50 protein-coding genes, 1 pseudogene and 1 riboswitch (1 of these 52 only partly in view) are annotated in these 55,398 nt (G+C 73.9%); of the genes and pseudogenes, 22 read left to right on the top strand and 29 right to left on the bottom strand.

Annotation, left to right across the window (positions count from 1 at the left end; translation table 11 throughout):
• Nucleotides 1-2,139 carry the 3' portion of a methylmalonyl-CoA mutase gene (gene scpA / locus ACZ7LY_RS21420; protein WP_471626240.1) on the top strand. The gene continues 54 nt to the left of window position 1, outside the view, so 2,139 of the gene's 2,193 nt are visible here — the last part of the coding sequence; its start codon lies beyond the left edge, outside the window; it ends in the stop codon at nt 2,137-2,139.
• 15 nt (nt 2,140-2,154) lie between these two features.
• Complete coding sequence (gene meaB, locus ACZ7LY_RS21415; protein WP_471626239.1) at nt 2,155-3,135, top strand: methylmalonyl Co-A mutase-associated GTPase MeaB; 981 nt, start codon at nt 2,155-2,157, stop codon at nt 3,133-3,135.
• A gap of 98 nt (nt 3,136-3,233) precedes the next feature.
• Here meaB and ACZ7LY_RS21410 read toward each other — a convergent pair whose 3' ends face one another.
• Entirely contained in the window at nt 3,234-4,094 is an 861-nt protein-coding gene (locus ACZ7LY_RS21410; protein WP_471626238.1) for a S1 family peptidase, read from the bottom strand.
• A gap of 185 nt (nt 4,095-4,279) precedes the next feature.
• Here ACZ7LY_RS21410 and ACZ7LY_RS21405 point away from each other — a divergent pair.
• Nucleotides 4,280-5,505, top strand: a pseudogene (locus ACZ7LY_RS21405) (metallophosphoesterase).
• 230 nt (nt 5,506-5,735) lie between these two features.
• The gene (locus ACZ7LY_RS21400) at nt 5,736-7,157 is read left to right on the top strand and encodes an FG-GAP-like repeat-containing protein (protein ID WP_471626237.1); all 1,422 of its coding nucleotides are present in this window, start codon (nt 5,736-5,738) and stop codon (nt 7,155-7,157) included.
• 61 nt (nt 7,158-7,218) lie between these two features.
• Here the strand turns inward: ACZ7LY_RS21400 and ACZ7LY_RS21395 are convergent, their stop codons facing one another.
• From ACZ7LY_RS21395 to ACZ7LY_RS21375, 5 genes are all read right to left on the bottom strand, one after another.
• On the bottom strand, nt 7,219-8,061 hold the full coding sequence (locus tag ACZ7LY_RS21395) for a DUF1206 domain-containing protein (protein WP_471626236.1): 843 nt from the start codon (nt 8,059-8,061) through the stop codon (nt 7,219-7,221).
• Between the two features lie 107 nt (nt 8,062-8,168).
• Nucleotides 8,169-9,095 (bottom strand): sucrase ferredoxin, encoded by a 927-nt coding sequence (locus ACZ7LY_RS21390; RefSeq protein ID WP_471626235.1) that lies wholly within the window; start codon nt 9,093-9,095, stop codon nt 8,169-8,171.
• Nucleotides 9,096-9,105: 10 nt separating this feature from the next.
• The gene (locus tag ACZ7LY_RS21385) at nt 9,106-10,233 is read right to left on the bottom strand and encodes a cupin domain-containing protein (RefSeq protein ID WP_471626340.1); all 1,128 of its coding nucleotides are present in this window, start codon (nt 10,231-10,233) and stop codon (nt 9,106-9,108) included.
• Nucleotides 10,234-10,307: 74 nt separating this feature from the next.
• Complete coding sequence (locus ACZ7LY_RS21380) at nt 10,308-10,640, bottom strand: BatC protein (protein ID WP_471626234.1); 333 nt, start codon at nt 10,638-10,640, stop codon at nt 10,308-10,310.
• Nucleotides 10,641-10,761: 121 nt separating this feature from the next.
• Nucleotides 10,762-11,037 (bottom strand): hypothetical protein, encoded by a 276-nt coding sequence (locus tag ACZ7LY_RS21375; protein ID WP_471626233.1) that lies wholly within the window; start codon nt 11,035-11,037, stop codon nt 10,762-10,764.
• 202 nt (nt 11,038-11,239) lie between these two features.
• On the opposite strand from ACZ7LY_RS21375, the gene ACZ7LY_RS21370 reads away from it, so the two are divergent.
• On the top strand, nt 11,240-11,914 hold the full coding sequence (locus ACZ7LY_RS21370; RefSeq protein WP_471626232.1) for a hypothetical protein: 675 nt from the start codon (nt 11,240-11,242) through the stop codon (nt 11,912-11,914).
• 33 nt (nt 11,915-11,947) lie between these two features.
• Here ACZ7LY_RS21370 and ACZ7LY_RS21365 read toward each other — a convergent pair whose 3' ends face one another.
• Nucleotides 11,948-13,741 carry a SpoIIE family protein phosphatase gene (locus ACZ7LY_RS21365; RefSeq protein ID WP_471626231.1) on the bottom strand — a complete coding sequence of 598 codons (1,794 nt, stop codon included), beginning with the start codon at nt 13,739-13,741 and terminating at the stop codon, nt 11,948-11,950.
• A 258-nt stretch (nt 13,742-13,999) separates the two neighbouring features.
• On the opposite strand from ACZ7LY_RS21365, the gene ACZ7LY_RS21360 reads away from it, so the two are divergent.
• Nucleotides 14,000-14,869 carry a GNAT family N-acetyltransferase gene (locus ACZ7LY_RS21360; protein ID WP_471626230.1) on the top strand — a complete coding sequence of 290 codons (870 nt, stop codon included), beginning with the start codon at nt 14,000-14,002 and terminating at the stop codon, nt 14,867-14,869.
• Nucleotides 14,870-14,892: 23 nt separating this feature from the next.
• Here ACZ7LY_RS21360 and ACZ7LY_RS21355 read toward each other — a convergent pair whose 3' ends face one another.
• Both ACZ7LY_RS21355 and ACZ7LY_RS21350 read right to left on the bottom strand, forming a co-directional pair.
• Entirely contained in the window at nt 14,893-16,572 is a 1,680-nt protein-coding gene (locus tag ACZ7LY_RS21355; protein ID WP_471626229.1) for a glycoside hydrolase family 13 protein, read from the bottom strand.
• 84 nt (nt 16,573-16,656) lie between these two features.
• Nucleotides 16,657-17,751, bottom strand: a complete 1,095-nt coding sequence (locus tag ACZ7LY_RS21350; RefSeq protein ID WP_471626228.1) for a baeRF3 domain-containing protein — start codon at nt 17,749-17,751, stop codon at nt 16,657-16,659.
• 155 nt (nt 17,752-17,906) lie between these two features.
• Nucleotides 17,907-18,104: riboswitch (cobalamin riboswitch) on the top strand.
• 63 nt (nt 18,105-18,167) lie between these two features.
• Here ACZ7LY_RS21350 and ACZ7LY_RS21345 point away from each other — a divergent pair.
• From ACZ7LY_RS21345 to ACZ7LY_RS21335, 3 genes are read left to right on the top strand one after another with little or no spacing between them, the layout of a single operon-like run.
• Entirely contained in the window at nt 18,168-19,202 is a 1,035-nt protein-coding gene (locus ACZ7LY_RS21345; protein WP_471626227.1) for an ABC transporter substrate-binding protein, read from the top strand.
• Nucleotides 19,199-20,218: a FecCD family ABC transporter permease gene (locus tag ACZ7LY_RS21340; protein WP_471626226.1), complete on the top strand. Its 1,020-nt coding sequence runs from the start codon at nt 19,199-19,201 to the stop codon at nt 20,216-20,218. Before ACZ7LY_RS21345 ends, ACZ7LY_RS21340 begins: the two co-directional genes overlap by 4 nt.
• Complete coding sequence (locus ACZ7LY_RS21335) at nt 20,215-21,003, top strand: ABC transporter ATP-binding protein (protein WP_471626225.1); 789 nt, start codon at nt 20,215-20,217, stop codon at nt 21,001-21,003. The genes ACZ7LY_RS21340 and ACZ7LY_RS21335 overlap by 4 nt, the downstream gene beginning before the upstream one ends.
• 23 nt (nt 21,004-21,026) lie before the next feature.
• Here the strand turns inward: ACZ7LY_RS21335 and ACZ7LY_RS21330 are convergent, their stop codons facing one another.
• A complete protein-coding gene (locus tag ACZ7LY_RS21330) occupies nt 21,027-21,647 on the bottom strand; it encodes an L-threonylcarbamoyladenylate synthase (protein WP_471626224.1) in 621 nt (206 codons plus the stop codon).
• A gap of 161 nt (nt 21,648-21,808) precedes the next feature.
• Here ACZ7LY_RS21330 and ACZ7LY_RS21325 point away from each other — a divergent pair, with 161 nt between their 5' ends.
• Entirely contained in the window at nt 21,809-22,966 is a 1,158-nt protein-coding gene (locus ACZ7LY_RS21325; protein WP_471626223.1) for a hypothetical protein, read from the top strand.
• Between the two features lie 48 nt (nt 22,967-23,014).
• Here ACZ7LY_RS21325 and ACZ7LY_RS21320 read toward each other — a convergent pair whose 3' ends face one another.
• Nucleotides 23,015-23,371: a hypothetical protein gene (locus ACZ7LY_RS21320; RefSeq protein ID WP_471626222.1), complete on the bottom strand. Its 357-nt coding sequence runs from the start codon at nt 23,369-23,371 to the stop codon at nt 23,015-23,017.
• 74 nt (nt 23,372-23,445) lie between these two features.
• On the opposite strand from ACZ7LY_RS21320, the gene ACZ7LY_RS21315 reads away from it, so the two are divergent.
• On the top strand, nt 23,446-23,805 hold the full coding sequence (locus ACZ7LY_RS21315) for a DUF779 domain-containing protein (protein WP_471626221.1): 360 nt from the start codon (nt 23,446-23,448) through the stop codon (nt 23,803-23,805).
• Between the two features lie 30 nt (nt 23,806-23,835).
• On the opposite strand, the gene ACZ7LY_RS21310 is transcribed toward ACZ7LY_RS21315, so the two are convergent.
• The 11 genes from ACZ7LY_RS21310 to ACZ7LY_RS21260 all read right to left on the bottom strand — a co-directional run bounded on the left by ACZ7LY_RS21310 (nt 23,836) and on the right by ACZ7LY_RS21260 (nt 35,306).
• Nucleotides 23,836-25,416: a hypothetical protein gene (locus tag ACZ7LY_RS21310; RefSeq protein WP_471626220.1), complete on the bottom strand. Its 1,581-nt coding sequence runs from the start codon at nt 25,414-25,416 to the stop codon at nt 23,836-23,838.
• A 93-nt stretch (nt 25,417-25,509) separates the two neighbouring features.
• Nucleotides 25,510-25,704, bottom strand: coding sequence for a hypothetical protein (locus ACZ7LY_RS21305; protein ID WP_471626219.1), 195 nt, complete (start codon nt 25,702-25,704; stop codon nt 25,510-25,512).
• Between the two features lie 368 nt (nt 25,705-26,072).
• Nucleotides 26,073-26,762: an ABC transporter ATP-binding protein gene (locus tag ACZ7LY_RS21300; RefSeq protein WP_471626218.1), complete on the bottom strand. Its 690-nt coding sequence runs from the start codon at nt 26,760-26,762 to the stop codon at nt 26,073-26,075.
• A complete protein-coding gene (locus tag ACZ7LY_RS21295) occupies nt 26,746-27,765 on the bottom strand; it encodes an ABC transporter ATP-binding protein (RefSeq protein ID WP_471626217.1) in 1,020 nt (339 codons plus the stop codon). Before ACZ7LY_RS21295 ends, ACZ7LY_RS21300 begins: the two co-directional genes overlap by 17 nt.
• Nucleotides 27,717-28,592, bottom strand: coding sequence for an ABC transporter permease (locus ACZ7LY_RS21290; RefSeq protein ID WP_471626216.1), 876 nt, complete (start codon nt 28,590-28,592; stop codon nt 27,717-27,719). The genes ACZ7LY_RS21295 and ACZ7LY_RS21290 overlap by 49 nt, the downstream gene beginning before the upstream one ends.
• Nucleotides 28,585-29,577 carry an ABC transporter permease gene (locus ACZ7LY_RS21285; RefSeq protein ID WP_471626215.1) on the bottom strand — a complete coding sequence of 331 codons (993 nt, stop codon included), beginning with the start codon at nt 29,575-29,577 and terminating at the stop codon, nt 28,585-28,587. The genes ACZ7LY_RS21290 and ACZ7LY_RS21285 overlap by 8 nt, the downstream gene beginning before the upstream one ends.
• Complete coding sequence (locus ACZ7LY_RS21280) at nt 29,574-31,160, bottom strand: ABC transporter substrate-binding protein (RefSeq protein WP_471626214.1); 1,587 nt, start codon at nt 31,158-31,160, stop codon at nt 29,574-29,576. The genes ACZ7LY_RS21285 and ACZ7LY_RS21280 overlap by 4 nt, the downstream gene beginning before the upstream one ends.
• 136 nt (nt 31,161-31,296) lie before the next feature.
• Nucleotides 31,297-32,454, bottom strand: coding sequence for an acyl-CoA dehydrogenase family protein (locus tag ACZ7LY_RS21275; protein ID WP_471626213.1), 1,158 nt, complete (start codon nt 32,452-32,454; stop codon nt 31,297-31,299).
• The gene (locus ACZ7LY_RS21270; RefSeq protein WP_471626212.1) at nt 32,451-33,635 is read right to left on the bottom strand and encodes an acyl-CoA dehydrogenase family protein; all 1,185 of its coding nucleotides are present in this window, start codon (nt 33,633-33,635) and stop codon (nt 32,451-32,453) included. The genes ACZ7LY_RS21275 and ACZ7LY_RS21270 overlap by 4 nt, the downstream gene beginning before the upstream one ends.
• Nucleotides 33,632-34,618 (bottom strand): NADPH:quinone oxidoreductase family protein, encoded by a 987-nt coding sequence (locus tag ACZ7LY_RS21265; protein WP_471626211.1) that lies wholly within the window; start codon nt 34,616-34,618, stop codon nt 33,632-33,634. Before ACZ7LY_RS21265 ends, ACZ7LY_RS21270 begins: the two co-directional genes overlap by 4 nt.
• A gap of 112 nt (nt 34,619-34,730) precedes the next feature.
• On the bottom strand, nt 34,731-35,306 hold the full coding sequence (locus ACZ7LY_RS21260; RefSeq protein ID WP_471626339.1) for a helix-turn-helix domain-containing protein: 576 nt from the start codon (nt 35,304-35,306) through the stop codon (nt 34,731-34,733).
• A 178-nt stretch (nt 35,307-35,484) separates the two neighbouring features.
• Here ACZ7LY_RS21260 and ACZ7LY_RS21255 point away from each other — a divergent pair, with 178 nt between their 5' ends.
• Nucleotides 35,485-36,465 (top strand): NAD(P)/FAD-dependent oxidoreductase, encoded by a 981-nt coding sequence (locus ACZ7LY_RS21255; protein WP_471626210.1) that lies wholly within the window; start codon nt 35,485-35,487, stop codon nt 36,463-36,465.
• Nucleotides 36,466-36,670: 205 nt separating this feature from the next.
• Nucleotides 36,671-36,970, top strand: a complete 300-nt coding sequence (locus tag ACZ7LY_RS21250) for a hypothetical protein (protein WP_471626209.1) — start codon at nt 36,671-36,673, stop codon at nt 36,968-36,970.
• 4 nt (nt 36,971-36,974) lie between these two features.
• On the opposite strand, the gene ACZ7LY_RS21245 is transcribed toward ACZ7LY_RS21250, so the two are convergent.
• Both ACZ7LY_RS21245 and ACZ7LY_RS21240 read right to left on the bottom strand, forming a co-directional pair.
• The gene (locus tag ACZ7LY_RS21245) at nt 36,975-37,712 is read right to left on the bottom strand and encodes a PIG-L deacetylase family protein (RefSeq protein ID WP_471626208.1); all 738 of its coding nucleotides are present in this window, start codon (nt 37,710-37,712) and stop codon (nt 36,975-36,977) included.
• A 63-nt stretch (nt 37,713-37,775) separates the two neighbouring features.
• On the bottom strand, nt 37,776-39,080 hold the full coding sequence (locus ACZ7LY_RS21240; protein ID WP_471626207.1) for an alpha/beta fold hydrolase: 1,305 nt from the start codon (nt 39,078-39,080) through the stop codon (nt 37,776-37,778).
• A 267-nt stretch (nt 39,081-39,347) separates the two neighbouring features.
• Between ACZ7LY_RS21240 and ACZ7LY_RS21235 the strand changes: the two genes are divergently transcribed.
• Nucleotides 39,348-42,842, top strand: coding sequence for a WD40 repeat domain-containing serine/threonine protein kinase (locus ACZ7LY_RS21235; RefSeq protein WP_471626206.1), 3,495 nt, complete (start codon nt 39,348-39,350; stop codon nt 42,840-42,842).
• 161 nt (nt 42,843-43,003) lie between these two features.
• Here the strand turns inward: ACZ7LY_RS21235 and ACZ7LY_RS21230 are convergent, their stop codons facing one another.
• On the bottom strand, nt 43,004-44,521 hold the full coding sequence (locus ACZ7LY_RS21230; protein ID WP_471626205.1) for a hypothetical protein: 1,518 nt from the start codon (nt 44,519-44,521) through the stop codon (nt 43,004-43,006).
• Nucleotides 44,518-45,720, bottom strand: coding sequence for a DUF6236 family protein (locus ACZ7LY_RS21225; protein ID WP_471626204.1), 1,203 nt, complete (start codon nt 45,718-45,720; stop codon nt 44,518-44,520). The genes ACZ7LY_RS21230 and ACZ7LY_RS21225 overlap by 4 nt, the downstream gene beginning before the upstream one ends.
• 242 nt (nt 45,721-45,962) lie before the next feature.
• On the opposite strand from ACZ7LY_RS21225, the gene ACZ7LY_RS21220 reads away from it, so the two are divergent.
• Genes ACZ7LY_RS21220 through ACZ7LY_RS21205 form a run of 4 tightly spaced genes read left to right on the top strand, consistent with a single transcriptional unit; the run spans nt 45,963 to nt 50,065 of the window.
• Nucleotides 45,963-46,736, top strand: a complete 774-nt coding sequence (locus ACZ7LY_RS21220; RefSeq protein WP_471626203.1) for a (Fe-S)-binding protein — start codon at nt 45,963-45,965, stop codon at nt 46,734-46,736.
• Complete coding sequence (locus ACZ7LY_RS21215) at nt 46,733-48,235, top strand: LutB/LldF family L-lactate oxidation iron-sulfur protein (protein ID WP_471626202.1); 1,503 nt, start codon at nt 46,733-46,735, stop codon at nt 48,233-48,235. The genes ACZ7LY_RS21220 and ACZ7LY_RS21215 overlap by 4 nt, the downstream gene beginning before the upstream one ends.
• Nucleotides 48,232-48,882: a LutC/YkgG family protein gene (locus ACZ7LY_RS21210; RefSeq protein WP_471626201.1), complete on the top strand. Its 651-nt coding sequence runs from the start codon at nt 48,232-48,234 to the stop codon at nt 48,880-48,882. The genes ACZ7LY_RS21215 and ACZ7LY_RS21210 overlap by 4 nt, the downstream gene beginning before the upstream one ends.
• Before the next feature lie 19 nt (nt 48,883-48,901).
• Complete coding sequence (locus ACZ7LY_RS21205) at nt 48,902-50,065, top strand: betaine/proline/choline family ABC transporter ATP-binding protein (protein ID WP_471626200.1); 1,164 nt, start codon at nt 48,902-48,904, stop codon at nt 50,063-50,065.
• A gap of 128 nt (nt 50,066-50,193) precedes the next feature.
• Here the strand turns inward: ACZ7LY_RS21205 and ACZ7LY_RS21200 are convergent, their stop codons facing one another.
• Genes ACZ7LY_RS21200 through ACZ7LY_RS21190 form a run of 3 tightly spaced genes read right to left on the bottom strand, consistent with a single transcriptional unit; the run spans nt 50,194 to nt 52,507 of the window.
• The gene (locus ACZ7LY_RS21200; RefSeq protein ID WP_471626199.1) at nt 50,194-51,144 is read right to left on the bottom strand and encodes an ABC transporter substrate-binding protein; all 951 of its coding nucleotides are present in this window, start codon (nt 51,142-51,144) and stop codon (nt 50,194-50,196) included.
• Nucleotides 51,141-51,815 carry an ABC transporter permease gene (locus tag ACZ7LY_RS21195; RefSeq protein ID WP_471626198.1) on the bottom strand — a complete coding sequence of 225 codons (675 nt, stop codon included), beginning with the start codon at nt 51,813-51,815 and terminating at the stop codon, nt 51,141-51,143. Before ACZ7LY_RS21195 ends, ACZ7LY_RS21200 begins: the two co-directional genes overlap by 4 nt.
• Complete coding sequence (locus ACZ7LY_RS21190) at nt 51,812-52,507, bottom strand: ABC transporter permease (protein ID WP_471626338.1); 696 nt, start codon at nt 52,505-52,507, stop codon at nt 51,812-51,814. Before ACZ7LY_RS21190 ends, ACZ7LY_RS21195 begins: the two co-directional genes overlap by 4 nt.
• A gap of 184 nt (nt 52,508-52,691) precedes the next feature.
• Here ACZ7LY_RS21190 and ACZ7LY_RS21185 point away from each other — a divergent pair, with 184 nt between their 5' ends.
• From ACZ7LY_RS21185 to ACZ7LY_RS21170, 4 genes are all read left to right on the top strand, one after another.
• Nucleotides 52,692-53,657, top strand: a complete 966-nt coding sequence (locus tag ACZ7LY_RS21185) for a pirin family protein (protein ID WP_471626197.1) — start codon at nt 52,692-52,694, stop codon at nt 53,655-53,657.
• A 160-nt stretch (nt 53,658-53,817) separates the two neighbouring features.
• Nucleotides 53,818-54,306, top strand: coding sequence for a hypothetical protein (locus tag ACZ7LY_RS21180; protein ID WP_471626196.1), 489 nt, complete (start codon nt 53,818-53,820; stop codon nt 54,304-54,306).
• Between the two features lie 54 nt (nt 54,307-54,360).
• Nucleotides 54,361-54,795: an SMI1/KNR4 family protein gene (locus ACZ7LY_RS21175; RefSeq protein WP_471626195.1), complete on the top strand. Its 435-nt coding sequence runs from the start codon at nt 54,361-54,363 to the stop codon at nt 54,793-54,795.
• A gap of 245 nt (nt 54,796-55,040) precedes the next feature.
• A complete protein-coding gene (locus ACZ7LY_RS21170; protein ID WP_471626194.1) occupies nt 55,041-55,202 on the top strand; it encodes a hypothetical protein in 162 nt (53 codons plus the stop codon).
• Nucleotides 55,203-55,398: the final 196 nt, after the last annotated feature.

Here is a 55,398-nt window from a genome sequence, read left to right as displayed (position 1 = left end):
CCCGCCGCCGGGCCAGCCGACGACGCGTGGCGTGCGGCGCTCAAGCAGGCCACCGGCGGTGACGACCTGCTGTGGGAGACGCCCGAAGGCATCAGCGTCAAGCCGCTGTACACCGGGCGGGACCTGGAGGGCCTCGACTTCCTGGACACGTACCCGGGCATGGCGCCGTATCTGCGCGGCCCGTATCCGACGATGTACGTGAACCAGCCGTGGACGATCCGCCAGTACGCGGGGTTCTCCACGGCGGAGGAGTCCAACGCGTTCTACCGGCGCAATCTGGCGGCCGGGCAGAAGGGCCTGTCCGTCGCATTCGACCTGCCGACGCATCGCGGGTACGACAGCGACCATCCGCGTGTCACGGGAGATGTGGGCATGGCGGGCGTCGCCATCGACTCGATCTACGACATGCGGCAGTTGTTCGACGGCATCCCGCTGGACCGGATGACGGTGTCGATGACGATGAACGGCGCGGTGCTCCCGGTGCTCGCGCTGTACATCGTCGCGGCGGAGGAGCAGGGCGTCGCGCCCGAGAAGCTGGCCGGGACCATCCAGAACGACATCCTCAAGGAGTTCATGGTCCGCAACACCTACATCTATCCGCCGAAGCCGTCGATGCGGATCATCTCCGACATCTTCGCGTACACCTCGCGGCGGATGCCCCGCTACAACTCGATCTCCATCTCCGGGTACCACATCCAGGAGGCGGGCGCGACGGCCGATCTGGAGCTGGCGTACACGCTCGCGGACGGGGTGGAGTACATCCGGGCGGGCCGGGCGGCGGGCCTGGACGTGGACGCGTTCGCGCCCCGGCTCAGCTTCTTCTGGGCCATCGGCATGAACTTCTTCATGGAGGTCGCCAAGCTGCGCGCGGCCCGCCTGCTGTGGGCGAAGCTCGTCGGGCGGTTCGAGCCGAAGAACGCCAAGTCCCTCTCGCTGCGCACCCATTCGCAGACGTCGGGCTGGTCGCTGACCGCGCAGGACGTCTTCAACAACGTGACGCGTACGTGCGTGGAGGCGATGGCGGCGACGCAGGGCCACACCCAGTCCCTGCACACGAACGCGCTCGACGAGGCGCTGGCCCTGCCGACCGACTTCTCGGCGCGCATCGCCCGCAACACGCAGTTGCTGCTCCAGCAGGAGTCGGGCACGACACGGGTGATCGACCCGTGGGGCGGCAGCGCGTACGTGGAGAAGCTGACGTACGACCTGGCGCGCCGGGCCTGGCAGCACATCGAGGAGGTCGAGAAGGCGGGCGGCATGGCGCGCGCCATCGACGCGGGCATCCCCAAGCTGCGGGTGGAGGAGGCGGCGGCGCGCACGCAGGCCCGGATCGACTCGGGGCGCCAGCCGGTGATCGGCGTGAACAAGTACCGGGTGGACAGCGACGAGCAGATCGAGGTCCTCAAGGTCGACAACTCCTCGGTGCGCGCGCAGCAGATCGAGAAGCTGCGCCGGTTGCGCGCCGAGCGGGACGAGCGGGCCTGCCAGGACGCGCTGGACGCCCTGACGCGGGCCGCCGCCGGCGAGGGGAACCTGCTGGAGCTGGCGGTGGTGGCCGCGCGCGCCAAGGCCACCGTCGGGGAGATCTCCGACGCCCTGGAGAAGGTGTACGGGCGGCACGCGGGGCAGATCCGTACGATCTCGGGCGTGTACCGCAACGAGGCAGGGCCGTCGCCGTCGGTGGACCGGACGCGGCAGCGGGTGGAGGAGTTCGCCGAGGCCGAGAGCCGCAGGCCGCGCATCCTGGTCGCCAAGATCGGCCAGGACGGGCACGACCGGGGCCAGAAGGTCATCGCCACGGCCTTCGCCGACCTGGGCTTCGACGTGGACGTCGGCCCGCTGTTCCAGACGCCGGGCGAGGTGGCGCGGCAGGCCGTCGAGGCGGACGTGCACATCGTCGGGGTGTCGTCGCTGGCCGCCGGGCACCTCACGCTCGTACCGGCGCTGCGTGAGGCGCTGGCCGAGGAGGGCCGGGAGGACATCGTGATCGTGGTCGGCGGGGTGATCCCGCCCGCCGACGTGCCGACGCTCCTCGAGATGGGCGCTGCGGCCGTGTTCCCGCCCGGCACGGTCATCCCGGACGCGGCGCACGACCTCGTGGCGCGGCTCGCGGCCGCCCTCGGGCACGACGACCTGTGAGCCGGTGACGTGCCCGTGGCCATCGATGTGGAGACGTACGTCAAGGGCGTCCTCGACGGGAAGCGGGCGCTGGTCGCCCGCGCGATCACACTCGTGGAGTCCACGCGCCCCCACCACCGGGTGCTCGCGCAGGAGTTGCTGACCCGGCTGCTGCCGCACAGCGGCCGGTCGCGGCGCATCGGGATCAGCGGGGTGCCGGGGGTCGGCAAGTCGACGTTCATCGACGCGTTCGGCACGATGCTGACCGGGCTCGGGCACCGGGTGGCGGTCCTCGCGGTGGACCCGTCGTCGAGCCGCAGCGGTGGTTCGATCCTCGGCGACAAGACGCGCATGGAGCGGCTCGCGGTCGATCCGGCGGCGTTCGTGCGCCCCTCCCCCACGGCGGGCACGCTCGGCGGGGTGGCGAAGGCGACGCGCGAGTCGATCGTGGTGATGGAGGCCGCCGGGTACGACGTGGTCCTCGTGGAGACGGTCGGGGTCGGGCAGTCGGAGACAGCGGTCGCCGACATGGTCGACTCGTTCCTGCTGCTGACGCTGGCGCGGACCGGGGACCAGTTGCAGGGCATCAAGAAGGGCGTCCTGGAACTCGCCGACGTGATCGCCGTCAACAAGGCGGACGGCCCGCACGAGCGCGACGCGAAGGGCGCCGCGCGTGAACTGTCGGGCGCGCTGCGGCTGATGCACGGCAAGGACGCCTTCTGGACGCCGCCCGTGCTCAGTTGCAGCGCCCGTGAGTCGACGGGTCTCGACGCGGTGTGGGAGCGGCTGGAACAGCATCGCGCGCTGCTCGACTCCACGTCCGCGCTGACCGCGCGGCGCCGGGACCAGCAGGTCGCCTGGGCCTGGGCGATGGTCCGCGACGAACTCCTCGGGCGGCTCCACGCCGACCCGGCCGTGCGGGCGCTCGCGCCCGACCTGGAGCGTCAGGTGCGCGAAGGGGCGGTCACGGCGACGATGGCGGCCGAGCGCATCCTCGGGGCGTTCGGGACGCGGTGACCTCCCTCCGGCGCCGGCACGGGGGCGGGCGCCGGAGGGAGTTCGGGCGAGGGTGCTCGGCGGTCACCCGAGGCAGTGCACGCCAGGGCGCTCGGCGGTCAGCGGTCGCCCTTCATCGTGCGGTGGATCCAGCCGTTGTACGCCGGGACGCTGGTGTACAGGCCCGGGCCCTCGCCGCAGCGCACGCCGAGGGCGCCGGGGCCCGAGGTGACGCCGATGAGTTCCCACTCGCCCTTGCGGCCGCGCTGGAGCTGGGGGCCGCCCGAGTCGCCGTTGCAGGCCATGGCGCCGGGAACCTGGCTGACCGTGCACAGGCGGGTCCTGTCCGCGAAGCCGGGCGCGCACTCGGCGGCGGCTCCCCTGCGCGTGTCGAGTTGCTGGAGGCGGTCCGGGAAGACCCACCGGTCGGGGTCGGACGCGTCGACGACGGTCCCGAAGCCGAGGAGCCGGGTCGGGGTGCCGGGCCGGCCCGGCGTGGCCGCGATGCGCAGCGGCTTCTCGGCAGCGGGGCGGCCGAGGCGGACCAGGGCGATGTCGGCGCGGTTGGGGCCGAGGTTGTCGCCGTTGCGGTAGTCGGGATGGGTCACCGTGCCCGCGACGGACCTGACCGAGCCGCCGGAGTCCTTCCACTCGCTGCCGACGCGGACCGTGCCGTCGAGGGTGACCAGCGTCGGGTCCACACAATGGGCGGCGGTCAGCACCCACGTATGGCTGATGAGGGCGCCGCCGCACAGGCCCTTGAGGCCGGGGTCGTCCTTGCCGGAGACGGGGATCGACACCATGCCCGGGTAACGCTGCGTGGAGTCCTCGCCGTTGACGATCGCCCCGGCGCTGCCGGCCGTCGCGGCGGCGCAGGCCGTGACGGCGAGGGCGAGCGCGGCGGCGCGGGCCGCCACCCGGCGTGCGGGGCGGCGCGGCGGCGGCGTGGGGGCGGTCGGGGTGGGCTTCGAGCTGGACACGGTCTCTCCGTTCGGACGGTCGGTACGACGTGTTCAGCCTCCGCGATCAAGAGGAACGGAACCATCCGGTCAGTCGGTCTCTCCGGCCCCCTGCCAGCGGGTCCGCCCGGGGTGGGGGCAGCCCCCGTGTCCCGGATACAGTGCGCGGGAAACCGGCCCGGTCAGGCCCGGTGAGGGAGGAACACGTGACCGCTACCAGCAACGCCCGGCCCGCCGACGACGCGGAGCGAGGCCCCCGCCCCGGCCTGCTGCGCCGCCTCATGCGGTACATCCCGCTCGTCGCTCCCCTGCTGCTGTGGGGCGTGCCCTGCTGGGTGCTCCTGTACGCGGGCCAGGGCTGGCCGGCGCCGGTCACGCTCGCCGGGACGGCCCTGTGCGTGCTCGGGCTCGTCGTCATGCCGCTGGCCATGGCGCGCGGTCACGGCCGCCGCCAGCAGGACCGGGCGGCCGTCGTCGGGGACGCGCTGCTGGGCGTCGGCTGGGTGGTGTTCACCTGGTCGGTCCTGCTCGGCGTCGTGCTGCGGCTCGTGCTCGTCCTCGCGCGCGTGGGCACGGGCCAGGACCGGGCGCGCCTGGTGACGTGGGCCGTCCTCGGGGTGAGCGCCGTCCTGCTGCTGTGGGGTACGGGGAGGCCCGCCGCGTCCCCCGGGTGCGGCGCGTCGAGGTCGAACTGCCGCGGCTCGGCGCGGGGTTGGACGGGCTGCGGGTCGCGCTCCTCACCGACACGCACTACGGGCCGCTCGACCGCGCGCGCTGGTCGCACCGCGTGTGCGACAAGGTGAACGGTCTGGACGCCGACCTCGTGTGCCACACCGGCGACATCGCGGACGGCACGGCCGCGCGCCGCCGCGCGCAGGCGCTTCCGCTCGGCACGGTACGGGCCGCCCACGCGCGCGTGTACGTCACCGGCAACCACGAGTACTACAGCGAGGCGCAGGGCTGGGTCGACCTCATGGGCGAACTGGGCTGGGAGCCGCTGCGCAACCGGCATGTGCTGCTGGAGCGCGGCGGCGACACGCTGGTCGTCGCCGGGGTGGACGACGTGACCGCCGAGTCCTCGGGGCTCGCCGGTCACCGCGCCCATCTCGCGGGGGCGCTGGAGGGCGCGGACCCGGAGCTGCCGGTGCTGCTGCTCGCGCACCAGCCGAAGTTCGTCGGCGACGCCGTGCGAGGCGGCGTCGATCTCCAGCTCTCCGGTCACACGCACGGCGGTCAGATCTGGCCGTTCCACCATCTGGTGCGGCTCGACCAGCCGGCCGTCGCGGGGCTGAGCCGGCACGGCGTGCGTACGCTGCTGTACACCAGTCGCGGGACGGGGTTCTGGGGCCCGCCGTTCCGTGTCTTCGCCCCGAGCGAAATCACGTTGCTGGTGCTGCGCGCGCCCCGGGCGTCCGGTCCGGCGTCCGTCTGACGCCGGCTCCGCCCCCACCAGTGACGGAGCACAAGTCCCGCCGGTGCGCGCCGGTTCCGCTCACGCCGCGGCCGACTCCCGCGCCTCGCCGTTCACTTCATTTCCACATCCGCGTGGGCAACCTGTCACCCTCCCCGGTGGTCTGGTGGGGTGCCGGTAAGGACAAGGCGTCCCAAGGGCGTACGGACGTACCGGTGACACAGCGTCAAAGCGACAGGAGTGTGGACCACATGGGACGGCGACGGACTCTCGCGGCGTGCGCGACGGTGCTGGCGGTGACGGGCGGGGTCCTCGCGGCACTGCCCGCGCAGGCCGCGACCGGCGGCTCCCGGACGGCCGCGGCGCGGGCGGGCGACCTCGACGGCGACGGCTACGGCGACCTCGCGGTCGGCGCGCCGGAAGGCACGATCGGGGGGTACGCCAAGGCGGGCTATGTCTCCGTGGTGTACGGCACCAAGCAGGGCGTCCGCACCCAGCGCCACAAGGGCATCACGCAGCGCACGGCGGGCATTCCCGGCACCCCGGAGAAGGGCGACCGGTTCGGCTCCGCGGTGGCCGTCGGCGACGTGGACGGCGACGGGTACGCGGACCTCGTGATCGGCGCGGGCGGCGAGTCCATCGGCGCGGTCAAGCGCGCCGGTTCGGTGACCGTGGTCTTCGGCGCGCGCGGCGGCCTGAGCAACAAGGCGATCGCGTTCCACGCGCCGACCCCGACGGCCCGTCAGGGCTTCGGCGACCGGCTGGCCGTGGGCGACTTCAACCACGACGGCCGGGACGAGATCGCGGTCGCCGCCGGCAACAAGGTGCAGGTGGTCAAGGGCGCCAAGAACCTGCGCAGCACGCCGAAGCCCGCGATGAAGGCGTACACCCCGCCCGGTGGCGGCGAGGGCGTCGGCCAGATCGCGGCGGCGGACGTCAACGGCGACGGGTTCACCGACCTCGCGGCCGTGGCCAACTTCGACGACCCGGCGGACGAGGGCACCCTCGGTGTCCTCGCGGGCTCGGCGCAGGGCCTGACCACGCGGGCGCTCGGCCGCAGCGGGCTGCCGTTCGCCGGGTACAGCATCGTGGCCGGGGACGTCACGGGCGACGGCAAGGACGACATCGTCATCGACACGGGGTTCTCGGACGGCCCGGACGACTACCTGCTGCGGATGTACCCGGGTACGGCGAGCGGGCTCGGCGCGGGCGTCCCGTACGGCGGTCCCGCGCAGCCCGGTGAGGCGGCGGCGCTGGCCGACTTCGACGGGGACGGGCACGCCGATCTCGTCACGGCGGACACCACGGCGACGGACCCGGACGGCTACAACAACGCGGGCGCGATCACGGTGGTGCCGGGCACGAAGACGGGCCTGGACTCGGCGCACACCCGCACGATCACCCTGGACTCGCCGGGGGTCGCGGGCGCCGCCGAGGGCAACGACCTGTTCGGCTCGGCGGTGAGCGCCGGGGACTACAACGCGGACGGCGCCGCCGACCTGACCGTCGGCGCGCCCGGCAAGTACCTGGGCGCGGGCGCGTTCAGCGTGCTGCCCGGCTCGGCGCAGGGTCCGACCGGGGAAGGCTCGCTGCTGATCAACCCCGATCACCTGGGGCACCCCTCGGTGAAGGCCCGCTTCGGTTCGGCGCTCGGCGCGACGACCCGGCCCTGACCGGAGCGCCGCCTGTCCGTACGGCGCCGGGTCGGCCCGGCGCCGTACGCCACGCCGCGGGTCAGACCTTGCGCCAGCGGGCGTTGGCCCAGGAGAAGACGCCGAACGCGGCGAGGCCCACGGCGATCAGCGCGAGCAGCCAGGGTCCTGCCGGGGTGTCGGTGAAGGAGCGCAGGGTGTCGTCCATGCCCTTGGCCTTGCCCGGCTGATGCCGTACGGCCGCGGTGACGGCGAAGCCTCCGGCGGCGGCGAAGACGATGCCGCGGGCGGCGCCGCCGCACACGCCGAGGACATCGACGCACCGGCGGGCCCGGGGCGACATCTCCCCCCTCTTCAGATGCTTGTGGAACTTCCGCCGGATCGCGCGGACGGCGATCCACACGCCGGCGACGACGACGCCCGCGCCCGCGACGCCGACGAGCCACTGCCCGAACGGCCAGTCGAGGACGGTGGCGGTGACGTCCTTGGAGCTCTTGTCCGAGCTGCCGCCGCTGGAGCGGTCCCCGGCGGCGAAGGACAGCACGGAGAACGCGACGAACCCGTAGAAGACGCAGCGGCCGGCCGCCATCGCGCGTTTGCGGGCCTTGCCGCCGTCGGGTCCCGCCTGTCCGATGACCGCTTCGGACAGGCGCCACAGGGCCATCCCGGCGAGCGCGACGCCCAGCAGCCACAGCAGGACGGACCCGAACGGCTTCTCGGCTATCTCCGCGACGGCCCCGCCCCGGTCGGCCTGGCGCCGGCCGCCGCCGTCGAAGAAGGCGATGCGCAGGGCGAGCACGCCGATGAGTACGTAGATGACTCCGCGGGCGACGAAGCCCGCGCGGGCCGCCGCGGCGACCGCCGGGTGGCGTGCGGCGCGCCGCGCGGTCCCGAGTCCGTGGGGGGTCATCGATCTGGTAACCATGACAGCCGCTTGCCCCGCCAGGGGCTCTCAACTCCCGGAAGCCATACCTCCGCGCACGGGTGGGGCCGTGAGATACGCGACTGCCGTGCGGGGCGTCGGCGGGGCGGTCAGCGGGGCGCCTCGGTGATGGTGAGGGCTTCGTGGACGACGGTCGAGCTGACCGCGACACCCCGGCAGGTGAGTTGGCGGGCCGGCGTGCGGTGGGAGCGGACGCCGACGTCGTAGGCCGGGGAGCCGGGGGCGCGGCCCGCGACCCGAACGCGCCACTGGTCGCCGTCGCGGACGGTCGCCTCGACGGCGTAGTGGTGGCGGCCCGCCGGTCCGTAGCGGGCGAGGACGGCGGCGACGGCGGCCTGCTGGGCGGGGATGAGGTCGGTGTAGCCGCGCAGATGCTCGGCGTGGACGCGGTCGGCCAGGTGTTCGCGTACGGCGTGGACGGCGGAGTCGGCGTCGAGGTTGCCGTAGTAGACGCCGTCCGGGGCGACGACGACGTTGGCGGCGAACCGGTCGCCGCCGACGTGCGTGCACTCCCATACGAGGTCGGGCCAGCGCTCGCTCAGCGCCCGTCCCACGGGCCTGCCGCGTACGGCACAGCAGGCGTCGTGCAGGCCGTGCGCGCAGACGAGGACGACGGGCGGGGCGCCGACTTCCCCGAACACGATCTCGCCGGGCGCGTCGAGGGCTTCGAGGGCGTCGGCGATGGCGGCCAGGTCCTCGTCGCGCTCCCACGCCCCCCACCGCTGGCGGTGGGCGCCGTCCGCGTCGTAGCGCAGGACCGCCCAGCGCGGCGCTTCCTCGGTCCGGCGGCGGCCGTGGCGCCGGACGAGCAGGATGCGGGCGCGGAGGGCCTGGGCGGCGGCGTAGACGCGGCGGTGGGTGCCGGGGTCGAGGGCGAGGCCGTCGAAGCCGTTGGCGGGCCAGCCGCCCCGGTACTCGATGAGCACCCAGGTCGACCCGTAGGGGGCCGTGCCCGCCAGCGGGTCGGCGCGCCCGCGGGCCGCGTCGGCACAGAAGAAACGTCCCCGCCCGCTCATCCGCGCCGCCTCAGGGCCGGGCGGGCACCAGGACGCCCGCGCGCAGGAGCCTGCCGACGAGTGCGACGTCCGCCTCGCCCGCCGTGTGCGGGTGCCCGTCGAGCAGGCGGTGCGCGGCGGCGAGTTCGTGCTCGGCGAAGTCGAGCCAGCCCACCCGGGTGTACAGGCGGGCGCCTTCCCAGCGGGCGTCGAGTGCTTCGCGCAGCCGTACCTCGGTGCCGGGGCCGAGCCCTTCGAGGGCGCGGAGCTGGGCGAGGGGGCCGAGCGGCGCGGGGCGGGCCGTCGCGCGCCGGGCGCGGTGGAAGCGCGGCGCGGGATCGGCGCCGGTGAGGGCGGCGGCGAGCCGGTCGCGGACCAGGGCGAGTTCGTCGGCGGGTACGCCGGTGCCGAGCGGCAGGGACGCGCGCATCGCGGGGTCGTCGCGCAGGGCGTCGAGCGCGGCCTCGGCGAGATGGCGGGCGAGGGCGTGCCGGGTCCACGTGTGGACGCCGAGGGTGAGGTGGAGGGAGACCTCGCCCTGGGCCCGCGCCGCGTGCAGCCAGCCGCGCGGCAGGTAGAGCACGTCGCCGGGGGCGAGGACGGTGTCGATGCGGGCGGGGCCACGGGCGGCCTCCGCGACGGCCTCGCGGTGGCCGGTCCAGGGCTGGTCGCGCAGCGGGGCGGGGTGCACGGGCTCGTGGATGATCCAGCGTTTGGTGCCGGCGACCTGGACGACGAACACGTCGTGGACGTCGTAGTGGTCGTCGAAGCCCTGGTTCTGCGGCGGGGTGACGTAGGCGTTGGCCTGGACGGGGTGGCCCAGTTCGGTGCCGAGGCGCGTGGTGAGGTCGGCGACGGGGTCCCAGGTCCGGTGCAGGGCTTGCAGGACGAGGGTCGCGCCGTCGGCGAAGGCACGCCACAGGGCGGTGTCGTCGAGCTGGTCCGGGACGGAGGCGCCGACGCCCGCGGGCGCGGTGAAGGAGGCGTCGGGGAGGGTGGCTCCGTCCTTGGCGACGCGCAGGAAGGGGGTGCGCAGGCCGCGCCGGGAGACGAGTTCGTCCACGGCGTCGGCGCCGAACACGTCGGTGAAGTCGTCGGCCGCGCGGGTGAGCAGAGGGGCGCGCCCCCAGTGGTCGCGGGCGAAGTCGTCGCGGGTCATACGGGTCAGGCGCGCGTCGAGGACACCGGTGCCGGGTGCGGCACCGGTGTCCTCGCGGGCGGGGGTCGACAGGCTCAAACGGCCCCTCCGCGCTCGTCGGCCGCGCCGTCCGCACCGCCGTCGTGGACGCCCGGGGTGCCCGAGGCGCCGCCGTCCGCGGGCCCTTCGGCGCCACCGTCCGCGCCACCGTCGTGCACCCCCGGCGTACCCGAAGCGCCGCCGTCCGCGGGCCCTTCGGCGCCACCGTCCGCACCGCCGTCGTGCACGCCGGGGGTGCCGGCCGCGCCCCCGTCCGCCGGGCCCTCCGCGCCGCCGTCGGCGCCGCCGTCGTGGACGCCCGGGGTGCCGGACGCGCCGCCGTCCGCGGGGCCTTCCTGCTGGTTCGGGTCCTGCTCGGGGTTCGTCATGTTTCCTCCTGGAAATGGACGGTCGGGACCGGTCGGGTGCACCGTGTACCCCCGTATCCCCTCTCCTCACCAAGCTCCCCCACCCCGAACCGGGCGGCAACTTCAGCGGGCGGCCGGCCGGTCAGGGCGCGGAGACGGCCACACGCCGGACGCGGACGTCGGTGACGGTGACGCCGGGGGCCGTCCACCCGCTGGCCGGCGGGGTCGCCGCGCGGGCCTGCTCCTCGGTGTCGAACAGCATCATGGAGAAGCCCTCGCCGTCGTCGGGCTCCAGCCAGTACCCGCTGACGAAGCCCTCCGCCGAACGGATCGCGGGCAGGATGTCGTTCATGAGCGCCGCCGCGGCGGCCGGGGCCTGCTCGGGGTCGATCCTCAGCGTCACGAGTGCCGCGTGCATACGTACGTCCTCTCCAGTGCGTCCCGCCGGGCCTGTGTCCGGTACGGGTCTCATCGTCACCCAGGAAGACCGTCCGTCCCACTCGAACTCATCGCTCGTGTGCCCGCGGGCGCTGGTGGGGGCGGAGCGGGCCCGAGTACAGTGCGGCCTCGTTCGCGTACGCCGGGCGCGCCGGGCGCCCGCGGAGGGGAAGGGGCGAGCCGTGGTGAGGGCGGATGCCGTCGCGGAGCCGCGACGGCCGGGCGGGGTACGGGTGTTCGCGGTGGCCGCGTCGCTGGCGGGCGTGCTCGCGGTGACCGGGTGCTCGGGCGGGGACAGCGGCGACGACGCGCTGCCGACGCGGGCCGCGCCGCCCGCCTCGTCGGCCGCGCCGAGCCCGCTGGTGGCGACCGAGGCCCGGGACTTCGGCCGGTACTGCGGAAAGGACGGGACGACCGCGCCGCTCGACGGGCAGCCCGCGTACCGGGGCGCGGGTCCGCATCCGGTGCACATCCAGTCGGACGTCAACACGGACCTGTTCCCGAGGCCGACGGCCTCGCCCGCGCCGGCGCGGCAGGACCCGTACCGGCCGGAGCCGGGCAAGGCGCAGCTCGTCGCGTGTCTGCGGCCCCATGGGAAGGGGCCGCTGCTGAAGACGTGCCGGTACATGTCGGACCACACCGTGTACGTGAGGCAGGGCGTCTTCCGGCTCGATCTGCTGGAGGCGCGCACCGGACGGAAGGTGGGCTCGGCGGACACGCGCGGGCCCGCGCACGCCTCCTGCGACGCGACGGTGATCGTCACCGACGGCTCGGACCCGGAGACCACCCAGCTCACGTACCCCGCGCTGGGCACCCTCCGCGAGTTGCTGGGGCGGTGGGTGGACGCGCGCAGGTGAACGGGCGGGGCGCCGGCGCCCGCGTGGGGAGCGTCAGGGTTCCTCGGGGCCGTCCTCGTCGAGTTCGAACCAGACGGTCTTGCCCTCGGGTTCGGGGCGTACGTTCCAGCGGTGGGCGAGCAGGTCGAGCAGGATCAGGCCGCGTCCCGAGGAGGAGAGTTCGCCCGGCGCGCGCCGGTGCGGGACCTCGTCGCTGCGGTCGGTGACCTCGACGCGCAGCCGGCGGCGGCCGGTCAGCCCGGTGATGTCGGCGCGCAGCACGGCGGCCTGCTCGGTGTGGATGAGGACGTTGCCGAGGAGTTCGGAGACCAGCAGGAGCGCGGTGTCGACCTGTTCGGGGCGGGCCCAGTCGTGCAGCAGCCCCTGGAACTCGATGCGGGCGTCCGCGATGCCCTGCGCCTGATCCTGTTCGAGCGTGAAGCGCAGATGGCGGCCGGTCGCGGCGACGTACGAGCCGGACGGGTCGCGGCGCAGGAGCAGCAGGGCGATGTCGTCCTCGGTGTACGAGGTCGCGGGCCTGCCGCCGCCGGGTACGGGTTCGGGCGCGACGACCGCGTACAGCAGCCGGTCGGCGAGCCCGTCGAGGTCGTCGGCGCTGCCGGGGGTGAGCGCGTTGCGCACGCGGAGCCAGCCGGAGTACATGTCGTGGCCGCCGGACTCGATCAGCCCGTCGGTGCACAGCATCAGGATCTCGTTCTCGCGCAGGGTGACCTCGCTGATGGGGTAGTCGGCCTCCGACTCCCCGAGGTCGAGCCCGAGGGGCAGCCCGCCGCGCACGTGTTTGAGCAGGCAGGTGCCGTCGGGGAGCCGCAGCACGGGGTGCGGGTGGCCGGCGCGGGCGATGCGCAGGGTGCCGGTCGCGGGGTCGGCCTCCAGGTAGACGCAGGTGGCGAAGCGGCCCTCGCCGAGTGAGGTGAGGAACTGGGAGGCGCGCACGAGGACGGCGTCGGGGCCGTGGCCCTCGGCGGCGTACGCGTGGATGGCGGTGCGCAGTTGGGACATGAGCCCCGCCGCCTGTACGTCGTGGCCCTGGACGTCACCGATGACGAGGCCGAGCCGCCCGCTGGGCAGGGCGATGCTGTCGAACCAGTCGCCGCCGACCATCAGGCCGCCGCCGGTGGGGACGTAGCGGGCGGCGACGGAGAAGCCCTCGACGCCGGGCCCGGTGCGGCCCATGCTGCTGCGCAGGCTGCTGGAGAGCGCGTGGTCCGCTTGGCCGTCGTAGGTCTGTTCGATGCTCTGGCCGAGGAGGCGGGCGACCGTCATGAGGAAGGGGCCGCTGCCGTCCGCGATGCGTACCGGGGCGTCGAACGCGGCCATCCACACACCGGTGAGCCGCCCGTACGTGGTCAGCGGCAGGAACGCCCACGCGGCCTGCCCCTCCCGGTCGAAGCCGCGCCAGCTCTGCGGGAAGCGGTCGCGGAACTCCTTGGGGGAGGTCAGGAAGACCGGGCGGCCGGTGCGGGCCGCCTGCGCTGCGGGGTGGACGGTGTCGAGGGCGACCCGGAACGCGTCTCCCTCGCCTCCGACGCGGCCCACCTGTCCGACGCAGTGCAGCAGGTCGCGGTCGGCGCGGAAGACGGCCTGGCCGCACAGCGGGAGATCGGCGTCAGCGAGTTCGGCGAGCAGGTCGAGTGCCTCGCCGAGCGTGCGGACCCGGGCAAGTTCGTGGCCGGTGACGAGGAGGGCCGCCTCCCGGTGGCGCAGCGGCCCGAACGGGCGGTGCGCGCGGCCGCCCGCGGGGCCCGCCAACTGGTTGAGCGTGTCGAGCTGCCGCACCTCGGCGGCGTACTCCGCGCCACCGCCGTCCTCGCGCCCGCCTCCCACGTGCGACGACCTCCGCTCTGCTCGACGCGCACACTCCGCCTCCGGATCTGCAACCCCCATGCTCCGCCGAACGTCGCGGACGCGCCCGCTCAGCGCGCGCGTACGGGTCGCGGCGGGGTCACGGCGCGGGCCGGACGCGTGCCGGGTGCGGGCCGGGGGGTGGGCGAGCCGGGTGCGTGGTTCAGGTGCTTGCGGGGTGGACCCTCCCGTTGTGCGCGGTCCCCGGGCGTCCCGGGCGCGTCCGCGAGGATGTGCGCCATGCATCCGGACGACTGGCATCTCACCGACGACCTCGACGGCTTCCTCGCCCGCACCGGCCCGTTCCTGCGCTCGCGGCCCGCCCCGCACACCATGGCCCTGACCGTCCTGGAGAAGCTGCGGGCGGCCGCTCCCTCGCCCGCTGGTGAACCGGCGCCCTATTTCGGCACCCTTGAGCGGGACGGGCAGGTGGAGGCGGCCTTCTTCCGGTTGCCGGCCGGGGGCCTGAGCCCGACCGCCCTGACCCGCGAGCAGGCCGACGCGCTCGCCGCCCACCTCGTGGCGCGCGGCCTCGGCATCCCGTACGTCAGCGCCGACCGGGGCACCGCGCTGGCGTTCGCGGACGCGTGGCGGCGGCACGCCGGGGTGGCGGCCGCGCTCGGGGTGCGGATCCGCCTGTACCGGCTCGGCACGCTCACCCCGCCCGACCCGCGTCCGGCGGGGGCCGCGCGCCGGGCGGGCGAGGCGGATCTCGGGCAGGTCGCCCGCTGGTGCGGCGCGTTCTGCGCGGCGGTCGGCGAGCAGCCCGTCGTCACCGAAAAGAACTGGGCCTCTTCGCGCTTCGCCGACCGTCACTTCACGTTCTGGGAGGCTCCGGACGGGACGCCCGTCTCGATGGCGGCGGCCACGACGATGGTCGCCGGGATGGTGCGGATCGACCCGGTGTACACCCCGGCGGACGTGCGCGGGCACGGGTACGCGGCCGCCGTGACGGCGGCGGTCGCCCGCGCCGCGCTGGACGCGGGCGCGAGCGATGTCGTCCTGTTCGCCGACCCGGCCAACGCGACGAGCAACGGCGTCTACCAGCGGCTCGGCTTCGTCCCGGTCACCGAGTGGGAGACGTACCGCTTCACGCCGGCCGACCTCTGATCCGGCGCGCCGAGGAAGAACCCCTAACGCTGCCACCAGATCGTCGTGTCGGCGGGCAGTTCGACCTCGCTGCCCGCCGTGACGGTCTCCTGCGCGGCGGGCAGCGGCCCGGAGGCCACGAGCACCCGGCCGGGGGCGCCGATCCTGACGGGGGCGCCGGTGGTGTTGACGGTGCAGGCGAAGCCCGGCCGCTCGAAGTGCAGCACCCCGTCCGGCACCTCGTCATGCCAGATCACGCTGTCACCCGCGCCGAGTCCGGGCTGGGCGCGGCGCACGGCGAGGGCGGTGCGGTACAGCTCCAGCGTCGAACCGGGAACCCCGGTCTGCGCCTCGACGCTCAGCTCGCCCCATCCGGCGGGCTGCGGCAGCCAACTGCCGCCCGGTCCGAACCCGTACGAGGGTCCCGTGCGCGACCACGGGATCGGGACGCGGCATCCGTCGCGGAAGCCGTCCTGGCCCTGCGCGCGGAAGAAGGAGGGGTCCTGGCGCACCTCGTCGGGCAGGTCGGTGACGTCCGGCAGGCCCAGTTCCTCGCCCTGGTAGACGTACGCCGATCCCGGCAGCGCCAGCATGAGCAGGGTCGCCGCGCGGGCCCGGCGCAGGCCCAGTCTGCGGTCACCGGCGGTGCGGATCTGCGTACCGAGGCCGGGCGGGTTGGCGTAGCGGGTGGCGTGCCGGGTCACGTCGTGGTTGGACAGCACCCACGTCGTCGGCGCGCCGACCGGGCGCATCGCGTCGAGGGAGGCGTCGATGACCGCGCGCAGGGCCGACGCGTCCCAAGGGGCGGTCAGATACTGGAAGTTGAACGCCTGGTGCAGCTCGTCCGGACGCACGTAGTTGGCGGTGCGCTCGATCGTCGGGGTCCACGCCTCGGCGACGAAGATCCGCTCGCCCTCGTACTCGTCGAGCAGGCGGCGCCAGCCCCGGTAGATCTCGTGGACGCCCTCCTGGTCGAAGAACGGCATGGCGTCGTTGCCGAGCAGCCGCAACTGTTCGCCGTCGCCCATGTCGGGCAGGCCCTCGGCCTTGATGAGCCCGTGGGCGACGTCGATGCGGAAGCCGTCGACGCCCATGTCGAGCCAGAACCGCAAGATCGAGCGGAACTCGTCGGCGACCGCCGGGTGCTGCCAGTTGAAGTCGGGCTGCTCGGGCGCGAAGAGATGCAGGTACCACTCGCCGTCCGGGAGCCGGGACCAGGCCGGCCCGCCGAAGACCGACTGCCAGTCGTTGGGCGGCAGTTCACCGGACGGGCCCTTGCCGGGGCGGATGTGGTAGCGCTCGCGCAGCGGCGAGCCGGGGCCCTCGGCGACGGCCCGCTTGAACCACTCGTGCTGGTCGGAGGAGTGGTTCGGCACGAGGTCCACGATGACGCGCAGGCCGAGCGCGTGGGCCTGCGCGATCAGGGCGTCGGCGTCCAGGAGTGTGCCGTAGACCGGGTCGACCTCGCGGTAGTCGGCGACGTCGTAGCCGCCGTCGGCCTGCGGGGAGGCGTAGAACGGCGACAGCCACACCGCGTCCACGCCCAGGTCCTTCAGATACGGCAGGCGGCGGCACACGCCCGCCAAGTCCCCCGTCCCGTCGCCGTCACTGTCGGCGAAGCTGCGCGGATAGACCTGGTAGATCACCGCGTCCCGCCACCAGTCGGTGGCCTCGCGGGTCGGGGCGGGCGGTGCGGGGAACTCGGCGGAGTGCTGCTGGGTCATGGCGTCCTTGGTGAGCGGCGTCCTGATTTCTCTGGACAAGGTAGACGAACCGGGCCGCTCAACCCGTCAGCGACGGCCGGGAGTTCAAAAGCGCAGCACGGCCGCGACGTGTCCGGCGTCCTCCAGGGTGCCGTCGGGGACGAACACCACGTCGGAGCCCGCTTCGAGGGCGGACTCCACGATCTCGTCGACGATGTCGTGCACGGCGTCGATGTCGTCGTCGGCGGCCGGCTCCAGATGGCCGTCGCCGGCGCGCACGGTGACGCGGTAGTTCTCCTCGACGACGAGCTGGTGGATGCGCCCGTCGGACGCCTTCTGCCACACCTCGTCGACGCCCGCCGCGTACGTGTTGTTGCCGCGGGCCCGGTCGAGCGCGGCGAGCGCGTCGGCGACGGTGCGGGCGGCGTCGTCGGCGCGGGCCGGTGCGACGGCCTTGGCGACCGCTTCGGGCGTGCCGTGCGCGAGACCGCCGAAGGGGACGTGGGTGGCGCCGTGCGCGGCGCGGCCGACCTCGGTGAGCAGCGACAGCGCGGCGGGCTCGCCGGTGACGTAGAGCGGGCGGGGGCGCTCGGCGAGGACGTCGGCGAGGGCCGCGTCGGCGTCGCGGAAGAACTGGCGGGTCGCCTCGTCCTGGTAGGTGCTCGGCACGTCCCCGATGCGTTCCTTGCGCTCCACGTCCAGGTCCTCGAGGCTGCGGGTCAGCGGGAAACCCTGCTCGTCGTCCTCGGTGACGCGGGCGCCGCGGCCGTCCCACAGGCTGACCCGGTCGGCGGCGACGGCGAGCACCCAGTAGGGGCGCTGCGCGGCGTCGGCGGCGACGAGGTTGCGGGTGAGGTAGGTGTCGGCGACGACGACCCGCTCGGGCATCTGGCGGTCCACGACCCAGGTCTCGTGCTCGCCGGGGGCGGCGAAGACGAGCAGTCCGTCGCGGGCGTGCGAGAGGTCCAGCTCGCGTACGGCGGCGTCCAGCTCGGCGACCACGTCGTCGCGCAGTTCCCGGGTGACGCCGGGGTCGGCGTCGAGCCTGCGGGCGGCCTCGCCGAGCAGGTTGCGCAGGCGCACGGGGTCCTGGGCGTTGTCCGGCTTGCCGCGGTGGGTCGGCATCGTCAGGGAGACCACGGGGTAGGTCCGCGTCCGGCGGAGTTCCTGGAGGATCGCGGGGGTCGGCGTGGAACGCATTCCTGTGCCCTTCTGCTGGGGTGGGGCGGCCGGGGCTCGCGGCACACGACTCGTCCATGCTGCCCATACCGGGGCATATTCCGCATGTGGTGCACGGCGGGCCGGGCGGTCCCGGGCGGCCCCGCACCCTCGGTGACCAGGGCTTCCCTTCTCTGTGATAGCTTCCGAGCGCCAGTCGTACCTTTGTGCGCTTACGAGCGTGTACGGGTCAGGGAATCCGGTGGAAGTCCGGAACTGACGCGCAGCGGTGAGGGAGACGGGCGGAGCACACGCCACTGGGCCGCGCAGGCCCGGGAAGGCGCTTCGCGCGGGTGACCCCGAGTCCGAAGACCTGCTGGCAGCCGCCGGGGCCCGTGCCCCGGGCGGTCGACCATAGGCCGGCTCCGCGTATGAGCCCTGGATGCTGAGGACTTTCCGTGCCGTTCGCACGCCCGTTCCGCTGTGCCGTCGCGCTGACCGTGGGGGCGCTGCTGCTCACCGCGTGCGCGGGCGAAGACCCGGGGGGCGCGGGCCCGCCCGCCGCCGGCCGGGGCGGGGTCACCCTCGACAACTGCGGTACGACCGTGCACGTGGGGAGCCCGCCGCGCCGCGCGGTGGCCCTGGACCAGGGCTCCGCGGAGATCATGCTGTCGCTGGGGCTCCAGGACCGGATGGTGGGCACGGGCACCTGGACCGATCCCGTGCTGAAGAACCTGCGGGCGGCGAACGCCGAGGTGCCGCGGCTCGCCTCGCGCTATCCGTCCTTCGAGAAGGTGCTCTCCACCGAGCCCGACTTCGCCGCGGCCTCCTTCTCGTACACGCTCGGCAAGGGCGGGGTGGCGCCGCGCGAGGAGTTCGGGAAGCTCGGGGTGCCCACCTACCTCTCCCCCGGCGACTGCGCGGGCAAGGACAACAGCGGTGACGGCGACGGCGTACGCTCCCGGCCGCTGACGCTGGAGACGGTGTACGGGGAGATCCGCGACCTCGCCCGGATCTTCGACGTGACCGAGCGCGGCGACCGGCTCGTGAAGCAGCTCAAGTACCGCGTGCGCAAGGCGACTTCGGGCATCGACGCGCACGGCGTGGACGTCCTGTACTGGTTCGCCAACTCCGACTCGCCCTACATGGCGGGCTGTTGCGGGGCGCCCGGCGCGATCACCAGGGAACTGGGCCTGCGCAACGTGTTCGACGACACGCGCGAGGAGTGGCCGCAGATCAACTGGGAGACCGTCGCCGACCGCGACCCTGACCTCCTCGTCATCGGCGACCTGACGCGCCGCTCGCAGTCGGCGGAGTCGGCCGCGCAGAAGATCCGGTTCCTGGAGTCGGACCCGGTGACGAAGAACATGAAGGCCGTGCGCGAGAAGCGGTACGTGCTGCTCAGCGGGCAGGCGATGAACCCGACGATCCGTACCGTGGACGGCATCGAGCGGGTCGCGGCGGCGCTGCGCACGTACGGCCTGACCCGGTGAGCGGCGCACCGCGTGCCGCGCTCGCCTGGGCGGCGGGCCTTGTCGCGCTGGTCCTGTCGCTCGCGTTCGCCATCACGGTCGGGCCTGCCGCCATCCGGGTCACCGACGTGTGGGCGACGGTCGCCGCGCACCTGGGCGGCGGGCGCGGCGATCTGTCGCCGATCCGCGACGGCATCGTGTGGAACCTGCGGCTGCCGCGCACGCTGCTCGCCGCCGTGTGCGGGGCGGGCCTCGCCGTGTGCGGGACGGTGTTGCAGGCGCTGCTGCGCAATCCGCTGGCCGATCCGTACGTGCTGGGCGTCTCCTCCGGGGCCTCGACGGGCGCGGTCCTCGTCGTCGTGCTCGGGGTGGGCGGCGGGGCGCTGTCGGTGTCGAGCGGCGCGTTCGCCGGGGCACTGGTCTCCTTCGCGCTGGTGCTGCTGCTGAGCCACACGCTGGGCGGGACGACGGACCGGGTGGTGCTGTGCGGGGTCGCGGCGATGCAGTTGTTCTCGGCGCTGACCTCGTTCGTCGTGCTGACGGCGGCCGACGCGGAGACGACGCGCGGCGTGCTGTTCTGGCTGCTGGGCTCGCTCGGCGGCGTCGGCTGGAGCGAGGTGGGGCTCTGCTCCGCGGCGCTCGTGGTGACGGTGGCGGTGTGCCTGGGCGGCGCGCGGAGCCTCGACGCGTTCGCGTTCGGGCAGGAGGCCGCCGCCGCGCTCGGGGTGTCCGTGGCCCGTACCCGGCTCGTGCTGCTCTGCGCCACGGCGCTGCTGACGGCGGCGCTGGTCGCCGCGGCCGGTGCGATCGGCTTCGTGGGCCTCGTCCTGCCGCACGCGGCGCGCGCCCTGGTGGGGCCGGGGCACGCGCGGCTGCTGCCGGTGACGGCGCTGACCGGCGCGGTGTTCCTGGTCTGGGTCGACACGCTGGCCCGTACGGTCCTGGAGCCGCAGGAGGTCCCGGTGGGCGTGGTGACGTCGCTGATCGGCGTGCCCGCGTTCGTGTACGTACTGCACCGGTCGCGGGGGACGCGATGACGGCGCCGGGGCTCAGCGGCGAGCGGCTGTCGTGGTCGGCGGGCGGCACCCTCGTCCTGGACGGCGTGAGCCTGAGCCTCGCGCCGGGCACGGTGACCGGGCTGCTCGGCCCGAACGGCTCGGGCAAGTCGACGCTGCTGCGGCTGCTCGCCGGGGTCCTCGCGCCCGCGTCCGGGGTCGTCACGCTCGACGGGGACCGGCTCGACGCCCTGAGCCGGCGGGAGACCGCACGGCGCCTCGCGCTGGTCGCGCAGCAGGCGGACACGCAGGTCGCGCTGACGGTCGCTGACGTGGTGCGCCTCGGCCGCGTCCCGCACCGCCGGGCGTGGTCGCCCGCGTCGGCTGCGGACGAGGCGGCCGTGCGCGACGCGCTCGGACGGTGCGGACTCGCGGGGCGCGAGGAACGGCTGTGGCACACGCTGTCCGGCGGGGAGCGCCAGCGGGCGCAGATCGCGCGGGCGCTGGCGCAGGAGCCGCGTGAGCTGCTGCTCGACGAGCCGACGAACCACCTCGACATCCAGCACCAGCTCGAACTGCTCGACCTGATCGGCGGGCTCGGCGTGACCTGCGTCGTCGCCCTGCACGACCTGAACCTCGCCGCCGCGCACTGCGACCGGCTCGTCGTCCTCGACCGGGGCCGGGTCGTCGCCGCCGGGACGCCCGCCGAGGTACTGACGGAGCGGCTGGTCGCCGAGGTGTACGGGGTGCGGGCCCGCGTCGACGACTCGGGGCCTGGCGGGCGCCCGCACATCCGCTTCCTCGGCACGCTCCCCCGTACGCCATGAAGGCCGTACGGGTGTGCGGGCCGTCATTCGAAGCGGTCGGTGTCCCCCGCGCCGCGCCGCACGATCTCCACGTCGCCGCCGGAGAAGTCGATGACGGTGGTCGGCTCGGTGCCGCAGTCGCCGGAGTCGAGGACCGCGTCCACGCTGTGGTCGAGGCGCTCCTTGATCTCCCAGCCCTGCGTCATCGGCTCCTCCTCGCCCGGCAGCAGCAGGGTGCTGGACAGCAGCGGCTCGCCCAGTTCGGCGAGGAGGGCCTGGGTGACGACGTGGTCGGGGATGCGGACACCGACGGTCTTCTTCTTCGGGTGCTGCAACTGGCGCGGCACCTCCCGCGAGGCGGGCAGGATGAAGGTGTACTTGCCGGGGGTCGCGGCCTTGACCGCGCGGAACACGTCGTTGTCGATGTGGACGAACTTGCCGAGCTGCGCGAAGTCCTGACACACGAGAGTGAAGTGGTGCTTGTCGTCGAGGTGCCGGATGGCGCGGATCCGGTCGACGCCGTCGCGGTTGCCGAGGCGGCAGCCGAGCGCGTAGCAGGAGTCGGTGGGATAGGCGACGAGCGCGCTGTCGCGGATGCCGTCGGCGACCGCGCGGATGATCCGCGCCTGCGGGTTTGCGGGGTGCACGTCGAAGTACCTGGCCATCCGCCGAGCCTACGGGATCGGGACCCTACGGCCGTGATCCACGCGAGCCGGAAGCCCGTACACAGCCGCGACAATCCCGACACCCGCCGACCCTGCTGGGCGACAACGGAGCCCGCACGGCCCATACTGGTCCCCGCCCCGACCGCCCACAGAACGACTCCATGGCCAAAAACAGCACTCCTCCGACCGTCGTCCCCGACACCGCGTGGCTGGGACGCGGACGCCACCTCGGCCCCGAGCCCGAGCAGGACGTCCGGCGCAACCTGATCGCTCTCAAGGCGGCCGGGGTGCTCGACGACTTCCTCGATCTCGACCCCGTCGAGGCGGCGCGTTCCACGGCGCTGCACCCGCGCGACGAGTCCGCCGACCCCGGCCCCCACGCCCGACGTCTGTTCGAGGCGCGCTGGCGTGCCGGTGACGGGGTGACGGTGCGCGCCCAGTTGACCACGTTCGGGCCTGAGAGCCGGCGCAGGGAGGACGAGGGGGTGACGTGGGTGCTGGCGGCGGAGGCGGAGCGGCCGTGGGACCAGCGCTGGCCGTCGCCCGCGACGATGTTCTGGCCGGACAGCGACGCCGTCGCCTGGGACAACGACACGGTGGCGGGGCTGCGGCTGCGGGTGACGAACCCGCTGCCGAAGGACGACGGCGACCTGCGGCACCTGCTGAAGGAGTGCGCGCGCCGCAGTTGGTACGTGCATCTGGTCATCCACGAGGCGATGACACCCGACGCGCGCGGCCAGCGGCCGGTGACGGAGTTCCTGCCGCCGAGCCTGCGGCACCGGGTCATCGAGCACCGGGCGACGCCTGAGCAGGCGCAGATCGCGGACTTCGCGCTGCGCAAGGAGCTGAAGCTGAGCATGCCGCGCGGCGGCGGCGTGGTCCTGCCGAGCGCGCCCCCGCAGGAGGGCTACGACGCGGAGCGCTGCACGGTGCGCACGGTGTTCCTGGACGGTTCGGAGCCGGCCGAGCTGATCGGCGCTGCCGTGGCCGTCGCCGCGCTGCCCCGGGTGCTGGACGCCGACGCGGACCGAGCCCTGCGGCGGCTGCGCGCCGGCTGGCATCTGCTGACGCCGGACGAGGAGCTGGCGCACGCCCAGGAGATGGTGACGCGGTACGCGCAGGCGCTGGAGGCGATGACGACCTCGCGGGATCTGTACCGGGAGGCGGCCGAGGCCGCGCAGGCGGCGCTCGCCGACGCGGGCGGCAGCGAGAGCACGGCGAGCCCGATGCCGGCGCCGCCCGGCGGCAAGCCGGACGGCTCGCCGCTGAGCGCGCTCACGAAGGCGCTGGGCCGCTTCCGCGACCCGCACCACAAGTAGCGGCCGGTCGCCTCACGGGCGGCCGGTCTCAGCGAGCGGTGGCCGGTCTCATTCCTCCTCGGCGTCCTCGCCACTGGACATGCGCAGCGCGATCTCTTGCAGTAGTTCGGTGGAGTTGACGTCGCCGCGCCCCTCGTCGTGCACCTTGGCGAGCTGCGTGAAGAGAAACGCGAACGCCTCGACGAGCGAGACGCTGGCCGGCATGAGCGCGGCGATGGTCAGTTCCGCGGCCTCCTCGGACGTGGCGCCCGCCGGGATCTCGATGGTGGGGAACACCTCCGACACGAGCCGTCCCAGTTGTGTCAGGTCGGTGTCGAGTTCTTCGCCGTCGTTGAGCCTGCGCACCATCTCCTGTGTCTCGGTCAGCACACCGATGGCTCGCAGGATGATCTCCCTCTGTTCCATGTGGGGGAGCCTATGCGTGCGAGGTGCCCGAACGTGCAACGTGGTCGCAACGTCTCGCCGCGCATCCTGGCCGGATGAGTGACGAAGCGGCGCGGGTGGAGCTGACCGAGGCGGCGGGACGGCTGCTGCGGCGGCTGTACGGGACGCACGGCCCGCTGATGTTCCATCAGTCCGGCGGCTGCTGCGACGGCAGCGCCCCGATGTGCTATCCGGCGGGCGAGTTCCGCACCGGCGCCTCGGACGTGCTCCTCGCGGAGCTGCGGGCGGCGGGCGTGGCGGAGCCGGTGCCGTTCTGGATGTCGCGCAGCCAGTACGCGGTGTGGAGCCATACGCGGCTGATCGTGGACGTGGTCGAGGGGCGCGGCAGCGGCTTCTCGCTTGAGGCCCCCGAAGGCGTACGTTTCCTGATCCGCTCCCGGCTGGTCGGCGCGTAGGCGGATCGGGCCCCGCGCCGACCGCCGCTGTCAGCCGGCGTCGCGCACGGCGGCGAGCCCGTTGAAGACGCCGACGTAGGCGGTGCCGTCGGGGCCGAGGGTGATCGGCGCCCAGTTGTTGTCGTAGGCCATGCCGGTGCCGACGAGCCGCTTCCAGCGGGTGGTGCCGGTGCGGAAGTCGACGGCGGTCAGGTACCAGGCGTCCACGCCGAGGGCGTTGGGGTCCTTGGTGTAGAAGTACAGCAGCCCGTTGGCGGTGGAGAGCTTCGGGACGGTCGACGGCGAGCGCACCTCGCTCTGCCACACCGTGTCGCAGCCGCTGCCGTCGGGGCGTACGTCGATGCGGGTGACGCCGCCGACGACGCTGCGCCCGAACGTGAGCGAAGTGACGTTCTCGTAGCCGTAGTTGTTCTCCACGACGAGACTGTCGCCGTGGCTGATCAGCGAGTTGTCGGTGGTGGAGGCGCCGGAGCCGAAGACGGGGACGCGGCACACGAGGCGGTCGGCGCCGGGGACGTCCGCGCCGCGCCGGTAGACGAGGACGTTCATGCGGTCGTCGGCGTTGTCGGTGATGGCGACGTAGTCCTCGCGCGTGCCGAACAGGTCGGGGGTGGTGCCCGAACCCTGGTTCACGGAGCCGGGTTTGGTGCCGGTGCCGCGGTCGTAGGTCTGCCGCCACACGGCCTGCGGGGTGCCGTCCTCGGCGGCGCGGAAGCTGTAGAGGGCGTGATCGGTGACGATGGACACGCCGTCCTCGGCGACGGAGAACGAGTTCTGGATCTCCTCCCCCGCGAGCCGGATCGCGCGCAGCGCGCCGGTGTCCGGGTCCACGGTGCCGACGCGCCCCTGCCGGGTCACCCACCAGATGCGGCCCTGCCAGTCGGGCATGACGGAGGTGACGGGGTCGCAGGTACCGCTCGGGTAGAGGTTGGTCCAACTGACGCAGTCGTGCGGGACCTTGGAGGTGAGGTCCCAGTCGTCGGCGACGGTGAACCGCCAGGTCCCGTCGGCGGCCTGCTCGTGCGCGAGGCGCAGGATGTGCTGGCGCGAGTCGGCGAGGACGAGCCGGTCCTGGTCGTCGAGGTAGGAGTAGGCGCCGCCCGAGGTGTCCTTGAAGATGCGGGAGAAGTCGAGCCGGGTGATCGCCTCGACCGTGGACGGGCGCTGGGGCAGCTTGTACTCGGCGAGCGTGGCGAGCGAGCGCGGGTCGAGGAGCTTGACGAGGAAGCCGGTGAACGTGCCGCAGACGGTGACGATCCGGCCGGCCTTGTCGAAGGTGACGGTGGCGCACTCGCCGCCGAGCGCGGCCATCTGTTCGCTGCGGACGGCGGGCGCGGCGCCGTTCGGGCCGGCCCAGGGGTAGGTGGCGCTGCCCCAGGCGTCGGCGTGCATGCCGCTGCGGCCGTTGGCGGCGAGGTGGGGGTGCTGGGCGGGGGCGCGTCCGGGGAGCGGGGCGGGGGTGGCGGGCGCGCCTTCGTACTGCGGGACGAGCCGGTGGCCGGGCGCCTTCGGGATCTCGTCGGCCCGGGCGCCGGGCGCGAGCGCCGCGCAGCCCGCCACGAGGGTGAGCGTCAGGGCGAGGGCACGGGCGAGTCTTCTACGGGGCGGCATGCGCCGAAGCTAGGGCCGTCCCGTTGAAGTGTCCATGCTCGTACGGGAGTTGTTCACGAGGTCGCAACGATCACGGGGCGGGCCTCGGGGCGGTCACGGGTCGAGGCTGCTGACCAGGCCGGCGGTGGTGGTGATGCCGTCGTGGATGGTGGGCGCGGCGTTGGTCCCTGCCAGGAGGAAGCCGAGCAGGACGCAGACGAGCGCGTGGGAGAACTTCATGGAACCGCTGCGCAGGAACATCACGGTGACGATCACGAGCAGGAGCACGAGGGAAATGGACAGCGACACGGTCACCTCCGGGTGTTTGCGCCAGTGTGGCGCAGCGGAGGGGTTCCAACGGGGTATGACTCGTCCCCCGAACGAGTGTTACGGGGCCGCTCCGCGGGTGTGGCGGGTTCTGAGTGAGCGGGCGGCTCCGGCCGGCGGGTGACCTCGACTCTCGTCGTGGCTGGTCGCGCAGTTCCCCGCGCCCCTTCGGGGCACTGACGTACGTCGTCGACTGCGGGCGCGTCGTGGTTGCTCGCGCAGTTCCCCGCGCCCCTGGAGGCGGGGCTTCGCCCCTGCCTCCCCCGATAGAGGTGGCGACGCAGTCGCCCCTCCAGGGGCGCGGGGAACTGCGCGACCAGCCCACCACCCGGCGAAAGGTGAACGACGGCTCAGGGGCGCGGGGAACTGCGCGGTTGGTTTGGGGGCCTGGGGGGTGTCAACTCGCCCCAGTTCAGGACCCGGTCACACCAGCGGCGCAGGAGTACACCGTCATGCCCGACCACCAGCACCCCCACCTCCCCCCGCCCCCGATACTCCTCGACCACGCCGACAAGCCCCGCCGCCGTGGACGCGTCCAGCATCGCCGTCATCTCGTCACAGATCAGCCACCGCGGCCGCAGGCTCAGCGCCCGCGCCAGGCACGCCCGCTGGAGCTGCCCGTCGCTCACCTCGTGCGGCCGGCGCGCGAGCAGCGAGGCCGAAAGCCCCACCGTGTCGGCGAGTTCGGCGACGCGCTCGGCGTGCGGCCGCCCGTTCGCCCGCAGCGGCTCCGCGATCAGCGCGCCCAGCGTCAGACGCGGGTCGGCGGCCAGCCGGGGCTGCTGGAAGACGACGCCGAACGCGGTCCGCTGCTCGCGCGGCGCCCGGTGCCGCCAGCCCCGGGCGGGCGTGCCGTCGACGACGACCTGACCCGCGTACGGCTCATGCAGGAGGGCGGCGACGCGGGCGAGGGTGGACTTGCCGCAGCCGCTCGGCCCGAGCAGACCGACCGCCTCGCCGGGGGCGACGGTCAGACTGACGTCGCGGAAGACGGGCGCGCGCCGGTCGTGGCCCGCGGTGAGGTCACGCAGTTCCAGCACGGGTCGCCTCCTGGGTGCGCGCGGGGTGCGGATGGTGGCAGGCGACGCCGTCGGTGAACGCGGGCCGCGCCTCGCACACGGAGTCGGCGGCGGCGCAACGGTCGGCGAAGGCGCAGCCGGCGGGCAGCGCGGTCAGTTCCGGGGGCATCCCGGGGATGGGCGTGAAGGCCCGCTCCGGCAGCGCGTCGAGCAGGGCGCGGGCGTACGGGTGCCGGGGCCCGGGCGCGCCGAAGAAGGGCTCGGCGTCGGCGAGTTCGACGATCCGGCCCGCGTACATGACGGCGACGCGGTCCGCGATGCGGCGGGCGGCGGCGAGGTCATGGGTGATCATCAGCAGGGCCCGTTCGCCGCCGATGTGCCGGCGCAGTTCGTCCACGGTGCGCTCCACGAGGTCCCGGTCGAGGCCCGTGGTGGGTTCGTCGGCGAGCAGCAGCGGGGCGTCGCCGACGAGGGCGAGGGCGGTCGCGGCGCGCTGGGCGAGCCCGCCGGAGAGTTCGTGCGGGTACCGGTCGAGGTGGTCGGCGGGGAACGCGGCGCGCTCGGCGGCGGCCGCCACGAGCGCGGGCAGCTCGGGCGAGCGTCGCCGCACGCCCCGCAACTGCCGTACGGTCTCCGCGAGTTGGCTGCGGATGGTGCGTACGGGAGTGAGGTGCGCGGCGGGGCTCTGCGGGACGAGCCCGACCCGGCGTCCGCGTATCTCGCGGGCGAGGGTGTCCTCGTCGGCGGCGAGCAGGTCGAGGTCGCCGAGGCGGGCCCGCCCGGCGGTCTCGGCGTTGCCGGGGAGCAGCCCGAGCAGCGCGGAGGCGAGGACGGACTTGCCGCAGCCGCTCTCGCCGACGAGGGCCAGGCACTCCCCCGGCGCGAGGGTGAAGGAGGCGTCGCTGACGGCCCGTACGTCGGCGCCGCCGCGCATCCGGAACCGTACGGACAGGGAGTCCACCGTCAGGACGGGAGTCACAGGGTCAGCTCCGATCGGCGGCGGGGGTTCAGGCGTTCGCGCCATGCTCCGGCGAGGCCCGCGACGGCGAGCGTCGGCACGATGATGAACAGGCCGGGGAAGAGGGTCGGCCACCAGTCGCCCGCGAGCAGGGAGCCGCGCGCGGACTGCACGAGGGTGCCGAGGCTCGCCTGGTGGGCGGGGAGTCCGAGGCCGAGGAAGGAGAGCGCGGACTCGTGCCAGATGGCGTGCGGGACCATGAGGACGGCGGCGAGCCCGGCCTGCGGCAGCACCCCCGGCAGCAGATGGCGCACGGTGACGCGCCACCGGGAGGCGCCGCCGGAGATCGCCGCGTCGACGTAGGGCCGTGCGCGCAGGGAGAGGACCTCGGCGCGCACGATGCGGGCGGTGGACAGCCAGTGGGTGAGCGCGACGGAGACGACGACGGGCCATACGCCGGGCCGGAACATGGCGACGATGAAGATGCCGAGCAGCAGGTGCGGCACGGACGCGAACACGTCGACGACGCGCATGACGACCCGGTCGACCCAGCCGCCGAGCGCTCCCGCGAGGGCGCCGACGGCGGTGCCGATGACGGTGGCGACGACGGCGGCGACCACGCCGACGAGCAGGGACACGCGCAGCCCGTACACGCAGCGCAGCAGCAGGTCGCGGCCGACGTCGTCGGTGCCGAAGGGGTGGGCGGCGGACGGCGGGCGCAGCTTGGCGGCGAGGTCGACGGCCTGCTGGTCGAGCTGGGTGAGCGGCGGGACGACGAGGACGGCGAGGACGATCAGCGCGACGAGCGCGCCGGAGGTCCGCACGCGCCAGGTGCGGGCGTCGCGGCGGCGGCCCGCGAGGGCGGCGGCGGGGCGCAGGGCCTGGTCAGCCATCGAAGCCCACCCGGGGATCGGCGAGCCCGTAGAGCAGGTCGGCGGCCCAGTTCCCGGCGAGGACGGCGAGGGTGGCGAGGACCGTGAGGGCGGCGAGCAGCGGGAAGTCGACGGAGGTGGCGGCCTGGACGGTCGCGGCGGCGATGCCGGGCCAGCTGAAGACGGTCTCCACGAGGAGGGCTCCGGTGATGAGTTCGGGCACGCGCGAGCCGATCAGGGTGAGGACGGGCAGCATCCCGGAGCGCAGCGCGTGGTGGAACAGGACGGTGCGCGGGGCGATGCCGCGCGCGCGGGCGCCGCGTACGGGGTCCTCGTCGAGGGCGTCCCCGACACCCTGGCGTACGTACAGCACGAACCACGGGAGCTGGGAGACGGCGAGGACGCTCGCGGGCAGGACGAGGTGGGTGAGGACCTGGCCCGCGGTGACGGTCGCGGAGCCGGTGTCGGTGAGGCCGCCGGCGGGCAGCACGCCGAGCTGGAGGGCGAACAGCCAGACGGCGAGCAGCCCGAGCCAGAACGGGGGCGCCGCTTCGAGGACGTAGGCGAGGGAGCTGACGGCGCGGTCGAGCAGGCCGCCGCGGCGGCGGGCGGCGAGCACGCCGAGGAGGGCGCCGGCGGCGATGGCGAGGAGGAAGGCGGTCGCGGCGAGGAGCACGGACCAGCCGAGGCGCTGGGTGATGACGTCGGCGACGGGGCGGCGCATGACGGCGGAGTCACCGAGGTCGCCGCCGAGCGCGGAGGTGAGCCAGTGCCACCAGCGGGCGGGCCAGGGCCCGTCGACGCCGAGGTTGGCGCGGAGCTGGTCGAGGTTCTCCTGCGAGGCGGTCAGGCCGGCGGTGCCCGCGTACGCCTTGACCGGGTCGAAGGGGGAGGCGGCGGCGATGGCGAAGACGCCGAGGGTGACGGCGGCGAGGACGGGCACGGCGAACAGGATCCGCCGGCCCGTCAGGCGTGCCATCGGCCCCCAGGGGAGCCGCGTGCTCATGCCTTCCAGTCCTCGACGTTCCACCAGGGCCCGGAGGCGAGGCCGTGGTCGTGGGGTTCGACCTGGGTGGTGAGGTCGCCGAAGCGCTTGTCGACGACGTACAGGTGGTCGATGTGGGTGAGGAAGGTGTAGCCGGGGTTCTTGACGAGGGCGCGCTGGATGGTGTCGTAGGCGGCCTGGCGTTCGGCGCGGTCGCCGCTGCGGCGGGCGTCGTCCAGGGCCTTGTCGACCGTGGCGTCACGGTACCAGGCCATGTTGTTGAAGCCGTCGCCCGCGAGGGAGGACTTCAGCAGCGTGTACTGGTCGAAGTCGGGGTCGGCGGGGGCGCCGCCGCCGGCGAGGACCGCGTCCTTCGGCATGCGCGGCTCGATGACCTCCCAGGTGCCGGACTCGACCTTGATGTCGATGCCGAGCTTCTTGGCGTCGGAGGCGTAGGCGAGGGCGTGTTCCTGGCGGAGCTTGTCGCCGGTCAGGTACCACAGCGGGAAGGCGGCGCGGACGCCGTCGCGGGAGCGGATGCCGTCGGAGCCGGGCTTCCAGCCGGCGTCGTCGAGGATCTTCTTGGCGCGGGCGGTGTCGTAGGGGCGCTCGGTGCCCTTGGTGAACCAGGGGCTGTCGGTGGGGACGGGCCCGTAGGCGCGCTTGCCCGCGCCGTCGAGGATGCGGTCGACCATGGCCTGCCGGTCGACGCCGATGTCGAGGGCGCGGCGCACGGCCTTGTCGCCGGCGACCTTGTTGCCGGTGGGCAGGGTGACGACGCGGTAGTCGAAGGTCTTCGCGGTGTACGTGGTCTTCGCGCTGTCGCCGTTGAAGGTCTTGGCGAGGTTGGGCGGCAGGATCGCGCCGTCGAGGTCGCCGGAGCGCAGCCGGGTGGCGCGCACGTCGTCGTCCTTGATGATCGCCATCGTGAAGTTCTTGATCTTCGGCGCGCCGCCCCAGTAGCGGGAGTTGGCCTCGAAGACGAGCTTCTCGCCCTTGGACCAGGTGACCAGCTTGTACGGGCCGGTGCCGACGGGCGCGGTGGTGAACGCGCCGGTGTTGACGTCCTGCTTGCCCGCGATGTGCTCGGGCGCGATGGGCAGCACGGTCCGCTCGGCGAACGGCGCGTAGGGGTACTTCAGGTGGAACACGACGGTGTCGTCGCCCTTGGCCTCGACGTCCTTGACGGCGTCGAGTTCGGTGCGCGAGGCGTTGTTGGTCTTCTTGTCGAGGATCGTCTCGTACGTGAAGACGACGTCCTTGGCGGTGAAGGGCTTGCCGTCGCTGAACCGCACGCCCTTGCGCAGCGGGTACGTGTAGGTCCGGCCGCCGTCGGTGACCTTCGGCAGGGCGGAGGCGAGCGCCGGCTTCAGCTTCATGTCGGCGTCGTGGGTGAGCAGCCCGTCGAAGATCTTGGAGTTGCCGTCCTTGCCGTAGCCGAGGAGGGGGCTGAGCGTGTCGGGTTCGTAGGCGATGCCGACGACCGCGCTGTCCTTCGCGGCGCCGCTCTTGCCGCCGTCGTCCGGTGCCGCGCAGGCCGAGGCGGTCAGCGCCAAGGTGCCGACCGCCGCTGCGGTGATGACGCTCCGTGCCGGGCGTGCCACGCCGTCCACCCCTGTTCAAGATCAGATGTTATTGCGAACAGCTCGCAATAATGCCATCTCGTCAAAGAGAGGTAAAACCGGGGTCAAGGGGCGGCCGTGCGGTCCCCTCGACCCCGGGTGCGGGTGGTGTGCCGGCTCAGGGCGCGGCGAGATCGACCAGTGCGGCCAGCTCCCCCCGGTGGCGGCCCGCCGTGCCGAGGGCGAGCGAGTCGGCCTTGGCCCGCTTGAGGTACAGGTGCACGGGGTGCTCCCAGGTCATGCCGATGCCGCCGTGCGACTGGAGGGCTTCCTCGGCGGCGCGTACGGCGACGGGCCCGGCGTAGGACTGGGCGAGCGCGACCGTGAGCGCGGTGTCGGGGCTCGCCGTGGCGAGGGCGTCGGCGGCGGCGCGGGCGACCGCCCGGGTCTGGACGACCTGGAGCCACACCTGGGCGAGCCGGTGCTTGAGGGCCTGGAACGAGCCGACGGGCCGGTTGAACTGGTGACGCTCGCGCGTGTACCGCACGGTCTCGGTCAACAGCCAGTCGGCGAGCCCCAGTTGCTCGGAGGCGAGCAGCCCGGCCCCGGCCCGCAGCCCGCGCGCGACGGCCGGGCCCGCGTCGCCCGCGAGGAGCCGGCCTGCGGCGCCGTCGAAGGTGAGCGCGGCGAGCGGGCGGGTGCGGTCGAGGGAGGTCAGCGGCTCGACGCCGACTCCGGCCGCGTCCGCGTCGACGGCGAACAGGCCCGCGTCGGTGGGTACGAGGAGGACGTCGGCGGCGCCCGCGTCCGCGACCCCGCTCACCCGCCCGGTCAGCGCCCCGCCGTCCACGCGCACGCTCGATGCGCCCGCGCCGGGGGCGGACGTGCCGGGCGAAGCGGTGGCGGGGGCGGCGGTGAACGGGACGGCGAGCACGCCGACCGCGCGCCCGGATGCGAGAGCACCGAGCAGCTCGGCGGCCTCGGTGGCCTCGGTGGCCCGGCCACCGCCCGCGTCCACGCAGCCGAGCAGGGCCTCGGTGGCGATGACGGCGCTCGTCAGATAGGGGACGGGCGCGACGGACCGCCCCAACTCCTCCAGGACGACGGCCGCTTCGCGGTGGCTCGCGCCCTGACCGCCGTATTCCTCGGGGACGAGGAGCCCGGCGAGGCCCATCTGCTGCGCGAGCTGCTTCCACAGGGCTCGGTCGTGCGGCGCGTCGCTCTCGGTGCGGGCGAGGACGGTGGCGGCGTCGCAGTGGTCGGCGAGCAGGTCGCGCACCGCCGCGCGCAGCGCTTCCTCCTCCTCGGAGTACAACAGGTCGGGCTGGGTGCTCATCGGGCCAGGTCCTTCCAGGCGACGTCCTTGTCGGTGCGCGGCTCGGGCGGCAGGCCGAGGACGCGTTCGGCGACGATGTTCAGCAGGATCTCGCTGGTGCCGCCCTCGATGCTGTTGCCCTTGGCCCGCAGATAGCGGTATCCGGCCTCGCGGCCCGCGAAGTCGACGAGTTCGGGCCGGCGCAGCGTCCAGTCGTCGTACAACAGGCCCTCGTCGCCGAGGAGTTCGACTTCCAGGCCGCTGATCTCCTGGTTGAGCCGGGCGAAGCCGAGCTTCATCCCGGCCCCCTCAGGGCCTGGGTGTCCGGCGACGAGCTGCTGGCGCAGGCGTTCACCGGTGAGGCGGGCGGCCTCGGCCTCGGCCCACAGCGTCAGCAGACGCTGGTGCAGATCGTGGGTGCGCAGGTCGGGGCGCTCGCGCCACAGGGCGGCGACGATGCCGATGAGACCGCCCTCGCGCGGGATGCGGGCGCCGCCGATGGCGACCCGCTCGTTGTTGAGGGTGGTCTGGGCGACCTTCCAGCCCTCCCCAACCGCGCCGAGCCGGTGGGCGTCGGGGATGCGGACGCCGGTCAGGAAGACCTCGTTGAACTCGGCCTCGCCGGTGATCTGGCGCAGCGGCCTGACCTCGACACCCGGGTCGGTCATGTCGCACACGAAGTACGTGATGCCTTTGTGCTTGGGCAGGTCGGGGTCGGTGCGGGCGATGAGGATGGCGTACCGGGCGTTGTGCGCGCCGGACGTCCACACCTTCTGCCCGTCGACGGTCCACGTGTCGCCGTCCAGGCGGGCGCGGGTGCCGAGCGCGGCCAGGTCGGATCCGGCGCCGGGCTCGCTGAAGAGCTGGCACCACACCTCCTCGCCGGTCCACAGCGGCTTGAGGAAGCGCCGCTTCTGCTCCTCGGTGCCGTACGCGAGGATCGTGGGGGCGGCCATGCCGAGGCCGATGCCGTTGCGCCGGGGGTCGTTGTCGGGGGCGCCCGCCGCCTCCAGTTCGGCGTCGACGACGGCTTGCAGAGAGCGCGGTGCGTCCAGCCCGCCGAGGCCCTGCGGGTAGTGCACCCAGGCGAGCCCGGCGTCGAAGCGGGCGCTGAGGAAGTCGGCGCGCGGGGTCGTCGCGGGCGGGTGCGCGGCGAGGAACTCCCGGGTCAGGTCGCGCAGTCGGGTCGCGTCGAGGCTCATACGGCGGCTCCGTGGGCGGGGGCACTCAGGCCGGGCACGACCACGACGCGGCCGGTGGTGCGCCCGTCGGCGACGCGCTGCACGGCGTCCGCCGCGCCGTCGAGGCCGACGCGCTCGCTGACGAGCGGCTTGATCGCGCCGCTCGCGGCGAGCGCGGTCAGCTCCTCGTGGCAACGGGCGATCAGGGCCGGGTTCTTGGTGGCGTACAGGCCCCAATGCAGGCCGAGGATCGCGTAGTTCTTCACCAGGGCGTGGTTGAGGGCCGGGGTGGGGATGGTGCCCGAGGCGAAGCCGACGACGACGATCCGGCCCTCGAAGGCGACGGTCTTCGCGGACTGCGTATACGCGTCGCCGCCGACCGGGTCGTAGACGACGTCGGCGCCGCGCCCGCCGGTGGCCTCCTTGACGGCGGCGACGACGTCCTCCGAGCGGCGGTCGATCACGACGTCACAGCCCAGCTCCTCGGCGACCTTGGCCTTCTCGGGGCCGCCGACGACGCCGATGACGCGGGCGCCCGCCGCCCGGCCGAGCTGGACGGCGGCGCTGCCGACGCCGCCTGCCGCCGCGTGCACGAGCAGCGTCTCGCCCTGCTGGATACGGGCCCTGCGGTGCAGGCCGAACCAGCCGGTCTGGTAGCCGATGTGCAGGGCGGCCGTCTCGGCGTCGTCGAGCGCGTCGGGCGCGGGCAGCAGGGCGCGGGCGTCGGCGAGGGCGTACTCGGCGAGGCCGCCGTGCGGCAGCGCGGGGTTGGCGATGACGCGGCGCCCGTCCTCGGTCTCGCCGCAGATCTCCACGCCGGGCGTGAACGGCAGCGGCGGGCGCACCTGGTACTGCCCCTTGCACAGCAGCGCGTCGGGGAAGTTGATGTTCGCGGCGCGCACCTTGAGCAGGACCTGCCCCGCGCCGGGCTCGGGCCGCGCCACTTCTTCGAGGCGCATCACCTCGCCCGGCTCGCCGTTCTCGTGCACTTGCCATGCCTGCATGCGGGGCCTCCACGGGACTGCGTCGTCGCACGGGTTCCGCGCCCGGCCGCCTGACCGGGCACAGCCGCATACTAAGCGGTCGCTTGCCGGGTTGTGAATGCCCTCCGGCGACTCACTCGTCCTGGTTGCGCGCGGGACGCGCCCGTACGTGCATGCGCTCGCCCTGCGGCCCGAACAGGCTGATGAACTCGGCGGGCCCCTCCCCTGTCGACCCGAACCAGTGCGGGACCCGGGTGTCGAACTCGGCGGCCTCGCCGGGGCCGAGGATCACGTCGTGGTCGCCGAGGACCAGGCGCAGCCGCCCGGACAGCATGTACAGCCACTCGTAGCCCTCGTGGGTGCGCGGGTCAGGCTCCTGCCGGCGCTGCGGCTCGATGACCTTGTACGCCTGGAGGCCGCCGGGCTGCCGCGTCAGCGGGTACATCGTCCTGCCGCCATGCGTGATCGGCTTCATCCGTACGCGCGGGTCGCCGACGGGCGGGGCGCCGACGAGTTCGTCCAGGGCGACCTGATGGGCGCGGGCGATCGGCAGCAGCAGTTCGAGGCTCGGCTTGCGCAGCCCCGACTCCAGGCGGGAGAGCGTGCTGACGGAGATGCCGGTGGTCTCGGAGAGGCCGGTCAGGGTGGCGCCGCGCTCCTTGCGCAGGGCACGCAGGCGCGGGCCCACGCCGGACAGGACGGCGTCCATGCTCGGCTCCGGCTCGCTGTCGGTGCCGAGCCCGGCGCCGGCTCGGTGCGGATGACGGGAGGAGTTCATACCTCCATTGCAGTTTCGGCAAAGCCATTTGTCAATAGCACGGTCTCGGGCGCACCTTCGGGGCAACGGGCGCGCGAGCGGCGCGGGCCGCCTACGACGAGGGGTCGACATGAACGCATCACTGGACGAGACGAACGCACCGGCCCGCGACCGCTATGACGTGCTGGTCGTGGGCGGCGGGGCGGCGGGCCTGTCGGCGGCGCTGATCCTCGGCCGCTGCCTGCGCTCGGTGCTCGTGGTCGACGCGGGCGAGCCGCGCAACGCGCCGTCCGCGCACATGCACGGCTATCCGTCGCGGGACGGCATGGCACCGGCCGCGTTCCTCGCGGAGGTGCGGCGCGAGGTCGCCGGGTACGGGGTCGAACTGGTCCGGGGCCGGGTGACGGCGGCGGAGCCGGACGGCGGCGACGCGTTCACGGTGACGCTCGCGGGCGGGGCCCTCGTGCGCGCCCGGCGCCTGGTGATCGCCACGGGCCTGGTGGACGAACTGCCCGACGTGCCGGGGATCGCCGCGCGCTGGGGCAAGGACGTGCTGCACTGCCCGTACTGCCACGGCTACGAGGTGCGCGGGCGGCGGATCGGCGTGCTGTACGCGAAGGAGGCGGGCGTCCATCAGGCGCTGCTGTTCAGCCAGCTGTCGAAGGACGTGACGCTGTTCCTGAACGGTACGGACGTGGAGGAACTCCCGGACTCCGACCGGCAGTCGCTCGCGGCGGCCGGCGTGAGCACGGTCGCGGGGGCCGTCGCGGGCCTGACCGTGGAGGACGACCGGCTGACCGGGGTGCGGCGCGCGGACGGGCGTGTGGTCGCGCGGGACGCGCTGGTCGTGGCCACGCGGATGCGGCCGCGTGACGGGCTGCTGTCGGCGCTGGGCGCCCGTACGCAGGAGACTCCGGCGGGCCCGTTCACGGCGGTGGACCCGACGGGGCTGACCAGCGTGCCGGGGGTGTGGGCGGTCGGCAACGCGGCGGGGCCGACGGAGCAGGTGGTGAACGCGGCGAGCGCGGGTTACCGCGCGGGCGCGGCCATCAACGCGGACCTCCTCCACGCATCCCTCACGAAAACGCCGCCCGCTGGGAACGGGCACTGAGCCCAGCCCCGCAAGGGGCGCGGGGAACTGCGCGCCCAGCCCCAACGCACCCGGAACTCTGGGGCCCTGCCCCAGACCCCGCTCCTCAATCGCCGGAGGGGCTGGATGTTGACGCTCAGGCCAACTCCCTCAGGGGCGCGGGGAACTGCGCGAGAAGCCCCACCGGGGCCGCACCCGAGGCACAACGTGCAGGCGCCCGGCACGGGTGGGGGCGCCTGTGGAGTGCCGGGGCTGGCAGCCCCGTCAGGGGCGCGGGGAACTGCGCGACCGGCCACGACGAACCCGGCACTCTGGGGCTCCGCCCCGGACCCCGCTCCTCAAGCGCCGGAGGGGCTGGGAGTCGGCGCTGAGCCCAGACCTCTTCGGGCCCGGCGAGGAGCACTCGCGGCTGCTGGACCGGGCGGACGGCAGGCCGCTGCGGACGCTGGAGATCCGCGCGGACGACGGGCGGGCCGTGGGCCCCGAGGACACGGTCGCGGAGAAGGTCCCGGCCCCGCCCGCCTGAACCGTCAGCGGACGAAGACCTCGAAGGCCACGGCGGGCCGGCCGCCGAAGCGCGGCGCCACCGCCTCCGCGTTGCCGGTGAGGAACGTGCGGCAGTACGACTCCGCGTCCTCGTCGGTCAACGCCTCGATGTACGTGCGGTGTTCGAGCAGGCTCGCCACAGACCGCTCAAGCCCGTCCGTGACGTCCACGGCGTGCGTGGGCCGCGCGGACCCGGCCACGGCGACCCACTTGACACCGTTCCACGGCTGGAGGCCCTGCTCGATCAGTTCGGGGAAGATCCAGCGGTTGCCCGCGTCGGCGGCGGCGTCGAGGGTGGCGCGCCCGACGGCGACGTGGTCGGGCGTGTTCCAGTGGACGCCGCCCCAGGTGTCGCGGTGGTTGAGGGTGAGGACGAGTTCGGGGCGGTGGCGGCGGATCGCGGCGGCGATGTCGCGCCGCAGCGCAGGCCCGTACTCGATGACGCCGTCCCGGTGGTCGAGGAACTCGACGGACCCGACCCCGACGACGGCCGCGCTCGCCCGCTGTTCCCGCTCGCGCAGCGGCGCGCAGGCCGCCGGATCGAGGGTGTCGATCCCGGCCTCGCCCCGGGTGGCGAGCACGTACGCGACCTCGCGGCCGGCGTCGGTCCAGGTGGCGACGGCGGCCGCGCAGCCGTACTCCAGGTCGTCGGGGTGGGCGACGACGGCGAGCGCCTTGCGCCAGTCGTCCGGCAGGGGCGCGAGCTGTTCAGGAGAGGCCATGGGCCCAGCGTAGGGCCTGTCCTTCGGGTCAGGCCGGATCGCGCGCCCGCGCGGCCCGTCAGGTCACAGCGCGCCTCGGGCGAGGCCGAGCAGCCGGTCCAGGACGTGCGGCGCGCCCGCGCGGAGCCCGTCGTGCTCGTACTCGTTGGTGACCCAGGGGCGCAGTCCCCGGACGGCCGCCGCGGTGCGCAGGGAGTGGGCCGTGTCCACGTACATGTCGTCGTAATAGACGGCGGCCGCCGCCGGCACCTCGTTGGCGGCGAGGCGGGCCGGGTCGTAGAGCGGGGCCCAGTCCGTGCGGGCCGCGACGATCTCGGCCGCCTCGCGCAGCGGGCGCAGCGCCGGGTCGCAGTCGAACTGCCAGGGGTGGACGGACTCGCCGGTGAACATGAGCGGGCCGCCGGAGGCGAGCGCCTTCTCGCCGTCGAACTGCGGGTACTCGCCGCGCACCCGCTCCGCCGACCAGGCCGTGGCCCGCCCGCCCTGCGCGTAGATCGCCTCGTGCAGCACCGCGTACAGCGGGTGTCCGGCGTACGAGAGTGCCGCGGCGGCCTGCTCCTTGAACGAGTCGGACAGTTCGCGGCCGGCGGGCGTGCGGACGAACGCGTCCTCCAGGAGGTAGTGCAGGCGGTCGCTGCCGTCGCTCGCGCCGAGCCAGATGCCGAGGGACTGGAACGCCTCCAAGGTGAGGCGGTAGCCGCCCGGCAGCAGCGGCTCGTGCTCGAGGACGTACGCGCCGATCTCGCGGGCCCGCTCGACGTCCATCGGGTAACGGGCGTAGTGGGCGCGGACCTTGCGCTCCACGCGCGGGTAGGCGGCCCGGTACACGTCGTCGGCGTGCGCGTCGAGGGAGGGCAGGCCACCGGTGATGAGCGCGGTGGCGAGGCCCTCGGGGGCGGTCGACAGGTAGTGCGTGACGCAGAAGCCGCCGAAGCTCTGGCCGAGGACCGTCCAGGGGGCGCCGCCGGTGACCTCACGGCGGATCAGTTCGCAGTCCTTGACGATGGAGTCGGCGCGGAAGTGCCCGAGGTGGGCGGCCTGCGCGCGGGCGTCGCCGCGCAGCGGGAGCGTCTGCCGGTTGACGGGCGTGGAGGCGCCGGTGCCCCGCTGGTCGAGGAGCAGGACGCGGTGGTCGGCGAGGGCACGGTCGAGCCAGGACTGCCGTCCGACGAAGCGGTTGGCGCCGAACCCGGGGCCGCCCTGGAGGTACAGCAGCCAGGGCAGCTTCTCGTCCTCGCGCCCCGCGGCGACCACCTCGCGCGCGTACACCTCGATCTGTTCGCCGTCCGGCGCGTCGTGGTCGAGCGGGACGAGGAAGCGGCGGTCGGTGAGGACGACACCGGGCTGGCGGTAACGCGCGGCGCTCAAATTCGGCTCCTGAGAGGCGGTACGGGGACTGCGGTACGGGACTGCTGGTAAGGGGGACTGCTGGTGCGGCGGGGCCCGGTCGGCGGTGCGCGCGGACCGGAATCCGGACGCGCGGGCCCCGCCGCCCAGTTCAGCACACCCGAGCGGGCACGGTCGGCGCGGCCCCGGCGCACGGCTTCGTCACGCTCCGTGCCCGGCCGGGAACTCCTGGGGGCGCCGGGACGTAGAAGGAGGTGAAGGGTGTCGGGGGACGGACGGGGTGGGGCTGTGGAAGGCACGGGGCGGGGCGCGACGGCCGGGGAGACGGTGGACGGGCGGTACCGCGTGCTCGGTGTCGCAGGCGAGGGCGCGATGGGCCGGGTGCTGCGGGTGCGGCACCTGGAGTGGCACATCGACCTGGCGGTGAAGGTGCCGAACCCGGGGCTGTTCGAGACCTCGGCGCAGCAGGCCGCGTTCGTCGCGGAGGCCGAGTCATGGGTCGGGCTCGGCCTGCACCCGCACATCTGCGGCTGTCACTACGTGCGCGTCCTGGACGGTGTGCCGCGCGTGTTCGCCGAGTACGTGGGCGGGGGCAGCCTGCACGACTGGATCGCGGACGGCCGGCTGTACGCGGGCGGCCCGGACGCGGCACTCCCCCGCGTCCTCGATGTGGCGGTGCAGACGGCGTGGGGCCTCGGGCACGCGCATGCGCGGGGGCTCGTGCACCAGGACGTCAAACCGGCCAATGTGCTGCTCGACGCGCGCGTCGGGGGCGGGCCCGTGGCGAAGGTGACGGACTTCGGGCTGGCGCGGGCCCGCCCGGTGACGCGGGACGCGGGCGGCGGCGCCGAGGACGACGGGCGCAGTGATGACGGGCGCAGTGTTGTCGACGGGCGCAGTGTTCCGGTGTCGTTCGGCGGGATGACGCGCGCGTACGCCTCGCCGGAGCAGTTGGCGCGGCGCCGGGTGGGCCGCCGCACCGATGTGTTCAGTCACGCGGTGACGGTCCTGGAGATGCTGACCGGCGGCAGGCGGTGGGGGCTCGGCCCGCAGGCCGCCGATGTGGCCGCCGAACTGCGCGGCAGCGGCGGGACGACGGACCGCGTCGGGCCGGTGCCGGAGGCGCTGCTCGACCTCCTCGACCGGTGTCTGCGCGTGGACCCGGCGTCGCGGCCCGCGTCGATGGCCGAGGTCGCGGGCGAACTGGCCGCGCTGCACCGGCAGGTGACCGGCCGCCCGCCGTCCCGGCGCGAGCCCCGCGCGGCGGACCTGCTGGGCGACGAGTGGAACAACCGGGCGCTGTCCCTGCTCGACCTGGGCCGGCACGCGGAGGCCGACGCCGCGTTCGACGCGGCGCTCGCCGCCGATCCCCGGCACGCGGACGCCACGTACAACGGCGGCCTGGCCCGCTGGCGGCGTGGCGACCTGACGGACGCCGAGCTGGTCGCCCGGCTCGACGGGGTGCGCCGCGACAGCGAGGACACGTGGCCCGCGCGGCACGCCCTCGGCCTCGTCCATCTGGAGCGCGGCGACCTCGCGGCGGCCCGCCCGCTGCTCACGGCGGTCGACCGGGAGCGGCCGGGGCAGCCCGACGTGGCGGCGGCGCTCGCCGCACTGGAGTCGCCCGGGGTGATCGACGCGCGCTGTGCCGGCGTCCGTGAGATCCCGTGGGTGTGGACGCGGCCGGGCTGGGCCGAGCCGATCCTCGACGTCGACGTGTCGGCGGACGGGCGGCGCGCGGTCACCGCCCGCGTCGACGAGGGCGTGCAGGTATGGGATGTGCGCTCCGGCGAGCGCCTGCGCGTGCTGACCGGGCACACCGCGCACACCCGGCAGGCGCGGCTGACGCCGGACGGGCGGTACGCGGTCTCCTTCGACGGCGCGCGGGGCCTGCGGCTGTGGGAACTGGAGACGGGCCGTTGTCTGCGCTCCCTCGTCCTGGACGGGATGCCGGCCTGGGCAGCGCTCAGCGCCCGCGCGGGGCTCGTCGTCACGCTGGAGCACGGCCGGCGCGACGACACCCCGACGGTGTCGTTCGTCGTGCGGGACCTGCGGACGCGGCGGGTGCGGACGCGGGCCGAGCACGACGTGTTCCAGTTCACCGACGGCGCCCTCTCCCCCGACGGCCGCCACGCGCTCGTGATCGGATACGCGGACTGCGCGGCGCGCCTGTGGGACGTGGACAGCGGCCGCTGCACGGCCGTGCTCGGCACCGAGGGCGCCAACCGGCCCTGCCTCGCCTTCGACGCGGACGCCGGGGTCGCGGCCCTCGGCAGCAACAGGGACGACGTGATCGAGCTGTGGGACCTGCGCACGAGTCGCCCGCTGCGGACCCTGACCGGGCTCGTCGGGCAGGCCGTGTCCCTGGCGTTCGGGCGCGGCGGCACCCGGCTTCTGTCGGGCGGCAGCGACGGCACCGTACGGCTGTGGGACGTGGCGAGCGGCCGCTGCCTGCGCACGTTCGAGGGGCGCGAGAGAGCGGTGCGACTGGTGCGCTGGGGCACGGACGAGGAGTACGCCCTGTCCGCCGGCCAGGACAACGCGGTCCGGATCTGGCGGCTGCCCGGCGCGCACCGGGTGCCGCCGAGGCTCGCCAGGCCGCGCGCCCACGCGGAGTTGACCGAGGGCGACGCGAAGGTCGCGGGGCTCGTCACCGAGGCCGCCGGGCGGGTCGCGGCCTCGGACCCGGCGGGCGCGCTGGACCGGCTGACGCGGGCGCGGGCGGTGCCGGGGCACGAGCGTTCCCCGCACGTCCTCGCGGCCTGGCGCGACCTCGCCGCGCGCGTGGAGCACACCGGCGTGCGCGCGGTCTGGCCCGCGCACGTCCTGCGGGGCGCGACGGCAGCGCTGATGGCGGTGGACGTCAGCCGCGACGGGCGGTACGCGGCGGCGGGCGGCATCGACGGGCACGTACGCGTGTGGGAACTGGCGTCCGGACGCTGCGTACTGGCCATCCGGCCCCGGTCGGGGGCGATGCCGCACGACGCGGTGGACGTCGTGCAGTTCTCCGCGGACGGCGGCCGGTTGCTGGCCGCCTGCCGGGACGGGTCGCTGCACGCCTGGGCGCTCCCGGGCGGCGAGCCGCTGCTCTCGCTGGACGGCGAGAAGGCCACCGCCGTCGACACCCGGGACAGTGTGCTGCGCATGATCGGCCCGCTCAGCCGGGGCCCTCGCGCGACGCGGTTCACGGCGGACGGGCGGCGGGCGCTGGTGGGCGGCAGCGACCGGGTGTTCCGGCTCTGGGACCTGGCGAGCGGGCGGTGCCTGCGGACCCTGGCCGGCGGCGGCCCATCGCGCGTGCAAGCGGCGTGGCTGACGCGGGACGGGCTGCGGGCAGTGACGGCGGCAGGGGCAGGGGTGCGGGTGTGGAACCTGTTCCACGGGCGCTGCGAGCGGGAGTTGCTCGGGCATGAGGCGCCGGTGAGCGCGGTGGCGGCGAGCGCGGACGGGCGGCTCGTCGTGACGGCCGGTGGCTACGAGGACCACACGGTGCGCGTGTGGGACGCGCGCGACGGGTACTGCCTGCGGGTGCTGACAGGCCATCAGGACAGCCTGTCGGCGGTCGTGTTCACGTCGGACGGGCGTTACGTGCTCTCGGGTGCCGACGACGCGACCCTGCGCGTGTGGGAGGTGGCGTCGGGGCGTTGCCTGCGGGTGGTCGAGGCGCACGGGGGTGATGTGCAGGCCGTCGCGGTCACGCCCGACGGCCAGTTCGCGGCGACGGGCGGCGACGACGGCGTGCTGCGGATCTGGGCGCTGGACTGGGAGTTGGGGGTGCGTTGAGCGCGGGGCGGGCGGAGCGGCGGACGCGGGCGCGGGCGTTGGCGTGGAGCGAGGCGGGCCGGGGCGCGAGGCGCCGGCTCCTTCGCAGGTACCCGCGCCCGGCGCGGCGGCCGACCGCACCCGCGACGCGGCGCGTGCCCGTCACCGCCCCGCGCTCGCCCTCACCACTCCCCTCCCCGGCGCTCACGGAAGCGCTGTTCGAAGGCGGCCTCGGAGCGGGACGGAGGGACGCCGGACGAGGAGCGTTCCAGTACGCCGTCGTCCGCCACGTGGAACAGGGCGCGGTTGATGCGCACCTCCCCGTCGGGCACCGGCACGTACACGAGCCAGCCGACGGTCAGCCGGTGGGCGACGAGCGCGTCGGCCGGGTAGCCGGGGCTGTCGAGGCCCTCGGCGCGCAGGTGGTCGCGGACGAGGGCGAGGGCGTGCTCCTCGGGCAGCGCGGGAAGGTCGGCGCGGGCGACGGTGTCGGCCATGCGCAGCTGCTGGAACGCGGCGTCGAGATCGAGGTCGGACGCCTGTCCGAACGCATCGGTGAGCAACTGCCGTGTCGCGCGCCCTTGTTCGGCGGCGATCACGAGGCGACGGGTCGCGGCGCGGGCCTCGTCGGTGTCGTGGCCGAGGACGGAGGTGAGGACGTCCGTGACGGTGTCCGCGGTCCAGACGCCGGGGATCGCGCGGGCGAAGCCGTCCGGGTTCTGGCACTCGGGGCCCCGGCACCAGCGGCCACCCTCGTACCAGTAGCAGAAGGAGAGGAGGCCCTGCCGGGCGCGGTCGTCGAGGAGTTCGTCGCTCACCCAGGACGGGGCGCCGGCGTACAGGTCGGGCAGCGGTGCGTCGCCCCGGTGGGCTTCGACCAGGCGCGGCGCGTTCCAGGCGCCGCCCGACAGGACGGCACGGCCGCCGGGGAGCAGCCACAGCGTGGAGCCGCCCCGCGAGTTGCCCTCGAACCAGCCGTGCCCGGGCCGCACGCGGGGACCCGCCGGGGAGTCCAACGCGGCGAACACGGCGGCGATCACCGCCCAGCGGGCCCACAGCAGCGGCGCGGTGGGCAGGTCGTCGTACGCGGCGACGGCCCGCACCCCGCGCGCCGCGTCCGCCCGGGCGCCGGCGGCGGCCGTGCGGGCAAGGCGGCGCTGCCGGTCGCCGTGGCCGACGTACGCGGACAGCCAGGTCGGCAGGCGTTCGTGGGGGAAGTCCAGGCGGGCGAGGTCGGCGCGGTAGGCGTCCGGGGGCAGCAGGTCGTCGGCGGGGAAGGGTTCCTCGCCCCGGTCGAGGACGAGGGACGGTTCCGTGCCGGGGGCGAGGTCCACGGCCAGCCGCCACCAGGGCCCGTCTGGCAGGCGGGCGGTCGCCTCGCGGTGGGCGCGGGCGAGGCCGAGGACGTCGGCGCCGGCGTCCGAGGTCACGGGTTCGCCGGACGCGGGCCGCCAGGTCAGCCGGCCCCGGGCGTGCGGCCCGGCCACGGTGAACTCGGCGTGCAGGGACCGCCGGTCGCCGGGTGCCGCGGCGGCCAGCGCGTCGGTGAGGCGGCGGGCGCGGGCGGCGCACTCCCGTACGTCGGCGGGGTCGGGGCGCGGGTCCACGAGGAGGGCGAGGTCGGTGTCCGCGCCGGGCAGCCGTGCCGGGTGCGTGCCGAACGCCCGCTCCCAGGCGGCCGTGAAGTCGTCGCCGCTCATCCCGGCCAGACCCGCCGCAGCCGGTCGGTCAGGGACGGCGGGTCGATCTCCTTGCCGAGCCGGAACAGATAGCTCACCGGGGAGGCGTCGAGGGCGGCCCGCCGCTCGCGCCGCCATTGGAAGGGCGCGCTGACGACGCAGACGCCGACGGCTGCGGGCACGCTGAGTGCGGACGGGAAGTGGGCGGCCTGGGAGGCGATGGCGGCGAGGGGCGGCAGGGCGACGGACTTGACGTTGGCGAGGGCGTGCACGGACTCCAGGCCGACGCTGCGCAGCCGTTCGCTCAGTTCGTCGAGGCGGGAGACGATCCGCCGCTCCACCTCGAGGCCGAGGTGTTCCTGGAAGACGGCCACGTCGCGGACGTCCTCCAACGTGGCCAGTTCCTGTGCCTGTTCGGTGACGTAGGCGCGGAAGGCGTCGAGTTCCGCGCCGAAGCTGCCGCGCACCTCGATGATCTTCTCGATGGGCACGGCGCTGAGGTTCGCCGGGACGACGGTGCGGAAGGCGAGCAGGACGAACGCGTCCTCGACGCCGGGCCCCGGGCGCTCGGCGGGGGCGGCGCGGTGCCGGTCGGTGAGCAGGGTGACGAGGCGTTCGACGCTCCAGCCGGAGAGCACGGCGTGCGGCATGGTGCGGTCTGTGACGGGGTGCAGGCGGTCGCGCAGGGCGAGGCGTTCGGTGAGGGCGCAGGTGTAGACGGCGGCGAGTTCGGGGTGCATGCCGACCCAGGTGCCGCCGTGGCCCTGTCCGGTGATGGCGAGTCCGGCGTCGACGGACGCCTGCACGATGTCCGGTCCGAGCTTGCTGGCGTGCAGGAACCCGAAGCGGGGGTTGAGCCAGGCGATGTCCTCGCCGGGCACCCCGGCGGAGTAGGCGTCACTGCCGTAGCCGAACCCGGCCTCCGCGGGCGGCAGCCCCCAGGTGTCGATGCGATCGAGGCCGAAGCGTTCGCGCAGCGCGTCCGCGTGTTCCCCGATGAGGGTGAGGAAGGGCTCGGTCACCTCGGCGGACGCCCACGGCGGCGGTTCGATGTCGAGGAGCCAGCCCTCCTGGTGGAGGCGGGCGGCGACGGGCGTGTCGCGCAGCGGGTAGCCCGGCGGTCGCAGCCGCCCCATCCGGGGCCAGTACAGGGCGGCGTACTTGAGCCAGGTGTCGTCCCGTACATGGATGGTCGGGTAGTACAGCGCGATCGCGTTCACTTGGTGCCCACGCCCCCCGGGGTCCGATGGTGTTTGCAGGGACCCCAGTGTGCGCGAGATGCCGGGGCCGGGATCACGGAAGAGGCCGGATCGATACCGTCCGGTTCCCTGCCGCTCCCCCGCCGCCGGCGCGTACGGGCGGGGCGCGCGGCGGGCGGGGCGCTCCCGTGACCGCGCGCCCCCGACGACGTACGCTGCATCCATCCGATGATCGTCCCGAGCAAGCGAACGAAGGGGCCACGATGCGTGTCGCGCTCTTCCTCACCTGTGTCAACGACACGCTCTATCCGGACACGGGCCGCGCCGTGGTGAAACTCCTGACCAGGCTGGGCGTGGAGGTGGACTTCCCACAGGCGCAGACCTGTTGCGGGCAGCCGCACTACAACACCGGCTATCGGCATGAGGCGGAGCCACTGGCCCGGCATTACTCCGATGTCTTTGGTCCGGGTCTCGCTTCAGGTGATTACGACGCGATCATCACGCCGTCGGGTTCGTGCGCGGCGATGGTGCGGGAGCTGTACCCGAGGATGGGCGAGCGGGCGCGCACGGAGGGCCGGGGCGACGCCCTGGCGGCGACGCTGGCGCCGGTGGTGCCGAAGACGTACGAGCTGACCGAGTTCCTGGTCGACGTGCTGGGGGTGACGGACGTCGGCGCGTACTACCCGCACACCGTCACCTATCACCCGACGTGTCACGGGCTGCGCTCGCTCGGGCTCGGGGACCGTCCCACGCGGCTGCTCGCGGCGGTACGGGGCCTGGAGCTGGTGGAGTTGCCGGGTGCGAGCGAGTGCTGCGGCTTCGGCGGCACGTTCGCCGTGAAGAACGCCGACGTCTCGGCGGCGATGGGCGCCGACAAAGTACGCAACGCGCGCTCGACGGGCGCCGAGGTGCTGTGCGCGGCGGACAACTCGTGCCTCATGCACATCGGCGGCACCATGACACGGCTCAAGGTGGGCATGAAGCCGGTGCACATCGCGGAGATCCTGGCGAGCACGGAAGAGGAGCCCTGGGCATGAGCGGCACGTTCGTCGGCATGCCGGCCTTCCCGAAGGCCGCGCACGACGCCGTACGGAACACGACCCTGCGCGCGAATCTGCGCCACGCCACCCACACCATCCGCGACAAGCGGGCCCGCGCGGTCGCGGAGCTGGCGGACTGGGAGCGGCTGCGGGAGGCCGGCAAGCAGATCAAGGACCATACGCTGCGCCACCTGGAGCACTATCTGGTGCGCCTGGAGGAGTCGGTGACGGCGGCCGGCGGCACCGTGCACTGGGCGGCGGACGCCGACGAGGCGAACCGGATCGTGACGCGGCTCGTGCGGGCGACCGGCGAGAGCGAGGTCGTCAAGGTCAAGTCGATGGCCACGCAGGAGATCGGCCTCAACGAGCATCTGGAGGCCGAGGGCATCCGCGCGTACGAGACGGATCTCGCGGAGCTGATCGTGCAGCTCGGCCATGACCGGCCCTCGCACATCCTCGTCCCGGCGATCCACCGCAACCGGGGCGAGATCCGCGACATCTTCGAGAAGGAGATGGGCAGTTGGGGCCGCCCGGCGCCCGAGGGCCTGAGCGACACGCCCGCGGAGCTCGCGGAGGCGGCGCGGCTGCATCTGCGGGAGAAGTTCCTGCGCGCCAAGGTCGGCGTCTCCGGGGCGAACTTCATGGTCGCCGAGACCGGCACCCTCGTCGTCGTCGAGTCCGAGGGCAACGGGCGGATGTGCCTGACGCTGCCCGAGACGCTGATCTCGGTCGTCGGCATCGAGAAGATCGTGCCGACCTGGCGGGACCTGGAGGTCTTCCTCCAGACGCTGCCGCGTTCCTCGACGGCCGAGCGCATGAACCCGTACACCTCGATGTGGACGGGGACGACCGACTCCGACGGGCCGTCCGCGTTCCATCTCGTCCTGCTCGACAACGGCCGCACCGACACCCTCGCCGACGAGGTCGGCCGGCAGGCGCTGCGCTGCATCCGCTGCTCGGCCTGCCTGAACGTGTGCCCGGTGTACGAGCGGGCCGGCGGGCACGCCTACGGCTCGGTCTACCCGGGGCCCATCGGCGCGATCCTCAGCCCCCAACTGCGCGGCACGGGCAGCGAGATCGACGCGTCCCTGCCGTACGCGTCCTCGCTGTGCGGGGCCTGCTACGAGGTGTGCCCGGTCGCCATCGACATCCCCGAGGTCCTCGTCCATCTGCGGGAGCGGGTCGTGCAGGGCGGCGAGGTCACCCGGCGCGGCACCAAGGTGACGCTGAAGCCGGCGAAGGGGCACGCGGCCGAGCGGGCGGCGATGCGGGCCGCGCGCTGGGCGTTCACCCATCCGGCGGCGCTCGCGGGCGGCCAGCGGCTGGCGGCCCGCACCCGCCGCTTCCATCCCCGTACGCTGCCGGGCCCGGGCCGGGCGTGGACGGCGACCCGCGATCTGCCGCGGGTGCCCGCGGAACCATTCCGCGACTGGTGGCAGCGCACCCGGGGCGAGGGCGCCGGGGGCGGCACCGACGAGAAGGGAAGCGCGAAGTGAGCAGCAGGGATGTCGTCCTGAGCCGGGTGCGGCGCGCGCTCGGCGGCCCCGTCGAGCCGCCGTCCTCGTACGACACCGACGTGCGCCGCGACTATCTGCGCGCGCACGGCGAGCGGACCGCCGCCGAGACGGTCGAGCTGCTGGCCGAGAACCTCGCGGACTACCGGGCGCTCGTGCACCGCTGCACGGAGGCGGAGCTTCGGGGCCTGCTGATGCGGCTGCTCGCCGGGCACGGGTCGGAGAGCGTGCTGGTCCCGCCGGGGCTCGACCCGTCCTGGCTCGCGGCGGCCGACGCCACGCGGATCGCGGACCGGGCCGACTCCACCCCCGCCGGCCTCGACCGGGTGGACAGCGTGGTCACCGGCTGCGCGGTCGCGGTGGCCGAGACCGGCACGCTCGTCCTGGACGGCTCCCCCGACCAGGGCCGCCGCCGCATCACGCTCGTGCCCGACCATCACATCTGTGTCGTACGGGTCCCCGACCAGGTCGTCACCTCCGTCCCGCAGGCGCTGGAACGGCTCGATCCGGCGCGCCCGCTGACGTGGATCTCGGGTCCGTCCGCGACCAGCGACATCGAACTGGACCGGGTGGAGGGCGTGCACGGGCCGCGCACCCTGGAGGTCGTCCTGGTGAGCGCCGAGCGGTAGGCGCGGTTAGCGTGAGGGCATGATCCGGTTCGACCATGTCACCAAGCGGTACGCGGACGGCACGACGGCGGTGGACGATCTGTCCTTCGAGGTCGCCGAGGGCGAACTGGTCACGCTCGTCGGCCCGTCGGGCTGCGGCAAGACGACCACGATGATGATGGTCAACCGGCTGATCGAGCCGACGTCCGGCCGCATCTGGGTCGACGGCGAGGACATCGCGGGCGTCGACCCGGTGCGGCTGCGCCGCCGTATCGGGTACGTCATCCAGCAGGTCGGCCTCTTCCCGCACCGCACGATCCTCGACAACACGGCGACCGTGCCCGCCCTGATCGGCTGGAAGCGCGCCAAGGCCAGGGCCCGCGCCGCCGAACTCCTCGACCTGGTCGGCCTCGACCCGAAGACGTACGGGAACCGCTACCCGGAACAGATCTCGGGCGGGCAGCGGCAGCGGGTCGGGGTGGCGCGGGCGCTCGCGGCCGACCCGCCGGTCCTGCTGATGGACGAGCCGTTCGGCGCGGTGGACCCGGTGGTGCGCGAGCAGTTGCAGGACGAGTTCCTGCGGATGCAGGCGGCGGTGCGCAAGACCGTGCTGTTCGTGACGCACGACATCGAGGAGGCCGTCCGACTCGGCGACCGGATCGCCGTGTACGGGCAGGGCCGCATCGAGCAGTTCGACACGCCCGGCGCGGTGCTCGGGACGCCGGCGACGCCGTACGTGGCCGAGTTCGTCGGCGCGGACCGGGGCCTGAAGCGGCTGTCGGTGACGGAGATCGAACCGGAGGACCTGGAACAGCCCTCCGTGGTCCGCGTGGACGAGCCGAACGGGCGGGCGGCGGCGCGGCTGCGTGAGCAGGACGCCCGCTGGGCGGTGGTCCTGGACGAGGGCGGTGACCTGCACGGCTGGGTCGGCCTGGACGAGGTGGCGCTCGCGGGCGCCGACGGCCGCGTAGGCGACCTCGCGCACCGGATGAACGCGTGGGTGCCGGTCGGCGCGCCGCTCAAGCAGGCGTTCGGGGTGATGCTCCAGCACGACGCGGGCTGGGTCGCGGTCCTGGACGGCGCGCGGTTCCTCGGGGTGCTGACACCCGCCAAGCTCCATGAGGCGCTGCGCCGTTCGGTGGACGCGGACGCGCAGGGCGTGCAGCGGACAGAGGTGTCGTTCGACTCGGTCGCGGACGCCTGACCTGCGCGTTCCTTCCAGTCTCCGCCGCCGCGCGAGTGAAGTCTCACCCTATGGTTCAGCGTGAGACCCGGTCCACCGTACGCGCGGGGCGGATCGGGCGCGCGGTTGGATCGAGCACGCGGCGCGGGCTACTTCAGCAGGCCCTTGTCGTGCAGGTAGGTGCGGGCGACGTCCTCGGGGAGCCGGCGCCAACTGTCCACCTGCTGGTTCATGCGGGCGAGGTCGTCGGTGGTGAGGACGGAGTTGAGGGCGCCGAGCGCCTTGGCCGCCTTGGCTCCTCCGGCGCGGGAGCGGTTGACGACGGGCACGATGTAGTCGGCGTTCTGCAAGTGCTTGTCGTCGTCGAGCAGGACGAGCCCGAACCCGGCGAGGGTGGCGTCGGTGGTGGTCGTCAGCATCATCTGGTCCTGCCCGTTCTGCACGGCCCGCTTCGACTGGGTGGTGCCGACGCCCTTGGGGTCGACGCCGGTGATGTCGATGCCGTACACGCGCTTGAGGCCGGGCGCGCAGTAGGGGCGGCTGACGCACTCGTCACCGGCCGCGAGCCGCACCTTCAGACCGGAGGCGCCGAGGTCGCTGAGTGTCTTGAGGCGGTGCTGCTTCGCGTAGGCGGCGGTGACGGCGAAGGCGTTCTGGTCGACGGCGCGGCCCGGGTCGAGGACGACGAGGCCGCGCGGCCGGGCGAGGGAGCGCAGCGCCTTCATGGTGGCGGGGAGGTCGGGCGAGCCGACGGGCTTCGCGTCGGCGCCGTGCGTCTTGGCGTTGAGCCAGTCGGCGAAGGTGGCCGCGTATTCGGGCACGACGTCGATCTGGCCGTTCTCCAGGGCCGGTTCGTACAGTTCGCGGTTGGCGACGGAGAGGATCTCGGTGCTGTAGCCGGCCTGGTCGAGCAGTTGCCCGTACATGGTGGCGAGCAGGTCGCTCTCGGTGAAGCCGGCGGAGCCGATCACGAGGTGGTGGCTGTCGCCGGGCGGGCCCGTGACCTGCCCGCGGTTCTCCAGGGAGGGGCCGGTGGCGCAGCCCGCGCTGAGCAGCAGCGCGGCCACGGCGAGGGCGAGGCGGCGGGGCGCGCGGTTCATCCGGCCCTCCGGCGGGCGTGGCCCGGCGCGAGCCGCTCGCCGATCTCGAACAGGCCCTCGACGAGCAGGGCGAACCCGGCGACGAGGACGGCGCCCGCGACGACCTGCGGGGTGCTGGCCAGGTTGAACCCGGCGGTGATGATGCGGCCGAGGCCCCCGCCGCCGGCGAGCGCGGCGATGGTGGCGGTGGCGACGAGTTGCACGGCGGCGATGCGGACGCCGTTGAGAATCATCGGCAGGGCGAGCGGCAGTTCGACCTGGAACAGCATCTGCCGGCCGGTCATGCCCATGCCCCGGGCGGCCCGTACGACGTCCCGGTCGACGCCGCGCATGCCGACGTAGGCGTTGGTGAGCAGCGGCGGTACGGCGAACAGGACCAGGGCGACGACCGTGGGCCCTTCCCCGTACCGGCCGAGCGGCGTGAGCAGGAGCAGGACGAGGACGGCGAAGGTGGGGACGGCGCGGCCGACGTTGGAGATGTTGACGGCGAGCGCGCCGCCCTTGCCGAGGTGGCCGAGGACGAGGGCGACGGGCAGCGCGATCAGACAGCTCACGACGAGGCAGACCAGGGTCAGCACGAGGTGCTGCGTGAGGCGGTGCCAGATGCCGTCGTCGCCGGACCAGTGGGCCGGGTCGGTGAGCCAGTACCAGGCGTCGGTGAGGGTCGTCACGCGCGGCTCGCTCTCGTCCACGGGGTGAGCAGGCGGCCGGCCGCGAGGAGCACGACGTCCGCGACGACGGCGATGACGACGCAGAGCACGGACGCGGTCAGCACCTGCGCCTTGAAGTACGTGTTCATGCCGGCGTAGATGAGGTTGCCGAGCCCGCCGTGGCCGACGATGGCGCCGACGGTGGCCAGGGAGACGGCGGAGACGGTGGCGATGCGCAGCCCGGCGAGCGCGGCGGGCAGCGCGAGCGGCAGTTCGACGGTGAGCAGCAGCCGGATCGGCCCGTAGCCCATGCCGCGCGCGGCCTGCCGGGTCTCCTCGGGCACGGCGCGCAGCCCGGCGAGGATGTTACGCACGAGCAGGGTGAGGGAGTAGAGGACGAGGCCCGCGACGACGAGGGTGGCGGACAGCCCGTAGGCGGGCAGCAGCAGGGAGAACATGGCGAGCGAGGGGATCGTGTACAGCACGGTCGTCAGCGCGAGGACGGGCCCGGCGGCCCAGCCCCAGCGGCGGGCGAGGACGGCGAGCGGCACGGCGATGACCACGGCGATGGCGACGGCCGCGAACGTGATCTGCAAGTGCTGCACGACGGCGTCCACGAGGATGTGCCGGCGCGTGCTGAGGTACTCGCCGCAGATCCAGTCGTTGCGGGCGAGACAGTCGTCCGGCGCCGGCCCCGCGGGCACCGCGGTCACGAAGGGCACGCGTCCATTGCAGTGGCCGCGGCGCGGCGGCGCGCGCTGGGGTGAGCCGTACGGGGGGCGTTCGGCCCGGCCGGGACGCCCGGGTTCGGGCGCGGTGAGCCGTACGGGGGCGTTCGGCCCGGCCGGGACGCCAAGGGCCGGGCGGTCGCCTGGCGGAAGGCCGTAGGTTGACGCCATGAGCAATCTCGATCGCCGGCCGGTGCCGTCCCTGTGCGGGGGCCGGGGCTTCGTGGTGGCGGAGCCGGTACGCGAACTCCTCAGCCCGCGCCGGGTCAGGCTCGGCGAGTCCACGGAAGTGCGGCGGCTGCTGCCGAACCTCGGCCGGCGGATGGTCGGCGCGTGGGCGTTCGTCGACCACTACGGCCCCGACGACATCGCCGACGAACCCGGTATGCAGGTGCCTCCGCATCCGCACATGGGGTTGCAGACGGTGAGCTGGCTGCGCGAGGGCGAGGTGCTGCACCGGGACTCGACGGGCAGCCTCCAGACGATCCGGCCGGGCGAGCTGGGCCTGATGACGTCGGGCCGCGCCATCGCCCACTCGGAGGAGTCGCCGCGCTCCCACGCCCGCTTCCTGCACGGGGCGCAGTTGTGGGTGGCGCTGCCGGACGCGCACCGGCACACCGAGCCGCGCTTCGAGCACCACGCGGACCTCCCCCGCGTCACCGCGCCCGGCCTGACGGCGACGGTCGTGCTCGGCACGCTGGACGGCACGGACTCCCCCGGCACGGCGTTCACGCCGATCGTCGGCGCGGACCTCGCCCTCACGCGCGGGGCGGACGTCCGGCTCCCTCTCGACCCGGACTTCGAGTACGCGGTGCTCGCCATGTCCGGCGAGACGGTCGTCGACGGCGTCCCCGTCCTGCCCGGCTCCCTCCTCTACCTGGGCTGCGGCCGCACCGAACTCCCCCTGCGCGCCGAGTCGGACGCGGGCCTGATGCTCCTGGGCGGCGAGCCGTTCGAGGAGGAGCTGATCATGTGGTGGAACTTCATCGGCCGCACCCAGGACGAGATCGAACGGGCCCGCGCCGACTGGACGACCGGCACCCGCTTCGGCGAGGTGAAGGGCTACGCCGGCGCTCGCCTCGACGCTCCGGAACTGCCTTCCGTGCCGCTCAAAGCCCGCGGGCGAGTGCGCTGACCTGCATATTTTCTCTGAACCGGCGGCGACCCGAGCGAGCGTAAAGAACGGAGAGCGCACGCTACCTCGACGCGCCGATGGCGCTCTCGAACGACGAGATCGCCCGGATCGGCCGCGTCCGCGTACTCCCGTCCATGCCCATCCCCCAGTAGGCGCCTCCATGAAATTCCTGATCACCACCCTGCGCGAGGCGACGCTCGCGGCATGGCGAGCCGCACTCCCCGAGGACGAGCACGTCGAGTACCGACTGGCCTCCGCCCGCTCCGTCCCTGCCGACGCGCTGTGCATCGCGGGGATGTACGCGTTCGAGCGCTACGGGGGTTCGCCCCGTGACGACGTCGCTCAGATCCTCGACAATCTCCGCAACGACGGTCTCCCACCCCTGATCGTCGTCCCGCCCTCGCTGCCCATGGTGCGCGACACCAATGGCACGGTGACCGTGCACCCGGACTTCCAGGAGATCAGTCCGGCCTACCATGCGATGGCCCGAACAGGCGAAGCGATCCGCAGGTGGAACGAGCGGGACTCCGGGACGCCGATTCACACGGTCGTGGTCGACCTCCCCCTCCTGGGAATGGACGACCCCGACGACAAAAGGACGCCGCGTTCCGTGGGCCGGGCCGTCCAGGACACGTTCACGGCAGGCTGACCCTGGGTTCGGCCCGCGCATCGGACAGTGCACGAAACACGGAGAAACCATCTTATGTGGCGTCAACTCATAGCGAAATCCTCGCGGGCAGAGCTGAAGGGCCCTGCCCTTCCCGAGACTCTGAACCGCATCGAAGAGCGACTGGGACAGTCCGTCCCCGCCTCACTGCGGGAGTTGCTGCTGGTGACGGACGGCGTCGAGGACGAGTACGGGACCGCACTCGTGTGGAGCGCCGGCAGGATCCTGGCGGAGAACGCGTCGTTCCGGTCGCAGGCGGATTTCCGCGATCTGTACATGCCGTTCGACGCCCTGATGTTCTTCGGCGACAACGGTGGCGGCGATCAATTCGCGTTCGTCCGCACCCCCGAGCGGGACGACGTCTTCGTATGGGACCACGAAACAGACAGCCGAACATGGGTGTCGGCCTCACTCGAGAACTATCTGCGCAGCGCACTCGGTAGCGACGGAGAGGACTGGTACCGCGCCTGACCGGGGCATCTCACACATCGTGCCGGCCCTTCCTCATACTGACGCGACGGCCCGGGCGAGCGTGAGAAGCCCTCACGGCCGTCCCGGCGCGGGAGCCGTCCGCCGGCGATACGTCTCGGCCTGGCTGCACGGAACGTACGGAAAGCCCGCACGGGCCGCACGGCTCACCCGTTCGGAGCGACCTACGCTCCCCCTGAAACCTGAACGGACGATGCCCACTCGATCAGTCGAAAGAGACGCTGCCCATGCTGAAGCACGTCGCCACTCGCACCCGTTCCCTCATCGCCGGTTCGACCCTGGCCGCGGCCGCCCTGATCACATACGAGACACACCGGTACTCCTACTGCTCGGTGTCCCCGTCCCAGGCGGATGACCGGACCTGGTGCGACGAGGCCGGCGACCTCTGATCCCTGCGTCGGATCGGCCACATCCCCCGTTCGGCGGCATGTGCGCCTCACTCGTCAGGGGGTGGCGGGTGCGGAAACGACTTGCCGGGGCCGGGCGCGGTGCTAGGGTCTGTCGTCAAAGTGTCATGTCCACATGAGGAGTGAGGCCAGGGTGATGGCGGCGGTGTATGACTCGGCGGTCTTGTCGTAGCGGGTG

This window comes from Streptomyces sp. NPDC107550 (genome assembly GCF_055639095.1).
The sequence above is the reverse complement of the archived record's forward strand: the minus strand, read 5'-3'. Positions and strand labels throughout refer to the sequence as shown.

Coding starts and splice junctions, on each gene's coding strand:
- ACZ7LY_RS21285 (WP_471626215.1), bottom strand. CDS start 29,577: ATGAGCACGCGGCTCCCCTGGGGGCCGATGGCACGCCTGACGGGCCGG.
- ACZ7LY_RS21220 (WP_471626203.1), top strand. CDS start 45,963: ATGCGTGTCGCGCTCTTCCTCACCTGTGTCAACGACACGCTCTATCCG.
- ACZ7LY_RS21270 (WP_471626212.1), bottom strand. CDS start 33,635: ATGAGCCTCGACGCGACCCGACTGCGCGACCTGACCCGGGAGTTCCTC.
- ACZ7LY_RS21245 (WP_471626208.1), bottom strand. CDS start 37,712: ATGGCCTCTCCTGAACAGCTCGCGCCCCTGCCGGACGACTGGCGCAAG.
- ACZ7LY_RS21200 (WP_471626199.1), bottom strand. CDS start 51,144: ATGAACCGCGCGCCCCGCCGCCTCGCCCTCGCCGTGGCCGCGCTGCTG.
- ACZ7LY_RS21355 (WP_471626229.1), bottom strand. CDS start 16,572: ATGACCCAGCAGCACTCCGCCGAGTTCCCCGCACCGCCCGCCCCGACC.
- ACZ7LY_RS21350 (WP_471626228.1), bottom strand. CDS start 17,751: ATGCGTTCCACGCCGACCCCCGCGATCCTCCAGGAACTCCGCCGGACG.
- ACZ7LY_RS21265 (WP_471626211.1), bottom strand. CDS start 34,618: ATGCAGGCATGGCAAGTGCACGAGAACGGCGAGCCGGGCGAGGTGATG.
- ACZ7LY_RS21175 (WP_471626195.1), top strand. CDS start 54,361: ATGTGGCGTCAACTCATAGCGAAATCCTCGCGGGCAGAGCTGAAGGGC.
- ACZ7LY_RS21375 (WP_471626233.1), bottom strand. CDS start 11,037: ATGCACGCGGCACTCGTGACGCTGAGGATCGACCCCGAGCAGGCCCCG.
- ACZ7LY_RS21215 (WP_471626202.1), top strand. CDS start 46,733: ATGAGCGGCACGTTCGTCGGCATGCCGGCCTTCCCGAAGGCCGCGCAC.
- ACZ7LY_RS21385 (WP_471626340.1), bottom strand. CDS start 10,233: ATGACCCGCGACGACTTCGCCCGCGACCACTGGGGGCGCGCCCCTCTG.
- ACZ7LY_RS21255 (WP_471626210.1), top strand. CDS start 35,485: ATGAACGCATCACTGGACGAGACGAACGCACCGGCCCGCGACCGCTAT.
- ACZ7LY_RS21310 (WP_471626220.1), bottom strand. CDS start 25,416: ATGCCGCCCCGTAGAAGACTCGCCCGTGCCCTCGCCCTGACGCTCACC.
- ACZ7LY_RS21205 (WP_471626200.1), top strand. CDS start 48,902: ATGATCCGGTTCGACCATGTCACCAAGCGGTACGCGGACGGCACGACG.
- ACZ7LY_RS21295 (WP_471626217.1), bottom strand. CDS start 27,765: ATGGCGCGAACGCCTGAACCCCCGCCGCCGATCGGAGCTGACCCTGTG.
- ACZ7LY_RS21290 (WP_471626216.1), bottom strand. CDS start 28,592: ATGGCTGACCAGGCCCTGCGCCCCGCCGCCGCCCTCGCGGGCCGCCGC.
- ACZ7LY_RS21320 (WP_471626222.1), bottom strand. CDS start 23,371: ATGGAACAGAGGGAGATCATCCTGCGAGCCATCGGTGTGCTGACCGAG.
- ACZ7LY_RS21170 (WP_471626194.1), top strand. CDS start 55,041: ATGCTGAAGCACGTCGCCACTCGCACCCGTTCCCTCATCGCCGGTTCG.
- ACZ7LY_RS21180 (WP_471626196.1), top strand. CDS start 53,818: ATGAAATTCCTGATCACCACCCTGCGCGAGGCGACGCTCGCGGCATGG.
- ACZ7LY_RS21330 (WP_471626224.1), bottom strand. CDS start 21,647: ATGGCCAGGTACTTCGACGTGCACCCCGCAAACCCGCAGGCGCGGATC.
- ACZ7LY_RS21335 (WP_471626225.1), top strand. CDS start 20,215: ATGACGGCGCCGGGGCTCAGCGGCGAGCGGCTGTCGTGGTCGGCGGGC.
- ACZ7LY_RS21400 (WP_471626237.1), top strand. CDS start 5,736: ATGGGACGGCGACGGACTCTCGCGGCGTGCGCGACGGTGCTGGCGGTG.
- ACZ7LY_RS21315 (WP_471626221.1), top strand. CDS start 23,446: ATGAGTGACGAAGCGGCGCGGGTGGAGCTGACCGAGGCGGCGGGACGG.
- ACZ7LY_RS21325 (WP_471626223.1), top strand. CDS start 21,809: ATGGCCAAAAACAGCACTCCTCCGACCGTCGTCCCCGACACCGCGTGG.
- ACZ7LY_RS21380 (WP_471626234.1), bottom strand. CDS start 10,640: ATGACGAACCCCGAGCAGGACCCGAACCAGCAGGAAGGCCCCGCGGAC.
- ACZ7LY_RS21275 (WP_471626213.1), bottom strand. CDS start 32,454: ATGAGCACCCAGCCCGACCTGTTGTACTCCGAGGAGGAGGAAGCGCTG.
- ACZ7LY_RS21185 (WP_471626197.1), top strand. CDS start 52,692: ATGAGCAATCTCGATCGCCGGCCGGTGCCGTCCCTGTGCGGGGGCCGG.
- ACZ7LY_RS21230 (WP_471626205.1), bottom strand. CDS start 44,521: ATGAGCGGCGACGACTTCACGGCCGCCTGGGAGCGGGCGTTCGGCACG.
- ACZ7LY_RS21390 (WP_471626235.1), bottom strand. CDS start 9,095: ATGAGCGGGCGGGGACGTTTCTTCTGTGCCGACGCGGCCCGCGGGCGC.
- ACZ7LY_RS21260 (WP_471626339.1), bottom strand. CDS start 35,306: ATGGACGCCGTCCTGTCCGGCGTGGGCCCGCGCCTGCGTGCCCTGCGC.
- ACZ7LY_RS21360 (WP_471626230.1), top strand. CDS start 14,000: ATGCATCCGGACGACTGGCATCTCACCGACGACCTCGACGGCTTCCTC.
- ACZ7LY_RS21395 (WP_471626236.1), bottom strand. CDS start 8,061: ATGGTTACCAGATCGATGACCCCCCACGGACTCGGGACCGCGCGGCGC.